The sequence below is a fragment of the Streptomyces sp. NPDC003393 genome, assembly GCF_053589015.1.
Genome location: NZ_JBSFRB010000046.1, coordinates 1 through 55,811 on the forward strand (window position 1 = coordinate 1; position 55,811 = coordinate 55,811).

Consider the following 55,811-nt stretch of genomic DNA (forward strand, 5'->3'; position numbering starts at 1 on the left):
GAAGCCTCCTCCGCTCCGTTCGCTCACAGCGAACGGTCCTCGGGCGGGGCCGGCGACCGGCTGCCTGCGGCTACGGGCAAGCCGTAGCCGCAGGCCCCGACAGACGAGCAGCACACTCAGATCGGCCCGTGGTCAGGGTGGCCGGTGCCATGGTCGGGCCTGTGGTCAGGGTGCATCGCCGGAGTAGTAGAACCGGCAGCTCACACCCGGGCCCGATGCGCTCGGCTCGCCGGGACGCGGCTCGTACAGCGACCGGCCACCGGGGAACCGGCCGAGCTCGGTGGCCAGCGCAGCTCCGTGGTCGACTTCCTCCTGCCGCCAACCCGTGATGTCCAGCAGCAGTCCATCCAGCGGCCCGCCTATCAGCGCGGCATACCTCTGCCCGGCCAACGGGCCGGGATCGTCATCATGGTCACGGCCGTACACCCGGCCACGCAGCAACTGCTCATCGCCGTTCATGCCGTCCAGCCTTTCAGCCACCGCCGACAACGCAGACTTGCCCCAGGGGCAGGGGAGCTTGCCCGTGCCGCCTACTCAGCTTCCTGCTCCTGGCGCTCTCCTCGGCTTCGGCCTGCCGTTGGGCTGCAGCGCCCTGACTCTGGACACCAGGGGGCGCCCGCGTAGCCGGTCACACGGGCAGGTTGGGACTGCTGCCACCGCACGGCGACGGTCATTGCAGACGGCCCCTGCCGAGGGCGCTGCGTGCAGGGGCCGTCCACGCCCCGCGGTCCTGTCGCAACGCAAGGCACTACAACGCTAAAACCCCCCGTCCGACCCCGCCTGCCCAGCACGTCGGCCGGGTGAACACCATTGGGATCTCCTCTCGCCCCGACAAGGTCGAGGGCGAAACGACGTTCAGAGCAGGCGGCGGCAGCCTGAGCATCCAGCCCCTGCTCGACGCCTTGGACACCCAGGAAGACGCCGCCCGGGTCCTGGCCGACGGCCTTCGCGCACAGATCGACGACCTGCGGAACCGGCTGCGGGAGGCTGAGACCCACCTGGAACACCTCGCGATCACCGCAAGACCGTCCCCGGCCTCGCCGACCGGCTCCCTGCCCACACACCGGACCTGCCCGAGCACCCGGACTACCCACGCATCCTCACCGTTTTCAATCACGCGACCGGGCCGCTACAGGCCAAGGACGTCAGCGAAGCCCTCGGCCACGAACCGCTGCCGAAGAACGTCGAGGGCACCCGCGCCAAGCTGAAACGCCTGGTCATACTCGGGATCCTCACCGAGGCCGACACCAACAACTTCGCCGGGAAGCGATAGCCGACGGAACCCACCACGTCATCGCGACTACCCCCCACAGCATCCATGTCAGCCGGGCCGCGAAGGCTCGAACGACAGTGGAGAGCACCGGCGTCAGGATGCCGAGGCCGATCCACAGGGCGTGGGCGACCCCGGGGGTGAGCGGCAGGCCGGCGGTATGGGCGTGAAGGAACCGGGTGGCCGGTTCGTCGACGGTGCGCACCGCCAAGCGGGCGTGATGGCCGAGGTCGAGAGCTCCGATGGCCTGGGCGAGGCCAACCCCTATGCCGAACAGGCCGGGTAGGACGATCGGGGTCATGCAGATCCACAGCAATGCGGGTGCCTTGCGCCATTTCCCGGGACAGTACGGTGTGAAGTTCGTCGGCACGGCGGTCGCTCCACCGCGCGTCCATCACACAGCCAGGGCTGCTTCTGGGCGAGTTCGGCAGCACGACCTGGGGACAGGTTCGGTGCGCGCAGGTCAGCGGCGAGGTCGGCCATAGCTGCGCTATCGGCGCGCCGCAGAACCGGGTCATGTCCCACGACGGTGATCGAGAAGAACAGCATCGTCCAAGGTGCGGTGAACAGCCACCACCGCAGGCCCCAGGAGAGACCGGCCTGCATGCTTGCGGCCGGGCCGGCGGCGGCGAGGACGGTGGTAAGGCAGCACAGCGCGCGGGGAGCGGGCATGGCGTAGGTGATGGGCAGCAGTTCGCGGCGGGCGGCCGCGCGCAGCCACGGCCACAGGCTCGCAACCAGGTGCCAGGGTTCGGCGACCAGGGCGAGCGCGGAAAGGGCGACCGGGCCGCTGATCATGATTCAGCCGGTGCGTACGTGGCGAGGGCTACCAGGTGGAGCGAGGCGCCGGCAGCAGCGATCAGGCAGCCGAGCGCGCGGCCGGGCAGCGTTGCGGCGGCGTGCCGGCGATCGCTGCGCCGCAAAGAGATGTCGGTGGCGGCGGTGGAGGCCGCCAGGCCCGATTAACCAGCCACTTCGGTGCGCAGCGTGTGGCCCTGGTCGAGGAGGAAGCGGGCGGTGCGCAGCGCCTGAGCCGGGTCGGCCAGGAATGCCGTCTGGTCCAAGCCCGGTCACCCCGAAGCCCTCAGGACACCCCGGTCCCGCGCGTCCCGTCACCGCGCTCATCGAGCTCGGCGACCACCAGCCCACTCCTCCCTGGCGCGGTGACCGGTGACGGTGGTCGTCGAGAGTACCGGCGGCTTTTGCCTCGTGTGCCGACCGTGGGGTCGGGATCTCGGCATTCTCGTTTCACCGTGGCGGAGCGGTCAGACACCCCGGAGGTTGTGGGCCTGCGCTGGTGTGTGGTTATCGCCGTGCCCGAGGGGCGATACTGGGAGGCATGTCCGTGTCCTCCACGTCCTCGACGCCGAACGCATTCGAGCTGCTGCGGGAGCAGTACGCACTGCGGCTCCCCACGTCCTTGGACGAACTCACCGGTCCGGCGACCGGCACGGTGAATCTGCCTTTGCACATCGTCTGGTCCGGCCGCCGCTCGTACGGACTCAGCCAGCCCCGCTCGCGGATGAGTCTCTACCGCACCGTACTGGCGGAAGGGCAGCGCCAGGACCTGATCGCTTTCCTCAACCGCGACCTGCTCATCACCCAGTGGCCCGTCCTGCGGACGCTGATCAGCCGTCCCCTCCGCGACGCCTGGGAGAACCGCTTCCCCGAGCTGCCTGCAGCCGAGGCCACCACGGCCGCGTGAACCTCTCCGAACTGCACCGTCGCCTCCTGGCCGACGTCCTCGACATCGGAAACCCATATCCCCTGGTGATCACGGGCGGGTACGCAGTACAGGCTCACGGCTTGGTCGACCGTCTCTCCCAGGACGTCGACGTAGCCACCGAGAACCCGGCACCGATCAGCGACATTGTCCGCTCCGTGAGCAACGGGCTCACGGAGCGCGGCTGGCAGGTCGAGCAGATCGAGATCGGGGCCCTTTCCGGCCGTCTCCTCGCCACAGACCCCGGCACCGGCGAACAGTGCGAGGTCGACGTCCTGAAAGAGGTCCTCTGGCACCCACCGACGTCCACCGAGTACGGCCCGGTGCTGTCGCTGGAGGACGTGATCGGCACGAAGGTGCGGGCGCTCGCCGACAGAGGCGCGGTGCGCGATCTGATCGACGTCCACGCAGCATCACAGCACCGGTCCAAGGCCGACCTGGAGAACCTCGGCCGACGCCACGCGCGGTTCGCCTTCAGCCTGGAAGACCTCCGCGACCGTCTCGTCGGCGCAGAGTGGTGGGATGACCAGGACTACGCCGACTACGGTCTCCAGCCCGATCAGATCGACGGCCTGCGGACGTGGGCTCTGGAATGGGCCACCGACATCGGCACACGCCTGCAGGTCGAGGAAGACCCCGACGATCTCTGAAGGATCCGTGTCGCCTGCCGAAGCAGACCGGCACGAGTTCGGATCGTCCTCGGGCGGGAGGCCTTGAGTGGTCCACGGGTGCCGGCGTCTGCACGCTGCCGGAGTGGCCCACCGGCCACCCCGGCAGCGTGCGAGGTCGTCAAGCAGCGCGGGACGAGGGAGTGAGCTGCCGCTTCCGCGTTCCGGGTGCCGCCGGCCCGCGCCGCTGTGCCTGTGAGCGGCGGTGCTGTCCGTCGAAGGTGATCTCATCGCTCACTTGCCCGAGCAGGCAACTGCGCCGAATGCCCTCAACAGGTGCCCGACAGGAGGTGTGACAGCTCGGCGTCCACATCGAAGCCGTCGGCTTCGTGACCGGCCGGCACGAGTCGGTAGGTGCGGTCCAGCCAGTGCGCCACCACCGGGAGTGGAGCGGTGAGCAGTGCGGTCCCGTGCGGGGAGGAGAGGGCGAGGTTCAGTTCGGCGTCGGGTCCCGATCCCGTGGGCCAGATGCGCACATCCCCTTCGCCGTTCGGCCGGGCGAGGCCCTGCGCCAGCAGGTCGCGAGCGAAGGTCCAGGTGACTGAGTGGTCGGTGCCGGGATGGAAGACCATGTGCGCGGCGAACGGGTCGCACGTTTCGTACACCAGGCGGACTTCGACGGTGATCCGCCCGCCGGACGGGAGCACGAGCCCCATGGAGAGCGGCTGATCTGCGTAGTTGTTCATGGCGCACGGTTTCTCGGGAGTCTGGGGGCGGCGCCGGGTGCACGTCTGCCTCGGAAACGGCACACACCCGATGTCACGCGGAACAGAGCGCGGTACAGGCGGCGCGCAGCACCTAGGCCTGGTCCTGCCTCCGTCAGGCCGTGGAGGGCGCCGAGTACCCAGAACAGCAGTGGTCTCCCGCCTAGTGGTGTAGCGGCGATCACGACGGAAGCTCAGCTCGCTGGGCTGATTCGTATTGCCGACCGTGGGCCCGCTACGTCAGCGCGTCCAAGCCCCTTGGCTCTGCGGCACGTAGGGACGCGGCTTCACCGAGGCCACGACGGCAGTCGACGACGGCCGCTCGTAACTGACGGGCGGCCAGGTATGCGGCGGTGCCGGGACGGGACGATTGCGGGGTGACCTGCAGCTTCACCTTGATTGCCCCTGCACCGCATGGCCGCACGTGCCCCCTTGGGGTGCGAGGTGCAGTTGCCATCGGACATCCTTCGCCGAGTACCTTGCGGGCATGGGGGTGTCGCACGCACGAGTTTTCCGCCCGGGCCAACCAGCCTTTCAGGAGGGCCCGCCGAAAAGTATCTGTCCGTGCAGGTAAATATGACAAGGGGTGTGACCGGTGACACCATGGGTGAGCACGGCGCCGCCTTCGGCCCTGCCACGCCGGCCACGGCCGGTCCACTCCTCGGAGCGCTACCGGTGGCACCGGCACCGCAGCAGGTCGCAGGAGACATGACGGGCCGTCCAGGCGGCCCGAGCGCGAGGAAGCACCGCCGGCCACCGACGCGGGCGCGCGTCGGTGGCAACGAACCGGGAAACGGCACTCCCCCGCCTGATCAGGCAATCAGCTGCAGGAGATCCTTCTCCCGGCAGGCCGCCGCCACCACCCCGCGATCAGTTACGCAGACGCCGGACCAGGCCCGCCGGTGCCTCCCGTGATCACGACGCCAGCCGATGACGACGGCGAGGGGCAGGCCGGCCCTGCCTGACCACCGCCGAGGACACCATGGAGCTGCTGGACGGCCGGAAGCGGTTGGAATGTGAGTCGTCAGGAAGTGCGCGCGTCGTGGTTCTCGCGGTGCGCGAGGACCTCGGCCATGTGTGTCTGCGCCTGGATGCCATCGGCCGCTGAATGCCTCGTACTCGTCGAGGTTCCCGAGGAAGAGAGTTCACCGGCAGCGCCTTTCGGATGCCCTCGCCGGCAGGATGCCGCCGCCAACGCCACCTCGGCCTCGTCGGCATGCCACCGAACTCGTCGGCGTGATCAACGCCGCAGATCCGCCTGCGGCATGGGCGGTCCGAAAGAGTGGGGTGTGGCTCTAAAGTCGCTTGCCCCCGGTGGCTCCGGTGGAGTGGCCGCCCTGCTCTTCGGGACGCCCGGGCCGCTGATTGAGATGTGCGAATCGGTCGCTGTTTACGGAGCTGACGGCGGGGTGTCCTCGGACCGCAACCGCACGCTGTCCGAGGCCGAGGAGACGCACATGACCACACAGGTGCCCGGTTTATGGGTCGGTATCGACGCCAGCAAGGCCAACCACTGGTGGGTCGCCATCGACGACACCGGCACCACCGTCTGGAGCCGGAGGGTCAGCAACGACGAGGCCGTCATCCTCGCCGGCCTCAGCGAGGTCCTTGCACTGGCCGGTGAGGTCCGCTGGGCAGCGGACCTCACCGGCACCGCACCCGCCCTGCTGCTGGCCCTGCTCGCCGACCACGGCCAACGAGTCGTCTACGTACCGGGCCGGACGGTCAACCGCATGGCCGGCGCCTACCGGGGCGAGGCCAAGACCGACGCCCGCGACGCCTACGTCATCGCCGAGACAGCCCGTCTGCGGCGGGACTTCGCCGCCATCGAGGTGCCCACGAACCCGGTCGCTGACCTGGCCCTGCTCACCACCCACCGCACCGACTTGATCGCCGATCGGGTCCGGCTGCTCAACCGCCTCCACGACGTGCTCACCGGCATCAGTCCTGCCCCGGAAGCGGCCTTCGACTACGCCGACCACAAGGGCGCCCTGGTCCTGCTCACCGGCTACCAGACCCCCGCTGCCCTACGCCGCTGCGGTCAGGCCCGCCCGACCCGCTGGCTCGGCGCCCGAGGCGTGCGCCACCCCGAGACGGTCGCTGCCGCCGCACTCACCGCCGCGCATGCCCAGCACATCCAGCTGCCCGGTCAGGACACGGCCGCGGGCATCACCGCCGATCTCGCAGCGCAAATGCTAGCCCTGGACGAACGGCTCAAGCGGCTCGACCGGCAGATCAGCGACGCCTTCCGCACCCATCCGCAGGCCGCGGTCATCGAGTCGATGCCGGGGATCGGCCCCATCCTGGGCGCCGAGTTCCTCGTCGCGGCAGGTGACCTGGCCGCCTACCCCGACGCCGGTCACCTCGCCTCCGCCGCCGGCCTGGTCCCCGTCGCCAAAGACTCCGGACGCCGCACCGGCAACCTCCGCCGACCCCAGCGCTACAGCCGCCGCCTGCGCAGAGTGTTCTACCTCTCCGCGCAGACCAGCATCATCCGCGACGGCCCCAACCGCACCTACTACCTCAAGAAACGAGCCCAGGGCCACAAGCACATCCCCGCCGTCATAGCCCTCGCCCGCCGCCGCGTCGACGTCCTCTGGGCTCTGTTGCGCGACAACCGCCCCTTCACCACGAGCCCACCGACAAGGACGCGCACTGCCACAGCAGCCTGACTGGTCATGAAAACTCGCCGACCTCAGCGCAGCACCTGCCCGTATGTCTCCGGACCCGCTTCCTGAGGGAGGAGGTACAGCCCCAAGTGCTGGCGGAGAAAGCCCTCCAACCGTGGAAGCTCGATCGCGTCAGCCGGAAGGTCACCGCGACGGGGACAGTAGAGCTCGACCAGCCGGGACATCAGCTCTTCGCTGAGCAACGGCACCCGATAACGATCAATCGTTCCGATATAGAACAGCCAGCTGAACAGCCGGTTGGCCGGGCAGTGCCCTTGACCCGCGTGCAGGTTCTCCGGCTCGTGCTCATCACCCCACGAACCGACGTACAGGTAGGAGGCGCAACGCAAGCCCTCGTGCAGAGTCGGCGTCGGATCGTCCTTACAGTTCCAATGGATCCGAGCCTCGTCCTCGGGTATGGCGCCCGGCACGGCTGCCAACCACAGTCGATAGATCTCCTCCACAGCTGCAGTCTGGCATGCCCAGTCAAGGAGATGGTGCGCCTTCCTCACTGATGAGCGGCGCATCGTCGGCTTGACCCGGTCATTGAGACTCCACAGGGTTCACGGCAGGCGTACCGCTCGCAGGATGCTGTCGTGGGTGTGGTGTGTACCGGACGGGGCCGGGGTGGCACGCGGGCGGGTGTCGATCAGCACGTTCCAGGTGGGGCCGAGCAGTGGGGCGATGTCGTCGGGCTGGTAGTAGTCGGCAGGATCGAAGCTCTCGGACGGGATGAGACCGGCGCGGGCGTGGGTGGTGAAGAGGAGCGTGCCGCCGGGCGCGACCGCGTCGAGCAGTCGGTGGAGCGTCGTGTGGCCGGCCTGGCGGCGCAGGGGGAAGTAGTGGATGGACACCAGGTCGAAGGGGCCTGCCGGTGGCGGCGTGGTGTTCAGGTCGGCTCGTATCCAGGCCACCCGGTCCTGGACGTCGGTGGCCGAGGTGGCGGCGCGTTGCAGGGCGGTGGCGGAGATGTCGACTGCGGTGACCTGCCAGCCACGTCGGGCCAGCCAGAGTGCGTCGGCTCCTTCACCGCATCCGACGTCGAGTGCCCGCCCCGGTGGCAGGTCGGCGATCTCGGTGACGAGTACGGGGTTGGGTATGCCGCTGAAGATCTGGTCGCGGCTGCGGTACATCTCGTCCCAGTGCTGGGCGTCCATGGCGTGTGGCTCTCTCGTCGGGTTTCGGACGTGGTCGGCGGTGGGTGGCGTTTCAGGCCGCCGCTGTCGCGGTGGCGTCGGCTTCGTGCGTTCCCTTCTGCCGTCCGGGCCGGATGACGAGGCCACAGGTGAGCGCGCTCAGGACGACCCGCGTTCATGTCCGGGCATGTCGCTCAGCCGGCCTTCGGCCGGCACTCTTCCGCCGAAGACGAGGGCGTGGGCGGTGACCGCCCCTTGCCAGTCGGCGCTGCTGAGGCCCAGTTCGGCTTGGCGCCGTCCCGCCTGGAACAGGTCGCCAGATGTCGTGCCGTCGCGGGACGGAAAGCCGTGCATCTGCGCCGCGGGCGCGTTGCGGGGCCGGCCTGCATCGATCGCCACGACGTCGTACCGGACATCGCCGTCGACCCGCGTGTTTCGGGCATCGTGACCACCTCCGAGCGTCACGGTGCACCCGCTTCCACGATCGGGCAAAGCTCTTTGCGAAAAGTGAAAAGTGCAGCCAGGGTGAGACGTATGAGCGACGGCTTCGAGGCGGTACTGGCCGCCGTCGGCCCGCGGCTGCGCGAGCTGCGCCGCCGCCGCGGCGCCACCCTGACCGCCCTGTCGGAGACCACCGGCATCACGATCAGCACCCTGTCCCGGCTCGAATCCGGGCAGCGCAAACCGGGCCTGGAACTCCTACTGCCACTGGCCCGGGCCTACCGGATGCCGGTCGAAGAGCTGATCGGCGCACCCACCGACCCGGACCCCCGGGTGTACCCGCAGCCCTTCACCCGCAACGGCATGACCGTCGTCCCGCTGTCCCGCACCCCCGGCGGGCTGCAGGCCTACAAACACATCCTGCCCGCCGGCCTGACCGACGGCCGCGAACCCGACCCCCGCTCCCACGAGGGCTACCACTGGCTCTACGTCCTGCGCGGCCGCCTACGCGTCGTACTCGGCGACAAGGACTTCCTCCTCACCGAGGGCGAGGCCGCCGAATTCGACACCCACCTCCCGCACTGGTTCGGCAACGCCGACGAGCACTCCGTGGAGTTCCTCAGCATCCTCGGCCCGCAAGGCGAACGCATCCACATCAAAGCCTGCTACCGACCCGGCGAAACCCGTCCATACTGAACAGCCCACCTCGTGGCCATTTCTCCCGACGGCATGGACCGCGGTATGCGCCGGATGATTTCTTCCGTGGCCGGGAGCGCCCTCCATCCTGGTGACGGGCTGTCGCTGCGGTGCCCTCGATGAGGTCGCGCAGGTGGGAGCGGGCGGTGACGCCCAGCTTGGGGATGCGGCGGTAGAGGTGCGAGCCGACCGTGCGCGGTGGCGTCCACCGCCGCAGCACATGCCACGGCGTGGTCGAGGCCGGCCGTCGAGCCGACCGACCCAACGGCGATGGACGGCAGGAGCAACGCGATTCCCGCCTTGGCCCCGCTCCCAGGCGGCATCGATCCGACCGACACGGTGATCACTGCGGATGCTCTGCACACGCAGCACGACCACGCCCCCTGCCTGCACGAAGGAGGGGTTCACCGCCTGGCCGTCATCGAGGGGGACCCAGTTGATACATCAACTGTGTAGTAAAGTCAAAGTCGAACAGTGCACGACACACGCGTCCGAGGACGACGGAGGAATCCATGCCATCCACCTCACGACCACTGCGGAAGCTGGGATTCCTCACGATAGGGCTGTTCGACGAGGCCGATCCGCGGACCGGGCACGAGTCCACGCTCGCTCTCATCGAATTGGGCGAGCATCTGGGCTTCGACAGCGCCTGGCTGCGTCACCGCCACCTTCAGTACGGCATATCCTCCCCCCTCACCGTACTGGCCGCCGCGTCGCAGCGCACCCGCCGCATCGCCCTCGGTACCGCCGTCACCCCGCTCGGCTGGGAGAACCCGCTGCGACTGGCCGAGGATCTGGCGACGGTCGACCTCCTGACCGGAGGACGGCTGAACCCGGGCGTCAGCGTCGGCCCGCCGATGCATTACGAGCAGGTCAAGGAAGCGCTGTACCCCGACACTGCGGACGCCGAGGACTTCAGCTACGCGCGAGTGCGCCGGCTGCTGGACTTCGTGCGCGGTGAGCCGGCCACCGGCTTCCGCGGGAGGGAGGGATTCGAGGACTTCTCCGACCGGGTGCAGCCGCACTCCCCCGGCCTCGGGCGCCGGCTGTGGTACGGCGGGGCCAGTCTGGGCTCGGCGCAGTGGGCCGGTGAACACGGCATGAATTTCCTGACCAGCAGCGTGGTGAAAGCGGAGGGTCCGCAGGACGACGGGCCGCTGGACTTCGCCGCGATCCAGACGTCGCACATCCGCGCCTTCCGCGCCGCCCATCCGGACGGGGAGAACGCCCGCGTCTCCCAGGGACTCGTCGTCATCCCGACCGACTCGGCCTCAGCCGCACAGCGCGCAAAGTACCAGGAGTACGCCGCACAGCGTCTGCCGCGGACCCACGCCCCGCAGGGCCCGGGCCGGCTGCTGTTCGCGCCCGACCTGGTGGGCACCGCCGAGGTGATTGCCGAGCACCTGCAGGCGCACGCCGCGTTCCGCGAAGTCGAGGAAGTGGCGTTCGCCCTTCCGTTCTCCTTCGCGCACGAGGACTACGTGCAGATCCTGACCGACATGGCCACGAAGCTCGGCCCCGCTCTGGGCTGGCAGCCCGCCCCCTGAACCACCCCACGGATCGCCGCCGGCCTCCCTCCCCCGACCGGTGCGGAGGGTCTGCCGCCGAGGCGGAGACCGGGTGGACATCGGCGGCACGCTCGGCCTCGGAACCGCGGCAGTGGTCCTGCCGGGGCTTCGAAGAGCCCTCACGGACATGGTCGGCGGGGCGGGATGTCATAGCCAGGGGCGTCGTCGGCGCCATCGCCGTCGGCAGCCCGCTGCTCGCCGTCACCGTCGGCGTGCCGGCCCGCGGAACACTGCGCGTCCACGCCCTCGCCCGGCCGGCACACGCGATGGGGGCCCAGCCGTGGTTCATGTACCACGTCCTGCGCGTCCGCCTGACCGGACTGAGGCCCCGTGCCCCGGTGGAACCGGTGTGCCCGACCGGCCCGGTTTCCCGCGTTTGTGCCGGGCGCCGGGCCGGGGGCCTGTGCGGCACGGTCTGCCCGGCGTTCCGGTAGAAGCGGTCGGCGCACGGCGGGGACGTTGCGGGTCGCCCCCTTTTGTCGGAGTGCCCAGCTTCCGTGGGCCGAGTGGCCTGCATCGACAGGGGTATCGATCGTGAGACTTCCTGACACACCTTCAGCCGCCCTCACGTCACGGGCGTGTCGCTCGCTCCAGCTCGATCAGGACCGAGTGGTACTCCCGTCCCGTCGCCCGGTCCATCCCGATCTCGCACATGCGGTTCGCGGAAAGATACGCGTCGTAGGTGCGGGAGTTGACCTCCGCCGCCTCCCTCGCCGTCGCCGCCGCGGTCAGTTCCTTGTGCAGCATCCCGCGGTCGCCGGCGAACGCACAGCATCCGGCGTCGTCAGGCATGACGACTTCCTCGGCGCAGGCCGCCGCGACCGTACGCAAGTGATCCACGTCCCCCAGGTGCCGCATGGAACACGTCGGGTGGAGGACCGCCGAACCGGTTTTCCGCAGGACCGGCAGTTCCGGCAGGAGTTCCTCGGCCGCCCAGACGACGGAGTCGACGACTGTCAGCTGCTGGTGCAGTTCGCGGTTGGCGTCGGAAAGATAGGGGACCACCTCATGGGCGATGCCCAGCGTGCACGACGAGGCGTCGACGACCAGCGGGAGTCTGCCGCCATCGGTCCAGCACCAGGCGGCCTCCACGATGCGGTTGGCCATCACTGTGTTTCCGTCGGCATACCCCTTGGAATGCCAGATCGTCGAGCAGCAGGTTCCCACCACGTCCTCGGGGATCCACACCGGTTTGCCCGCCCGGGCCGAGACGGCGACGACGGCCTGCTGCACCGGGACGGTGCCGTCGTCGCGAGAGCCGCCGAAGATCCGGTTGACGCAGGCCGGGTAGTAGACGGCGCTCGCTCCCGTCCGCGCGGTGCGAGGCGGCCTGCGGGCAGCGGCTCCGGGGATTTCCGGCAGCCACTCGGGGACCAGATCGGGGTCGACGGCCTTGCGGGCGAGCCCGGTGACGGTCTGCAGCAGCCGGTCACTGATCCTGTCGGCGGCGGCGAGGGCCAGCCACGCCGAGATCTCCACCGCCTTGAATCTCTTCGCCGTGTGTGCCGCGATCCGCTCTGCGCGCGGCGAGTGCCGCCGGTGCCGGAAGTCCTTCATCATGGTGCCGGTGTCGATGCCGACCGGACAGGCCAGTTCGCAGGTCGAGTCACCCGCGCAGGTGTCGACGGCGTCATAGCCGTACGAATCGAGCAGTTCGCCCTCCACGGGCGAGCCTTTGTGCTGCCGCATCATCTCCCGCCGAAGCACGATCCGCTGACGAGGCGTGGTGGTCAGATCCCGGCTGGGGCAGGTCGGTTCGCAGAAGCCGCACTCGATACAGGGATCGGCGATCGGCTCGACCTGGGGGATGGTCTTCAGTCCGCGCAGGTGCGCCAGGGGATCGCGGTCGAGGACGATCCGTGGGGCCAGCACCCCGTCGGGGTCGATGACGTGCTTGGTGCGCCACATCAGTTCGGTGGCCTTCGGCCCCCATTCCAGTTCCAGGAACGGCGCGATGTTGCGGCCGGTGGCGTGTTCCGCCTTGAGCGATCCGTCGAAACGCTCGACGGTCATCCGGCAGAAGTCGTCCATGAACGCGGCATAGCGGTCGACGTCGGACGGCTTCGAGGCGTCGAAGGCGAGCAGGAAGTGCAGATTGCCGTGTGCCGCGTGGCCTGCGACAGCGGCGTCGAAACCATGCTCGGCTTGAAGCAGGAGAAGGTTTTCGCAGGCCTCTGCCAGCCGGGACGGCGGAACGGCGAAGTCCTCCGTGATGAGCGTGGTGCCTGGCGGACGGGAGCCACCGACCGCGGTGACGAATGCTTTGCGGGCCTTCCAGTAGCCGGAGATGATCCGGGCGTCGCGGGTGAACTCATTGCTCACCGAGGCGACAGGCGCGACCAGGTCCAGCTTCTCCACGACCTCGGCGGCCGCCCGCTCGTAGGCTTCCTGTCCCGCCTCGTCCGGAGCCCTGAACTCCACCAGCAGCGCCGCCGTCTCCCCGGGCAGCCGCACCCAGTCCGCCGGCATGCCTTGCACGCTCACCGAAGCACGCAGCGTGTTGCCGTCCATCAGTTCCACGGCACGTGCTCCCGCGGCGTTGAAAAGCGGCACGGCGGCTGCGGCCGCGGTCAGCGAAGGGAAGAAGAGCAACGCGCTGGAGACCCTCCGGTCCAGCGGAAGAGTGTCGAAGACGACCTCGGAGATGAACCCGAAGGTGCCTTCCGAGCCGATCATCAGCCCCCGCAGAATCTGCACGGGTGTGGCGCCGTCGAGAAAGGCGTCGAGCCGGTACCCGTTGGTGTTCTTGATCTCGTGCTTGGCACGGATCCTGGCAGTCAGCTCCGGGTCCGCCTCGATCTCCGCCTTGAGGGCGAGCAGTCCCCCGCACAGCTGCGGCTCGGCCCGCGCCAGCAGGTCGTCCGCTCTCGGGTCGGCCGTGTCCACGACCGTGCCGCTGGGCAGGACGAAGGTCAGTGAGGCGACGGTGCGGTACGAGTTGCGGGTGGTACCGGCGGTCATTCCGGAGGCGTTGTTGGCGACGACCCCGCCCACGGTGCAGGCGACGGCGCTGGCCGGATCCGGGCCCAGGAGCCGTCCGTACCGGGCGAGGGTGGCATTGGCACGCATCACCGTGGTCCCGGGGCGGATCCGTGCCTGCGCACCGTCGTCGAGGACCTCGACGCCCGTCCAGTGGCGGCGGACGTCCACGAGGATGTCCTCGCCCTGTGCCTGGCCGTTCAGACTGGTGCCGGCGGCCCGGAAGACGACCTCGCGCCCGTGGTCACGCGCGTACGACATGATCGCCGAGATGTCGTCGGTGCTGTCCGGGAGCAGGACGACGTGGGGGACGAACCGGTAGGGGCTGGCATCGGAAGCGTACTTCACCAGGTCGGAAACCTTCCACCGCACCTTTTCCGGACCCAGCAGAGCGATCAGCTCGTCCCGCAGCCGCTCGGGCGTCCCGACGGCCCGGCCGTCGGGGAGCCGGTCGGGCGCCGCGGAGCGGCCGGCTTCCGGGCGGAGGGTCTCCGGGCTGGGCTCCAGTAGCGGCATGGCGTTCGTCTCCCGGGTGGATCGAGGCGGTGCTTCCGCGTCGGGACGGGGAAACCCAGACGGTTCTGGCCGGCACTGTCGCGATGCGAGAGCAGGCCATCGCGGGCGTTGGCCTTGACGCGGGACATGTGGCCGGTGGCAGCGTCGGGTGGTGGATGGTGCGGTGTCTGTAGCACGAGCGCACGCCCTCACGCATGTGCTAACGATAGCATAAGCGAAGGTGACAGTCCTGGATGCACGGCCCTCTCCTCGCTCGCCTGGTCGCCGGCCACCGACGCGACCACGGGGCATCGAACCGGCCACGTCTGGCCGCCGGCCCGCACGAGTGACGGCGGACCGGCCGGCCTACGAGGCACTTTCCTTCAGCCCACCGTCGTCGTCCAGGGCGAGCCGTGCCCAGACTTCGGCGAGGTCGTGCAGGTGCTCGTCGTCGAGCCGGTCGAGGAAGAGCCTGCGCAGGTTGCTGTACTGCTGCCGCCACGCCTTGCGCAGGAGAGTCCTGCCGTCGGGCATCAGGACCGCCTCGTAGCCGCGGCCGTCGCCGGGCGAACGGCGCCTCTCGAGCGGATCTTCCCCACGGCGCAAACGGCCTCGGTCGCTCGGTCAGGGCTGTGCCGACTCAACGGCCCTGTCTCACATCCGGTGGTAGCGGGGGTGAGGTCATCCGAGGAGGATGCGGTGGCGAAGCAGGGTGAAGCCTGCTCGTCCGTGCATCTGGCGCGCGATGCGCTCGGTTTTGGTGCTGACGCCCTCGGTGGGGCCGTTGCTGTACGGAAGCGTGAGTGCGGCGATCACTGCGTCGCGGTCTCGGTCCAGGCCGCGGGTGAAGGAGTGCAGATGGGGCAGATCGGTTGCGCGGGCCTGGCCGATCCAGCGTGAGAGCTCGTCGGCTTTTCCTTCGCGAGGTGTCAGGAGCTGGGCGAGGGCCGCGATGTGGGCGGCCAATTGGGTCATCTCGGGGAAGGCTGCGGTGAGCCGTGCCGGGAGGTCGTGATGTTCGAGCTTGAGGTTGTCGGGCCTGGTGAGGAGCATCCAGGCGAGCCGACGCGCGGAGATGTAGCTGCGGTCGCGGGCTCACACCTTGCCTCGGCCGGGCTTGGTGCCACGGATCGCACTTCGTGCCCGCGATTTCAGTCACCCGCGGCGGGGCCGCAGTTCGGCCCAGGTCGACTTTCCGCGGTGGTGCCGGGTGACGCCCCATCGGGAACTCAGGGCGTCGACCACGACCAGACCACGGCCGTGCTCTGATGTGTCCTTGGGTGTATATGGACGGGGCTCGGTGCTGGAGTCGTCCGTGATCTCGATGCGTATGCGGCGGTCCGGCTGCTGTTCGATCGCGATGCCCGTCGTGGGGGATGTGGTGTGGGCGACCACGTTCGTCATGAGTTCCGACACGATCACCTGGCTCTCATCGGTCAGTTCGCCCATGTGCCAGGCGTCGAGGACGTCGGCGACGAAGCGCCGGGCGAGGCTCACGGCTTCCGGCACGCTCGGGAGCAGGGTGGTGCGGGCGACGGTGCTGGGTGCGCTGGGGCAGGCAAGGGTCATGGCACGAGCTCATTCCTCGGACGTGGGGAGTGCCCGTGCCTGTGGGGGCAGGGCTCCGCCGGGCGATCCTCCGGCCCGGGGAGATCGCGCATGTTCCTGCTCTCCCGGGGCGCGAGTCTCTCTGGGGCGAGCTGAGTGATTGCTAACGATAGCACAAGGGGCAGGGATCCACCAATCCACCTGGCCTTCCGTCAGCGTCAGCGTCAGCGGTACCACGCCCCGTTCAGGTCGGACGTTCACTCAGCAGTCCGTCTACGCTATCGTTAGCATCACGGAGAAGCACTGCCTCGGACCTCACTCGCGAGGGCCGCCCGGCATGCCCCTCACCTCGCCCACCGGATGCTCCGGTACCTCCACCGGCTCGGAACATCAAGGTGCCCGTTCCGTTCAGTCTCCGAAAGGTTGGACCGGCATGACAGACACGCGGATCGCCCGGCTCTACGGACGCAGGGTATGGGACTCCCGTGGAAGGCCGACCGTCGAGGTGGAGGCACACCTCGAGGGGGGTGCGACCGGGCGGGCGATCGCACCCGCCGGAGCCTCGACGGGCAGTGGAGAAGCGATCGATCTGCGTGACGGTGGCAGCCGGTTCGGGGGGCTCGGCGTCGACCGGGCGGTGGGCTCGGTGAACGGGGAGATCGCCTCGGCTCTCCTGGGGCAGGACGCGGCCGACCAGGAGTCCGTGGACGCCCTGCTGGTGAAGCTCGACGGAACCGAGGACCGCGGCAGGCTCGGCGCGAACGCCATCGTGGCCACCTCGATGGCCGTCCTGCACGCGACGGCGGCATCCTCGAAGAGGCCACTGTGGCTGCATCTGTCGGAGGGGGGTCCGGTCCGGATCCCGTTGCCGGAGATCCAGATCTTCGGTGGCGGTGCACACGCGGACCGCCGCGTCGACATACAGGACTTCATGGTCATGTGCCCGGCCGCGACGAGTTTCGCCGAAGCCTTGGAATGGACTGCGGAGATCTACCGGGCCACCGGGAGCCTGATGCGGAAGGCGGGCAAGAGCGGCGGCGTCGCCGACGAAGGCGGTTTCTGGCCGGACTTCGGCTCCAACGAGGAAGCCCTGGAAACACTGACCCTCGCCATCGAGTCAGCAGGGTTCCGCCCTGCCGACCAGGTGGGCATCTCGCTGGACGTCGCGGCCTCCCAGTTCGGCGGCGCCGGCCGCTACCGTCTGGCGCTGGACGACCGCACTTTGGGCACCGATGAGCTGATCGACCTGCTCGGCGGCTGGATCGAGCAGTACCCGATCCTCTCCGTCGAAGACCCCGTCGGCGAGGACGACCGCGACGGCATGCGGGAGTTCACCCGCCGCTACGGCGACCGCTGCCAGGTGATAGGCGACGACTACCTCGTCACCAACGCCCGGCGGGTGGCAGTGGCGGCAGCCGATCAGGCGGCCAACGCCGTCCTCGTCAAGCCCAACCAGGCCGGAACGGTCACCGAGGCATTCGCAGCCCTGCAGGCCGGCAAGAAGGCCGGTTTCGGCACCATTGTCTCGGCACGCTCCGGCGAGTCGGAGGACGTCACCATCGCCCACCTGAGCGTCGGCTGGGACGCCGGCCAGTTGAAGGTGGGGTCCTTCACCCGCTCCGAGCGCATGGCGAAGTGGAACGAAGTACTCCGGATCGAGGAAGCCCTCGGCGCCGCAGCCGAGTTCAGCGGCTGGTCCGCCCTCCCCTTCCACGCATGACCCACATCCGGACGGTGTTTCCGGGCGAGCGGTTCCGAGGAAAGGCGCACCGTCCGCGTGCCGTGAACGAAGACGGACGTCGGAGGACGATCTTGAAAGCTGTTCCGGAGGACGTGCGCGGCGTCATCGACGCCGCGGTGCTCAACGAACTCGTCCTGCCCGCGATGCCGACGGCGGATCGCTCGCCACCGTGCGCTTCCGGAACGAACCGGTGGAGCGCGGCATCAAGGTGCACCCGGTGTACGTCCCCTCGCGCGCGACCGACGCCGAAGGGCTCGATCACCTCGCCCGCCTGGTCGAGAAGGGCGTACTCACTCCGCGCGTCGCAGCGGTGCTGCACTGCACCGAAGCGGTCGAGGCGCCCTGACGTCTCGAGGCAGGCGGTGTCTGCGGCCGGATCATGCTGGATTTCAGCTGATCGCCGGTACGCCGGTACGGCCGCTGAACCGTACCGGCGTACCGGCTGTCGTCACATGGCGTGCGTCTACCGGAGGGAGGACCCGATGGAGATGCCGCCATCCACGTCGAGGACGACGCCGGTGATGTAGCCGGCGGCCTCGCTGCCCAGGAACGCGGCGGCTTCGGCGATGTCCTCCGGGCGTCCGGTATGGCGCATGGGGATCTTGTTGGTGAGCATGTCGCGTGCGCGGCCGTTCATGGAGGCGAGCATCGGCGTCTCGATGAGGCCGGGTGCGATCGCGTTGGCGGTGATGCCGTGGCGTGCTCCCTCCAGTGCGAGCGTACGGGTCATGCCGACCACGCCCGCCTTCGCGGCCACGTAGTTCGCCTGACCGAAGTTCCCTCGCCACGACATGGAAGAGAAGCTGATGACGCGTCCGTAGCCCTGACGCTTCATGTGGCCGAAGGCGGCACGAGCGCAGTGGAAGGCACCGGTGAGATTCACCTCGACGACCGCGCGCCAGTCGAGGTCGCTGATGTCCTCCACGCGGTTGTCCCGGATGATGCCGGCGTTGTTGACCAGCACGTCCAGGCGCCCGAAACCGCTGGTGATTGCCGTGATCCAGCGGTCGACCCGGGAAGAGTCGGTCACATCGACAGTGTCTGTCCGCATTTCCGCACGGTGTGCGGTGGTGAGTTCAGCCGCTGCCTCGCTCAACGCCTGCGTGTTGACGTCTGCCAGTGCGACCGAGGCACCTTCCGCGGCGAAACGCCGCGCCATGGCGAGACCGAGTCCCTGGGCAGCACCCGTGATGGCGACGACGCGTCCTTCGTAACGGTTCATGAGGTGGCTGCTTTCTTGGTCGGGAACCGACTGCGAGGCGTTCTCCGTCAGCACGCCTGCGTCGTCCGAAGCGGATTCCCCCGATCAGGACCGGCGTGCGACCGGCGGTCCTGATCGGTTCCGTATCGGCTCCGCTCACTGCCGGGGCGGCTACGACCCCGCAGCCCTTCCCTGCCCGGGGTGTCTCGGCGGGGCCGGCTGAGCGACTCAAGCGACTGAAAATCCGACAAGGGTGCGACCAGCAAGAGGGGCGGCCGTGGCGTCACGCGTCATGACGGGTTCGGTGGTGTGCCGGAGGGCCGGGCCGTTCAGGCTGCCAGTTGCGTCGCCAGCTTCTTGGCGACGGTGGCGGCCTCCGTGTGGGCCCTGTCGCGGGAGGCCTCGAAGAGCGGGACGAGGTCCGCCAGGTCGGGGTTGTGCGGGGCCATCGTCAGTTCAGGGACGATGAAGGTGACATCCAGGCCGATGGTTTCGGCCAGGACCACCTGCAGGTAGTTCTGGACGTACTCATATCCCTCACGCGGGGTCCCCGGGGCGTAGGAGCCTCCACGGCTCGCGACCACGACGGCCGGCGTGCCCTTGGCCGCATGGCTGTCGACACCGGCATTGCGGCCCATCAGGATGATGTTGTCCACCCACGCCTTGAGCGTCGAGGGGATCGTGAAGTTGTACATCGGGGCGCCGATCAGGACCGCGTCCGCCTGCTCCAGTTCCTCTATGAGCCCGACGCGCTCGGCGAAGGCCGCGGCCTGCTCGGGCGTGTGGGTGGCGGGATCGGCGAAGCCGGCGGTGTGAGCGGCGGCGCCGATGTGCGGAACCGGGTTCTCGGCAAGGTCCCGGTAGATGACCTTGCCATCCGGGTGCTGTTCGTCCCAGACCTTCCGGAAAGCGTCGGTCACCGAGCGCGACGCGGAGACGGAGGCGGGAAAGAGGGATGAATCGATGTGCAGAAGCGTAGGCATGGCGATCTCCGGATACGTGGTTCTTGCTGTGCGGGGAAGGGTGGACCCCGGGCGTTCCGCGCGGCAGGCCGCCGGGAAAGGAAGCGGTCCGACGTGCTGTTCCGGCCTGCCGGGCAGGGGCCGGCCATCGGTTCAGGGACGAGGACCCGATTCCTCCTGCTGCAGTTCCTGCACGGGAGAAGGGGTGCTCGCATGGTCCGACAACGTCGAGTTGATGCATCACCTCAACAGTGACATGCGCGAGGTTGTCACGTCAACTCGATGACGTGGACGGTGGCTGCACGGGCTCACGGGCTCACGGGCTCACGGGCTCACGGGCTCACGGGCTCACGGGCTCACGGGCTCACGGGAAGGGCAGCTGACGCGTCAACCCACAGGTACGATTGCCTCATGGAGCAGCGGGGACTGACCGAACACGAACTATCCGCATGGCGGACCTCGGTCCGGATGATGGAGCTGCTGCGGACCCGCATAGAGCAACAGCTCCAGGCCGACAGCGGCCTGTCCAGCGCCGACTACGCCGTACTCGCGGCACTGTCCGAGGCACCCGAGGGACGGCTGCGCGCCTACGAACTCAGCCGGGCGACCGGCTGGGAGAAGAGCCGCCTGCACCACCAGATCACCCGAATGCACAAGCGCGACCTGATCATCCGGGAACGGTGCGGCTCCCGCGGTATCCACGTGGTACTCACCGCGAAAGGCCTCGCAGCGATCAAGGAAGCCGCACCCGGCCACGCCCAGGAAGTGCGGCGCTTGTTCATCGCCCCCCTCACACCCGGACAACTCGACCAGATGGCCCACATCGCCGGTATCCTCCTCGGCCATCTGGAAGCAGACCAGCCCTCCCCCTGAAGAAGGTCTGTCCGACGGGCCAGATCGCCGGCGGACAGAGGATCAGGGGTTCCGGAGCACGGTGACGGACCGTCGACCGGTTGCCGTGTGCGTCACAACAACGTCCACACGTCGTTCAGCATCATCGTGTCGTCGCCGAGGGCGGCCCGGGCGAGCGCACGCCCACGCTCGCGCGCCGGCTCGTCCAGATACGGTACCGGTGACTTCCCGTCCATGCGGGCCAGCAGCAGACAGGCGGTCTGCGCGGTCAGATACCGCTGGTCCACGGCCCGGAGAGCCGGGCCGATGCTGCCGTGATAGGCGTGCAGGAACCGGGAGGCGGCGTCGTGGTAGTCCTGAGCGGACGCCGGCCGGTACAGGGCCTTGCACAGCAAGTGGGTGACAAGGAAGGCGACGTCGAAGCACGGGTCACCGTAGTGCGCGACCTCCCAGTCGATGACCCATGTGTGCGACCGGCTGATGAGAACGTTCTTCGGGGAGAAGTCCCCGTGCACCAAGCAGGCGCGAGTGGCGTTCATCCGCGTGAGCACCGACTCGATACGGGGAGCGAGGTCGGGATGCCGGCGTGCGGTCCAGCGGTAGAAGGGGTCCACTCGCAGCTCTTCGAAGGCCTCGGTATCGGCGAAGTCCCGCGACACTTCGGCGTCACCGGCCGTCCGACGGTGCCAGCCGGCAAGGATTTTCCCCGCCTCGGCTGCCACACGGGTGTCGGCCCGTCCACGAAGCAGATCCGCCTTCCACTCGTGCGCGTCCCGCTCCGCGCGGCCGATCACGATCACGCACTCGGCTTCGTCGACATCAAGCACCGCGGGGACGTGGTGCGGCTGATACCTCGCCGCCGTCTGCAGTGCCTTCGCCTCGCCGAGGACCCGGGAAGGATCCGCCAGCCACTCCTCGGCCACCCGCAGTCGTCGCAGAGCCCGCTTCACGACCACGCTGATGCCCGGTGCTTCGACGGCGACGACATCGTTCGACACTCCGCCCGAGAGCACTTGCGCCGTGACCGGGCCGGCTCCGACCAGGCCACGGGCCCTCAGGTGCGCGACGACGTCCGCGGTGTCCGGCTCTCCGCGGGCTCCCTGATCGCCGGCATCCGAGGGGTGCGGCGCCGCACCGGCCTGCCGGACCGCGACATCGCGCGGGTTCTCCGCCGGACTCACCGGTCCTCCCCCGAAGCCTCGGCCCGCGCCGCCCACACTTCAGGATTGACGACCGTCGCCGGCCGTTCCCCCCGCAGAACGGCAACCACATTGCGGGCGGCCGTCTCCTGCAGCTCGGCGATGGCCTCCACCGAGTCGAACGCGGCGTGCGGCGTCACGATCACCGACGGGAGAGCGAGCAGTGGATGGGAGGCGGGAGGCGGCTCCCCGTCGAGAACGTCGAGGGCCGCACCACCGATCCGGCCATCCTCAAGAGCCTCGACGAGTGCCTTCTCGTCCACCAGAGCGCCGCGTGAGGTGTTCACCAGAAGGGCGCCGGCCTTCATCTCGGCCAGGGCGGCACGCCCGATCACATGACGCGTGTCCGGTGTGAGCGGCATGTGCAGGGACACCGCGTCCGCCTCACGGAGCAGGTCGACCAGGCGGGGAGCGAAGCGCACTCCGTTCTCCGGCGGCCGTCCTGCCCGGGAGGGACTGTAGGCGATGACGTCGTAGCCGAACGCCTGGGCCCGTCGTGCGACCTGCTGGGCGATGTTGCCGTACCCGACCAGCCCCAGGACCCGACCGCCGAGCCGGCGCATCGGCCCGAAGGCCCGGTTGTCCCAGCCTCCGCCGCTCGTCAGGCCCGCGAAGCGGGCGATGTGCCGGGCGTGGCCGAGAAGGAGTGCCATGGTGTGGTCGGCAACCTCGGTCGTGCAGAACTCGGGAACGTTGGTGACGACCATGCCGAGCCTTGTCGCCGTTGCCACGTCGATGTTGTCCAGTCCGACGCCGTACCGGGCCACTGTCACACAGCGATCGGCTGCCTCCAGTACGGATGCGGTCACCCGCCGCCAGCAGGTCATGACGGCATCCGCCTGCGGTGCCAGGGCGATGAGCTCCTCCTCGTCGCCGGTCTGCGCCACCAGCAGCTCGGCGTCCGCCTCGGCCAGGACCGCGCGTTCCACGTCCAGCGTCGGCCAGGCGTAGTCGGTGACCAGGACGGTGCGACTCATCGCGGCAGATCCGGTCCGTCGGTGAACGTGAGTCGCATCCGACCGGCCTCGGCCACGGAGGACGTGAGGACGTCCTCGGCCGTCAGGAACCGCGGGGGCTTCCGCGTCGCACCGACCCCGGACGGTGTTCCGGTGAAGATCAGGTCACCGGGCTGCAGGGCGACGATGTGCGACAGGTACTCGATCAGGTCCGGGACGGAGAAGATGAGGTCGGCCGTGCTGGAGTTCTGGACCTCCTCCCCGTTCAGCGAACAGCTCAGCGCGATGTCGTCGGGGTCGGCGAACTCATCGGGGGTGACCAGGAACGGGCCGGTGGACGCATACCCCGGAAAGGACTTCCCCAGGCTGTGCTGCGGATTGTCCGCCGGCCGCAGCTGGACCTCCCGGTCGGACAGGTCCTGCCCCCCGGTGACGCCGGCGACATGGGCCCAGGCCTGCGAGGCGGGAATGCGGCGGCCGCCCCGTCCGATGACGACGACGACCTCGACCTCCCAGTCGACCTTCGGCCCGGACAGCTCGACCACCCCGAAAGGCCCGCCGACGGAACTCGGGAACTTGGTGAACACCAACGGCACCTCCGGAATCGCCCAGCCTGTCTCCTCCGCGTGCCCGCGATAGTTGATGCCGATCCCGAACACCTGCGAAGGACACGGACTCGGCGCCTCGAACTCGGCCGGTGTGAAAGGGTCGCCGCTCTCCACGGGCTGCGTCCTGGCCCATTCGACGAACTCGGTCCAACGGGCGAACAACGCCTGCGGATCGGCGGGGAACCGTCCCTCGCTCGCCTTCTCGATGTCGACGCACGTCGCTCCGTTGACGAGAACAGCGCGTCCCTGCCTGTTGCCGATCTTCATTGGTACTCCACTTCCTCGGTCGCTGGTCATCCGGCTCTCGACGCAGGATCAGAAGGTCACTGGCCGGCCCGAAGTGCTGATGGGAGACGGAACCCGGCGCGCAGGCGGCGGCCGGGCGATCCCACATGATCCGCTCGGCACTCCACGGCCCTCGCACCGCTGTCGGCACGAGGGGGGCCTCCTCCACCGGTGTCCGCCACACTAGAGGCAATATCTATGATTGCGCAAGCATTTCATTTTCCTCGAGGCCGCGCCCACCGCGCACCCTAGGTGGCCAGAAGGCCAGGACCGGACGCCCCCGCACACCGCCCGCCTCGAGGAGGCGGTGCGCATCCGCGGCCTGCTCGGCCGGAAAGACTTCGGCGACCCGCGGAGTGAGCCGGCCGGCCTCGACATGCCGACGAATGGCGTCGAGCCGTGCGGCGCTGATGTAGTCGACGAAAACAACCGGGCACCAAGTGATCCCGCGCTCGTCGGAGCCAACGTGACCTCGGACGGTGACGATGCGTCCGTTGTCCCGCACCGCGGGCGCCACGGCGTCGTTCAGCAGGGCGGCATCGACCAGGCCGTCGACGCCGTCCGGGCGGAATTCGCGGATCCGGTCGGCCACGTCGTCGCCGCGGCGCACCACGACATCGGCGCCGATGGAACGGACCAACTTCTCGTCGGCTTCGGAGGCGTCGGCGACGACCACCAGGCCGGCGGCCTTCGCCAGCTGGACCACCGCACCGCCCAGCATCCCGGCCGCGCCGGTGACGGCGACCGTCTGTCCGGGAGCAAGAGCCAGTGCTTCAAGCGCGCCGGTGGCCGTCAGCGCGTTCATCGGAAGCGTTGCGGCCGCGGCATGGCCGATGCCCTTCGGGGCCCTGGTCACCGCCTCAACGGGCACCACGACGTACTCGCTGTAGGCACCGTGACTGCGGTGGGGGATCACGACGGCCATGACCGGGTCGCCGACCCGCAGCTCGGTGGCGGTGCCGTCGCCGATCTCGGCAACGACGCCGGCGGCGTCCAGTCCCGGAACGTAGGGCCCTGGGTCGCGGTGTTCGGGCACGGGTGCACCGACGGCCTCCTCCAGGGTGCCCGAGCGGGTGAGGGTGTCCGACGGATTGACCGCCGCGGCGTGCACCCGCACCTTGATCTCGCCCCTGCCGGCATGCCGTTCGGGAATCTCGAGCATCTCGAGTACTTCCGGGCCACCGAGCTTCATCAGACCCATGGCTTTCATGAACGTGGCCCCATCCATCGTAGAAGTGGATTGCGGTGGCTGCTGGGCGAGAGATCTGCTCACGTCCAGACACAATGCAGCGATAACGGCGACGAGCATGCCGTCGAGGGAAGGTGTGGAGCCGGCGGCCCAACCCGCCGGGGCGCCGCGGTCACTCGTACCGTTGCCCAGCGCCCGAGTTTGCGCTATCGATAGCATTCAGTCTGGTCGGCGCGTCAGTCCACTGTCAACAAGCTTGTGGGCCTGAACCGGGTCGAAGACATGGACAGGTGCCCCGGTGGAAAGCGAATGCCCGCCCGTCGCCCCATGCGAAGGCCGGGCACGTCGGCATGGAGGGGGGGTTGGAGTGGGGCAGTATCGTTTGCATATGGGTGCGGGTAAGCGTGTGACCACACGGGACATTGCGGAGCAGTTGAACCTGGCGGTTTCCACGGTCGGGCGTGCGCTGGCCCATGACCCGCGGGTGAGTGTGGAGACGCGCCACCGTGTCGAGCAGAAGGCCGCCGAGCTCGGTTACGTCGGCAATCAGGCCGCCCGCATGATGCGGGGGGTGTCCAGCACGGTGATCGGCCTGCTGATCCCGGACGTGGGCAACACGTTCTACAGCACTGCGGCCCACTCCCTGGCTCAGTGCATGATCCGGCAGGGCTACCAGGTGATGCTCTGTGAGACCGACGACGACCGCGACAACGAACTCGCGCAGGTCAGGGGAATGATCGCCGGACAGGTCGCGGGCGTGATCGTCGTACCGACACCGAACCCGCGCAGCGAGTCGGTCCGCCTGCTCCGCCAGGTCCCCCACGTGCAGTTGCTTCGCAAGCATCCGGCACTGGCCGAGCAGTGGTTCGGAATCGACGACCGCGCGGTACTGCGCGACGCGACACAGCATCTGCGCGACCTCGGGCACACCCGGATTGCCTACCTCGGCGGTCCGTCCGACCTGTCCACCGGGCGACAGCGTTTCACGGGCTACCTCGACGTGGTCGGCCCGGACCCCGACCCCGGCCTGATCGCCCACATAGCGCCCTTCTGCGTCGAGGACGCGCGCAAGGAGCTCGCCCGGCTCCTGGACAGCCCCCACCCGCCGACCGCTCTGGTCACCGCAACGGTCCGCATCACAGAAGGCGTGCTCGAGGAACTCACCGCCCGCCGCGTCGCCGTGCCCCGGGACCTGTCCGTGGTCGGCTTCGGCGACGAACGGGGATTCGCGTGGTGGGGACCCGGCCTGACCACCATGGCACTCCCCGTCCACGAGGTCGCCACCGCCTGTTCCACCTGGCTGCTGGAGCGGCTGCGGGATGACGGCAGCACCACACCGTTCACCTCGAGCACCACCGGATACCTCCGAGCACGAGGAAGCACCGCCGCCCCGGCCACACCCCGCTGACGACACCTTGTCCGGGATTTGTTCGGCTGCCCCGGACTGCCTGCCCGTCATTCCGTGGCATCGGCCCGCGACCGGTCGGCCAGCTGTCCGGCGCTGACGACGTCGACGTCCGGCGAGGCGACTGCGCGCGCGAGGAAGTCGTGCAGCACCTGGAAGCGGTCCCCGTCGTCGGTGAAGGAGACGAAGGGGTGCACGATCAATGTGACCAGCCCGGCGGCGGCAATCGCATCGTCGACACGGCGGTTGAAGTGGTCGAGCACCTGCGCCGGTGAACGCTCACCCTCGGGGTGCATGTAGTACTGGTAATAGTCGATCATGTCCCAGTGCCAGGGGATGTTGGTCAGCCCTTCCGGCAGCGCGCGAACAGACAGAGGATCGCTCTCGGTCTCCTTGTCAATGCTGCTGTCGAGGGTGTAACCGAGCTCGGCGAGGACCTGCGCGGTGCGGCCGCCCCGGTAACCGCCGGGCGCCCGGAAACCCGTGGGTTCGACTCCGGCCGAACGCAGGGCCGCCGTGCCGTCGAACAGAAGGACCTCGCGCCGGTCTTCGGTGAGCTCGGACCACCGCTCATGCACCCAGCCGTGCAGTCCCACCTCATGACCGTGTGCTGCGATCGACTGGATCGCGTCGGGATGATGCAGCCCGTTCCACCCCTCCACGAAGAACGTGGCGGTGATCCCCAACTCGTCGAAGAGGTCGAGCGCACGGGGAAGGGCTTTCAGGCCCGGCTCGTCCGGGTCGGGCCGCACGGCCTCCCCGAGACCGACCTGCGCTGCGCACCCGAGGTTGTCGAGTGTGACGCAGAGAGTGGCGCGGCCAGACATGCAGATCACATCCTTGTGACTGGGCGTACGTGGTTTTCCTTGTGACTGGGGGTACGTGGTTTCTTTCAGGCAACCATGCGATGCATGCGGGCGCAAATATTCATCTCGGGTGCCTCACCGCAGGGGCCGACGCGGTCAGCCGGAGAATCGTGACGGTGAACCGGTCCGGTCAGGTCACTGCGGGTTGCGGGTTTCCGGACCCATGGCCGTGCCAGGCCGGCCAGGTCCGGCGGGTGTCAGATCTTCGCCGTGGTGCCGCCGTCGACCAGAAGGGTGGTGCCGGTGACGAAGCTGGCCAGGTCGGAGCCGAGGAAGGCGACGGCGTCGCCGACCTCGGAGGGCCGCCCGTAGCGGCGCAGCGGCATCCGCACGCGCAGCTCCTCGTTGGCGGCGAAGAACTCCTCGCTGGTGCGCAGCATCGGCGTGTCGATGGGGCCGGGAGCGACAGTGTTGACGCGAATGCCTTCCGGTCCCAGGGCGTCGGCCAGGGCCTTGGCCATGAGGACGACACCGGCCTTGCTGCTGGAGTAGGCGACACTGAGTCTGTTCGAGACACTGCCCATCATCGAGGCGATGAGGACGATGCTGCCCGGCTTGCCGTGACTCCTCATGCTACGCGCCGCCGCCTGGGCGCCGAACAGCGGGCCGTCGAGGTTGACCGACATGAGCCGGCGCCAGTCTTGCTCGGGGATGTCGATGCCGTCAGTGGTTACGGTGATGCCGGCGTTGGCCACCATCACGTCGACACCGCCGAACTCCTCTGCCGCCTCGATGAGGGCGTCGTTGTCGCTGCGGGAGCTGACGTCGGTGCGGACGAACCGGGGCTGCGCCCCGAGTGCGGCGACTTCCGAGGTGACCGTCGTGGCGGCGTCCCGCGGCGTCTCGTCGAGATCGGCGGCGACCACGGCCTGCGCGCCATGGCGGGCGGCGGCGATGGCGATGGCGCGCCCGAGGCCGTTCGCGGCACCGGTCACGACCACCGTCTTGTTCTCCAGGATGTCACTCATGACGGTTTCCCTCTCATCCTTGTCCATCTGCGCAGATAACTGAAAGGCGACGCTGCCGAGGACGTCCCCTGCCGCGAACGATCCGGGTCGATCCCGCGCGGGATCCCGTCGTCCGGTTGGGGGTATGTCAGATGGCCGTGGCGTCGCGGCCCTTGAGCTGCAGGAGGTCGCGGGCCTGGTCCGGCGTCGCGATCTCCCGGCCGAGTTCGGTGAGCAGACGCGCCGCCTTCGCGACCTGGTCGGCGTTGCTGTCGGCGAGTTCTCCGCGGCGGATGTACAGGTTGTCCTCCAGGCCGACGCGGACGTGTCCGCCGTGCAGTGTCGCGGCCGTGACGAAGTCCATCTGGTGACGGCCGGCGGCGAAGGCGCTCAGGTAGTAGGCGTCGCCGAACAGCTTGTCGGCGATGGTCACCATGTGCGACAGGTTCTCCTGGTCGGCCCCGATCCCGCCGCGCACGCCGAAGATGCACTGGATCAGCATCGGTGTCCGGACCAGGCCCTGGTCGACGAAGTGCGCGAGCGTGTAGAGGTGACCGACGTCGTAGCACTCGAACTCGAACCGGGTACCGTGGGTGCCCAGCTCGGTCAAGGTGCGCTCGATCTGGCGGAACGTGTTGACGAACACCAGGTCCTGCGAGCCCACGAGCCAGTCGTGTTCCCAGTCGAACTTCCACTCCTTGTACCGTGCGGCCGGTGCGGAGAAGTCGAAGTTCATCGAGCCCATGTTCAGCGATGCCAGCTCGGGCCGGAACCGGAGAGCGGCGGCCAGCCTGTCGTCCAGCGCCATCCGGGTGCTGCCACCCGTCGTGATGTTGATGACCGCACCGGTGTCGGCCAGTGCCGGCAGGAACTCCCCGTACACCTCGGGATCCGGTGTCGGAAGGCCGGTCTTCTTGTCACGCGCGTGCACATGCAGGATCGCGGAGCCGGCCGCGACGGCGTCCGTCCCCTGCCGGATCATCTCCTCCGGGGTGTAGGGCAGCGCCTCGGACATCGTCGGGGTGTGGACCGAGCCCGTAAGAGCACAGGAAATGATCGTGTTCGGGGTCTTTTTCATGCGGTTTCCTCTGTGTCGCACGCCCTGCTGCTGCGGACGCGATGGCCGAAACCCCTGTCAAGACGGCGAGGTTGACGCCTGCCCGCGGAAACCACCCGGTTGACCAGCGGCAACTGCGCATCATGTGTGCTCGGGGCAGGTGGATCGTCGACCTGGACCTGGGCAGCCGTCGCGGGTCCTTCGTCCGGCGGTGCGGCACCGTCCTGGACGACAGTAGTGTTCAATGCATGCGCTCGCAAGAGTTTCTTCGGATGCGCTCCCTTGCGGCAATGCATGCGCAGGCATATTTTGACGTTCGGTGCGCTCGGTCGGGAGAAGAGCGCGTGAATGCGGCCCTCCGGCAGAAGATAGCTGCGGGCACCGGCCTCACCGCCGGCCATCCGATCCCGTGGGGCGTCGAGGCCGAGCCCGAGGTCGTGGTCGCCACCGGCCCACCAGTCGGCCACCTCGGAGAGATAGGTGAAAGCATTGAAAACATCTCGAGTCGTCTGGTCGCCCGACCCCGAAGCCGTGACGGCAAGCAATTTCGAGGACTTGCGGCGCTGGCTGCGCGATGTCCGGGGGAAGTCCTTCCACGGCTATCACGACCTCTACGACTGGTCAGTCGCCGAACCCGGAGAATTCTGGCACGCCCTCGCCGAGTACTTCGACATCCTCGAACCGGAACAACGCCGGCCCGCACTGGTCGACGGCTCGATGCCGGGCGCACGGTGGTTCCCGAACGCCCGGCTCAACTATGTCGAGCAGGTGCTGCGACATGTCGATCAGGTGGGACCGGCCATCATCGACGAGAGCGAGGCCGGCGAGGAACGCCGGACCATCACATGGGCGGAGCTGCGCCGGCAGGTGGGTGCGGTCGCCGAGACGCTCCGCAGTGCCGGCGTGGGCCGCGGAGACGTCGTGGCCGGATACCTGCCGAACATCGCGGAAGCCGTGATCGCTTTCCTGGCGACGGCGAGCCTGGGCGCGATCTGGGCCTGCTGCGGCCAGGACCTCGCGCCACAAGCCGCGGCCGCCCGGCTCGGCCAGCTGCACCCCGCTGCGCTGATCACGGCCGACGGCTACCGCTTCGCCGGCAAGGTCATCGACAGACGAAGCGCCGTGGCCGAGCTGGTCGACGCGCTGGAGACGGTGAAGCTGACCGTGGTGGTCCCACGCCTCGGGCCCGAACCGGTCCCGTCCGGCGATCGCCCCGTGACCGCCTGGCGGGAGGCGAGCGCGGGTCGACACGCCCTGCAGCCCGAGCCCGTTCCCTTCGACCATCCGCTGTGGGTGCTGTTCTCGTCCGGCACCACAGGCCGGCCCAAGGGCATCGTGCACGGGCACGGCGGCGTTCTCCTCGAACACCTCAAACAGCTGTGGGTGCACTTCGATCTCGACAACCGGGACACGTTCTTCTGGTACACATCTCCGAGCTGGATGATGTGGAACTTCCAGGTCGGCGGCCTGCTCGTCGGCGCCACCATCGTCTGCTTCGACGGCAGCCCCAACCATCCAGGACCGGAAGCCCTCTGGGACATCGTCCGCCGCGACAGGGTCTCGATGTTCGGCACCAGCCCGGCCTACCTGCGCCTCAGCGAGAACGCCGCGGTCCAGGCGGCGAACGACGAGACCCTCCGGCGACTGCGCGTCATCGGCGCCACCGGGGCCGTCGTCCCCGCAGCGGCCTTCCGCTGGGTCGCCCGACACTTCCACGGCAAGGTCGCGCTCGCCAGCATCACCGGAGGCACCGACGTCGTCACCGCCTTCGCGGGCGCGGTCCCCACGCTCCCCGTCTCGGAAGGGGAACTCACCGCGCCCGGACTCGGCGTGGCACTCGACAGCTGGGACGAATCCGGCCGGCCCGTACGCGACGGAGTCGGCGAACTCGTCATCACCCGCCCGATGCCCTCCATGCCCGTCCGGTTCTGGAACGACCCCGACGGAACCCGTTACCGCGCGGCCTACTTCGAGACCTGGCCCGGAGTGTGGCGGCACGGCGACTGGATCACCCTCACCAGCCGGGGTTCCGTCGTCGTCCACGGCCGGTCGGACTCCACACTGAACCGCAACGGCGTCCGCATGGGCAGCGCCGAGATCTACGCCGCCGTCGAAGGCCTGCCAGAGGTCCGGGACGCACTGGTGGTCGGAGTGGAACTGGCTGACGGCGGCTACTGGATGCCCATGTTCCTGGCCCTCACTCCCGGCACCGAACTCGACCACGGACTCCGCGCCCGCATAGCCGACGTCATCCGTAACGAGGCCTCACCGCGTCACGTTCCCGACGACCTGTACGTGGTGGCCGGTATCCCGCACACACGCACCGGAAAGAAGCTCGAGGTACCGATCAAGCGCCTGCTGCAAGGGAGTTCGCTCGGCGATGTCATCGACGTACAGGCCGTGGACGTCCCCGCGTTGCTCGAGCCGTTCATCCGGATCGCGCAGGAACGCCGCACCGGATCGCTCCCGCTCGGCGCACAGTGACCGGCGCCACCGTTCCCCGGAGATTCGTGGTGGAAGCCTGTTGACAGCCGGATGTAGCGGGCACCACACTCTTGCTAACGATAGCACAGAGCCGCTGCCCCTCACGATCGGACTGGAACGGCCGTGTTCATGGGCAACTGTCGAGAAGGGACCCAACGAGATGGCAACGCTGCGGCCGCGAGGTGTGAACCACCTCGCCATCCCCGTCGGGGACATGAAGGAACACCTGGAGTTCTGGTGTGACGTCCTGGGCATGCCCCTGAAGGCGCTCTTCTGGATGCACGCCGCCGACGGCGTCTACCACGCCTTCGTCGAGATGTCGCCGAACAGCTACATCTCCCTCGTCGAGGACCCGAGGAACGGGGAGAAGGAACACCTCGACGCGGACGTGGCAGGAGGTCCGCTCCGCGAGGTCGTCGGCAGCGCTGTGCACCACATCGCCATGGACGTCGAGACCGAAGAGGACGTGCTCGCGATGCGCGACCGCATCCGCAGCAAGGGCATCCAGGTCCTCGGCCCCATCGACCACGGCTGGTGGAAGTCGATCTACTTCGCCGGCCCCGACAACTGCACCCTCGAGATCACCACCGGCGGCGGCGTTCAGCCCGAGGACTGGGTGGACCCCGAGGTCGCCGAGCTGTGCGGCATCTCGCCCGAGGAACTCAAGAAGCTCGAGAACCCCGAGCCGTTCGAGGCTACGGGAACGCCCGTGCCCCAGCCCGATGAAGCGCCGTCCGCACCCCGGATGTTCGCCCTGTCCAAGGAATTCGACCTCGACAAGATCATGCTGGTCTCCGACCAGGACATCCTCGACACCTACAGTGAGACACGATCGCCGATGGCGCTCAAGAACGACAAGTGACCCCACGGCGGTGGGTTCCGGCCGGGCCTCGCACCCTCCTCACGGGCCCGACCGGAACCCGCCTTCCCGGATCAATGCATGCGCACTCATGATATAAGTCTTGAGGAAGGGTATGCGACAGATCGGCGGAGGACTGCGACGCCCATGATCCGGGAGGGTTCCATGTCGTTGAGCGGATCCGGCGGCGCCGCTGAGACGAGCCCGAAGAAGCGCGCAAGGCCCGCGTCAGCCCGGTCGGGACGTTCGGCCGGCCAGGCCCCGGCCGCAGGTCGTCCGCAACCGGCATCTTCGTCGTCGGCCGATCTCGACGCGGCGCGTCTTGCCGCCTGGCGCGCGGTCTGCGGCGCGAGGGACGCCTCGGTCGAACGCATCTCGGCAGAGATGGAGGAGGCATCCGGGCTGCCGCTCGAGTGGTACAACATCCTGCTGCACCTGTACCAGTCCGAGCCGAGTCCGGTCTCTCAGCAGGACCTGGAGCGTCACTCCCGGCTGAGCCAGAGCGGTATCAGCCGTATGGTCACGAAGATGCAGGACAGCGGTCTGCTGCAGCGGCGCCCCTCGGAACGCGACCGGCGCAACCTCGATGTGGTCCTGACCGATCACGGGCGTGACATCTTCCTGCGGGCGACTCCGCAGCACCACACGGCCGTACAGCAGCATTTCGGGGTCTGGCTCAACGACGAGGAGGCCACGGCGATCAGTTCGGCGCTGCGCAAGGTCATCGGCGCCGGCGAGGAGGAACGTGAGCGGGGCGGCACGGACCTCGACCAGCTTCTCGCCTTCGGTGAGTCGGTCCTGTCGCTCACGTCGGACACGGTGATCGTGGCTGACGCCATTCGCACGCGGGACGCACTCGAACCCCTCATGCTCCAGGACGCCGCTCGCAACATCACCGAGCAAGGGGTGAACGAGGCACGCGAAATCGTCACCCGCATGTCCCGGCTGCTGGAGTCCCCGGAAGAGTTCTTCTCCGCCGACTGGGACCTGCACCGCAAGCTCGCCGAGTTCAGCCACAACGAAATCCTCAAGGCCGTCTACCTGTCACTGCTCGACATCCTCGAGGAGCACATGCGCAGTGTCGTGCCGACCGGCAACCTGCCCAGTTACCTCTACGAACGCCTCGCCGTTCACGCGAGAATCGTCGACGCCGTCGCCGGCGGCGACGAGGAACAGGTCGCCGCCGCCGCACACGCCCACCACTTCACCAACGCGCGCTCGCGGCTGGTCGACTCCTCGAACCAGGCCGGGGGCTGAACAGGCGGGGTGAGCGCCGGCCCGTCGGGTGCGGGCCGGGCAGGCCGCCTACACGGCGCACTCGGCCCAGATCGTCTTGCCCGCTGTGGTCTGGCGGGCACCCCAGCGGTGGGAGAGCTGGGCGACCAGGAACAGGCCGCGACCCCCCTCGTCGAAGGTCTGTGCCGGCGCAGGTGCGGGGCCGTGGCGCTGGCGTCTCCGACAGGCGCAGCCCGCACGACAAGTAGCACAGGCAGCCTCATTCCGTCCGGTCGCTGCGGCCAGGCGAACGTTCTGTCGTGGGTACAGCGAGCCGTGACGACTGCTATCGATAGTGTCCACGTTCACTCGGCCCTGTGCGTCGATTCCACGAGACCGGAATTGTCCGGTTCGACCCGGCGCAGGATCCGGTGGCCGATGCCCGTCAGATGACGGAGCTGCGGGGCGGTGAGCGGGTCGACGACGAAGCGCCGTACCGCTTCGAGGTGGCCGGGAGTACTGGCCACGACCTTGTCCCAACCGGCATCGGTGAGAACGGCGTTGATGCTGCGCCCGTCCCTGGCGCACGGCTCGCGGCGCACCCAGCCACGCTTCTCGAGCCGCTTGACGGCGTGGGACAGCCGGGAGGGGGAGGCGTTGGCCAGCACTGCAAGGTCGCTCATCCTCCGCGTCCGGTCGGGGGCCTCTGACAACCCGGCGAGGACGAGATACTCGAAGAGAGTGAGTGCGGCGCTGCGCTGCAACTGGGCGTCAAGGGCGGCGGGCAGCTTGACCATCACGGCAACGAGCGACTGCCAGGCGTCCTGCTCGTCCGCCGTCAGCCGGCGCTGCGCCTGGGCGCCTGCCGACGGCGGCGCGGGGGACGTGTCGGTTCCCATGCGTTTCACACCGGCCAAGGCAGTTGATGTTTCAAGTGACCCCTCACACATGCACTTGACGCTTCATGCACAGCGAGGTTACCTGGAAACCAGTTGATGCATCAACCCTAGCGTGGCTGCTGAGCCCTCGCTGCATTCCCTGGTCACGGCTCAGGCGGAGTCCGAGGGCTCTGTTCCGCGTGACATCGGGTGCGTGCCATTTCCGAGGCACACGTGCATCCGGTACCACCCCACACTCCCGAGAAACCGTGCGCCATGAACAACTACGCAGAACAGCCGCTCTCCATGGGGCTCGTGCTCCCGTCCGGCGGGCGGATCACCGTCGAAGTCCGCCTGGTGTACGAAACGTGCGACCCGTTCGCCGCGCACATGGTCTTCCATCCCGGCACCGACCACTCAGTCACCTGGACCTTCGCTCGCGACCTGCTGGCGCAGGGCCTCGCCCGGCCGAGCGGCGAAGGGGATGTGCGCATCTGGCCCACGGGATCGGAGCCCGACGCCGAACTGAACCTCGCCCTCTCCTCCCCGCACGGGACCGCACTGCTCACCGCTCCACTCCCCGTGATGGCGCACTGGCTGGACCGCACCTACCGACTCGTGCCGGCCGGTCACGAAGCCGACGGCTTCGATGTGGACGCCGAGTTGTCAGATCTCCTGTCGGGCACCTGTTGAGGGTATTCGGCCTGATCGGTGCGGAAGAGCGGGGTCAGCCGACCACGTCGAGCACGTACAGTCCGAGGTGGAGCAGTAGCCGGTGCCGGCCGTCGGCCAAGGAGAGGCCGGTGAGTTCTTCTATCCGTTGCAGTCGGTAGTAGAGCGACGTGCGGTGGATGTGCAGTGCCTCTGCCGTTGCCGGGCCGGCGCCGGCGTGGTCCAGGTAACTGCGCAGTGTCTGCAACAGCCGTCCCTGCGGGTCCGCTTCGCGGAGCAGGAGCAATTCGCGTGGCACCAGCTCCAGTGTGAGCTCGGTGTCGGGCACTCGGAGCACGATGCCGAGCGGGCCCAGGTCGTCGGCGAGAGCAAGCCCGCCCAGGGCCGGGATCCGGGCGGCGGCCCGGAGAGCGATCAGTGCGTCGCCGTAGGCTCGGTGAGCTTCGTCGGTCCCGGCGTATACGCGGCCGACCCCGGCGATCGGAACCGGTCCGTCGCCCAGGACTCGGCCGACCGCGTCGCGCATCTCGGCGGCTTGCGCGCGAAGCCGCTCCGCGGTCGGGTACCCGTCCCAGGTCTGCAGCAGGATTCCCCGTTCGCCTACCACCGCTTCGGCGGCGTGTCCCGGCCGGGAGCGCGCCAGACCCGAGGTGGCGGTACGCAGCGCGACCACCACCTCGGCGGTCTCCAGCCCAGCGTGCAGGTCGTCGAGTTGCAGTGTGGTGACCGTCACGTGAGCCGCGGGGTGGAGCGCGCCGAGCCGGTTCAGGGTCCGCATACCGGCCTGGTGCCCGGCCGGTTCGGCGAAGACCAGGTCGCGCACGGCGCTCTCCTGTTCCTGCCGGCGGTCGTCGTGACGAAGCAACTCCTCGAACAGCAGCGCGCCGATCTCGTGGCCGATCCGCACCACCTCCCCGATCTCCTGCTCGGTCAGCGACTGATGTTCGTCGATCACCAGCAGAAACCCGAGCAGTTGCCGCTGCCGGCGGACGGCGTGGCACAGCCGGGTCTTCATGCCCAGATCCGCGCGGGGCGGGATGTACCCGGGGGCGGTCCACTGCGCCACACCCTGGCCGAGAACGTGGCCGATCGCCGCGCTGCCCACGTCGCGCTGCAACAAAGACTGCACTCGCTGGTCGTCGGCATCGCCGTAATGCCGGCTGGCGGCGAGCAGGTTGACCTCGGGGTCGTCGAGTACGACCGAGCGGCCCAGCCGCTCCGCGAGCACGTCGACCAAGTGCTGTACTTGTCGCTCCGCCATGCCCTCATTGTGCGTCGTTTCCTACAGGGAGAGGAAAAGGCGCGGGCACTGCTCATCTGCCGGCGGTACAGCCGAGGGACGGCCTGGCACAGAATGGGCGAATGACGAGCGACACATACCTGACCGGGTGGGCTCACACCGCCTTCGGCAAGAGCTCCCCCGAGACCACCGTGGAAGACCTCATGGCCGAGGTGTCGACCGCCGCAGTGGCGGACGCGGGACTCGAGGTCGGCGACGTCGACGCGGCATTCGTCGGCGTGTTCAACTCCGGTTTCTCCCGGCAGTCGTTCGAGGCCGCCCTGCTCGGCGCCGGCCGTCCCGAACTGGCACGGACCCCGGCATCGCGTCACGAGAACGCCTGCGCCACCGGCAGCGCCGCAGTGTTCGCGGCGATGGACTTCGTCGCGTCCGGCCGGGGCCGGGTCGCTCTCGTGGTCGGCGCCGAGAAGATGACCGGCGTCGGCAAGGAGGTGATCAACGACACGCTGCTGGCGGCGTCTTACCTCCCGCTGGAGGCGGATGCGGGCAGTTTCGCCGGCATCTTCGCCCGGCTCGCGGACATGTACGCCGACCGCTACGGCTTTCCCCGTGAGGCGCTGGGACTCATCGCCGCAAAGAACCATCGCAACGGCGTCGCCAACCCGTGGGCGCAGATGCGTCGCGACCTGGGCGTGGAGTTCTGCTCGGCGCCGTCGGAGAAGAACCCGTACGCGGCGGGCCGGCTGCTTCGTACCGACTGCTCACTGGTGTCCGACGGCGCGGCCGCCGTGGTCGTGACGTCCAAGGACGTGGCACGGGCCGCACGCCGCCGGGTCCGAGTGGCGGGACGGGCCCAGGCCAACGATCCCTTCGCCCTCTCCAGCCGGCCCGACCCGCTCGCCTTCGACGGGGCCCGCCGTGCGTTCACGGCCGCCCTCGCCGAGGCCGGCACCGACCTGACCGGGCTCGACCTGATCGAGACCCATGACTGCTTCACCCTGGCGGAGCTGCTGCACTACGAGGCGTTCGGCCTGGCCGAGCCGGGCAAGGGCGGCACAGTGATTGCCGAGGGCGTGACCCAGAGAGAAGGCCGGCTCCCGGTCAACGTGTCCGGCGGACTGAAGTCCAAGGGACACCCGATCGGAGCAACCGGCGTCTCCCAGCAGGTCATGGCCGCGCTGCAACTGACCGGCGAGGCCGGTGAGATGCAACTGCCCCGAGTCGAGCGAGCCGCCGTGTTCAACATGGGCGGCTCCGCGGTGGCCAACTACGCGACGGTCCTCGAGGCCGCGTAGCGGCGCCCCCCGGCGCGTGCGCCGAAGCTTGCGTACTGCGTCACCGCGCCACCCGGACCGTTGCGGCGTCCGGGCCCGGGAAACGGTTCGGGTGACGACATCACGATCGCGGCCGCGGCTTGATCCGTCCGAGCAGCTCGGTAGCGGGAGGCAGACGCCTCAGGCCACCAGCTTGTCGCTGAGGTCCCACAGCCGACGCGCCGCTTCGGGGTCGAGGGCGTGAGCCATGGCCGCGGAGGGGATCTCGTCCGGCGTCACAGGCGCCGTCTCGTTGTCCAGCGGTGAGATGTCGCTGTCGTTCCGGGCGGCCACCGGGGTCGTGAGGGCGATGGCGACGGCCACCCCACCGATGTGCGGACCGACCGGAACCCGCCAGGCGCTCCTGGGCGCACCGAGGCAGGCGCGGGCAACCGTACCGAGACTGAACTCGGCGAAGAAGCGGGGCATGACCGAGCGGCCCATGCGCCGTTCCACGGCCGCGGCGTGCACGGTCACGGCGACGTCCCAGAAGCCCGTCGCCGTGCCCAGCAGGAAGAGCCCTGCACCCCCAGCGAAGTCCAGAGGGCGTACCCGAGCTGCCACGGCGCCGAGGCTGACACCGACCAGCGCGGCCACCGCGGTGACGGTACGACGCGGACCGAAGCATGTGACAACCGTCCCGGCCAGCGGCAGCACCACATCACCGATGGCGATCATGAGGAGCAGAAGCCCGAGCGTAGCCGGATTCAGGTCCATCCGGGCGCGCGGATCTGCGGCAGCCGGAAGCCCCATGTGGACGTGGAAGTCGGCGGGATCGCCCTGGACAGCCTGAGTGCCCTCGGGTATCGACCGCTGAAGGAGCCGTACCGAGAGCATGTGGTGCGGGTGGCGGGTCGGGCAATTGCGCTCGGTGCACGTCGTCACGAAACGTCTACGACTCCTATCGCGCAGTGCTCACCGCCGACAGCCTGCACCACTATGTCGTAAAGGAATACGTCGCCCTTTCTGGGGCGCAGCACAGCCTGTGCGCCGGACTGGAGTGTCGGACCATCGGTCTCATGGCGCTTGCCCGGTCCCAAACCGCTGATCACAGTGATCTTGACAGCGGTTCGACCCACATTCGCAACCTTCACTGTTCGTGTGTTCGGGCACCGTCCCAGAACGCCCTGTGCGCAGCGGTAACGGAGGTCGCCGAAAGCCAATGTCCCGCAGGAGAACTGAAACTCACTTCCCCTTCCAGACTCACACACTTGGCCCACGCTGATCGTCTTGAACCCGCCGGTGTCCGTGCGGCCGCTCCGCGTATCCGCCTGCGTCAGCGCCCAGCAGAGAATGCCGGTCGTGACCGCCACGGCGAGAGCCGGGGCCACGGCGCGAGTTCCGCCGAAACGCACGAACAGTCACCTTTCCAGTTGATCAAATCGAGAGACCGGCCCGGATGACGGGACCGTCCGCACGCGCTCAGCCCCGACCGGTTCGGCGGCAACACCGCGTACCGCGGCTGCCATGGCCCAGGGCGCGGGTCTTCTTCGCTGATCATTCCTGGAGACTCGGACAGGCGGAGGCCACCGCCACCGGCACGGCAGGTTCCGCCACGTCCGCACACCTCGGTGCTGCCGTCGTCTCGAGTAACGGCGGAAGTGCGCGAGCGGTTCACTGTTCCTCGCAGGTGCCATGGAACCCAGGAGCCCACAAGTGATGCGGCGTCGGCATTCGCGGACCCGTCATGACGCTGTGCGGACACAGCCGCCGTCCCCGATGGCCGTCAGCGTGCGCTTTCCAGGCCCGTCGCGCGAGCCCTCAGGAGGTCTGCCACGTCGTTGAGTCCGATCTCGATGCGGCCGTAGACGCGGGGGTTGAGCAGGGTCGTGCCGTCGAAGTCCCCGGCGGACGCGAAGAACGCGACGGGGACCGTCAGCGCCTGGAAGAAGGCGAACAGCGGACGCAGGGCGTGTTCCAGGACGAGCGCGTGGTGGTCGCCTCCGCCCGTAGCGGCGAGGAGGACGGGCTTGTTGGCGAGTGCGTACTGTTCGACGAGGTCGAAGAAGTGCTTGAACATGCCCGGGTACGAGCCGCGGTACACCGGTACGGCCGCGATGAGCAGGTCGGCCTCCTCGACCAGGCGGAGCTTGGCTTCCACCTCTGCCGGGGCCTGCTCGCGTTCGATCGTGGCGGCGAACTCCGGTCCCAGGTGGTAGACGTCGACCTGGGACGTCTCGACGGGCAGCATCCTCCCGAGCGTGTCGAGGATCACGCTGACGAGTCCCATGGTCTTGGAGGGCCGGCTCGGGCTGCCGTTGACGACCACGACCCGAAGGGCCCGGCCGGACGGCTCCCCGTCGGACACGGTGCCGGTGCCGGACGCGGTCTGGGTGCCGGACGTGGTGCCGGTGCCTGATGCGGTCCGGGTGTAGGGCAGGGTCTTCATGCCGCCGCTCCTTCCCGTGCGGCGACCTCGCGCCGTACGACGGGTGCGACCTCGGTGCCGAGGAGTTCGATCGCCTCGAGGTGGTCCTTCTGCGGCACTCCGCCGAATCCCAACTGGATGAGGGCGCGGTCCAGGCCGTACAGCTCGTGGTAGGCGAGGAGCTTGTCGATCAGCTCCTGGGGGCTGCCGACCAGCAGCCCGGCAGCCGGAGAGGACTGCGCGTCGAACGCGGGCCGGGGGAGCTGGAAACCGGCGCCGCGCTGATGGTTGTTGTCCATCATGCCCTTGGCGAAGTAGGGGTACATGGTGTCCCGGGCGCCCTGACTCGTCCGACCGACGAAGCCGTGCACGTTGATGCTGACCGGCAGTGCGTCCGGGTCGTGCCCGGCCTGCGCCGCGGCCGCCCGGTAGAGCTCGACCGTCTGCTCGTGGAAGGTCATCGGCCCCAGCAGCAGGGCCAGGGCCATGGGCAGGCCGAGCCGGCCGGTGCTGACGGCCGAAGCGGCCGATCCTCCGACTCCCACCCAGATCGGGAGGGTCCCTCCGTCGGCACGGGGGGCGATATCGGCCTCGTGGAGGGGGGCACGGAAGCGGCCCTGCCAGGTCAGCGGATTCCGGTCCCGGATCTCGAGCAGGAGGTCGAGCTTCTCCCGGAACAGGTCCGCGTAGTCCTTCAGGTCGTATCCGAACAGCGGGAAGGACTCGGTGTAGGAGCCGCGCCCGGCGATGATCTCGGCGCGGCCGGCGGACAGCAGGTCGATCGTGGCGAACTGCTCCCAGACTCGCACGGGGTCTTCCGAACTGAGCACGGTGACCGAGCTGGTCAGCTTGATGTTCTCGGTCTTCTCCGCGGCGGCGGCCAGCAGGACGGCCGGCGCCGATCCGACGAAGTCGGAACGGTGGTGCTCACCGACACCGAACACGTCGAGTCCGACCTGATCGGCGACCTGCGCCTGCTCGATGATCTCGCGGGCGCGCTGCCGCGGCGACGGGAGGGCCCCGGTGACCGGGTCTTCGGTGATCTCGCCGAACGTCATGATGCCGATCTCGAACGACATGTCGTACCTCTCTTCTCTCGCGTCGCCGGCCCGATACGCCCGCGGCGGTGTCCACACTGCATCAACCTGCCTGCGCACGCAACTATTTCCCCGACCTGCCGAGTACGGAACAACATCGGAACTGAACCCGTCCACTCAGCAGGAAGCCTCCGACAGAGGCACAAACTCCCAGGTCACAGGAGTTTTAGCGGTGCGCGAAGGGAAGCAGATAGTTGCCTGCGCAGACAGATTGCAAAGGATGTTTCAGGGGAGTACGTTTCCCAATGTCCCCGCGAAACCGGCACGATCAGGCGCCGGACGGACGGACAGATCCCGCCACAGCTCTCGCGAGACAGCGAGCACTCACCACTGCCTGAAGGACCAAGAAGATGACCAGCAGCAACCTGCCCGCCCCGATAAAGCTCGGCGAGCGTGTGACCTACGACGTCCCCGCCGACCGGGTCGCCCGCGCCACCCTCACCCGCCCGGAGATGGGCAACCTGGCCGACGTCCACCTCTTCTACCAGCTGGACGCCGCATACCGGCGCGCCGCCGCCGACGATTCGATCTCCGTACTCGTGATCGCCGCCGAGGGCAACGACTTCTCACTCGGACACGACGTCGACTCCCTGTTCAGCACCGACGGCATGAACCAGGTGACCCTGGAAGGCGGCATGAGCCGCGGCGGCGTCGAGGGCGACATGGCCTGGGAGAGCGAGGTCTTCCTGGAACTGCACTGGCGCTGGCGCAACTTCCCCAAGCCGACCATCGCCGCCGTCCAGGGCAACGTCTTCGCCGGCGGCCTGATGATCGCCTGGCCGGCCGACCTGATCGTGGCCAGCGACGACGCGCGCTTCGCCGACCCCGTCACCGCCTTCGGCGTGAGCGCCGTCGAACTGTTCATGCACCCCTGGGAACTCGGCGCCCGCCGCGCCAAGGAACTCCTCTTCACCGGTGAGATCCTCACCGCCGCAGAGGCCAAGGATCTCGGCATGGTCAGCCGCGTCGTCCCCCGCGCCGAACTGGAACCCGCCGCGCTGGCCCTCGCCGAACGCATCGCCGCCCGCCCCACCTTCGGGCTGAAGCTGGCCAAGAAGGCCGTCAACCAGACCCTGGACATCCAAGGCCAATGGAACGCCGTCCAGACCGCCTTCAGCCTCCACACCCTCAACCACGCCCACAACCGCGCCACCCACAACGGCTCCTACATCGACCCCGCCGGCTTCGCCCTCACCTCCGGCATCTGGGACCTCCCCGAAGACTGGGACACACCCAAGCAAGACCACTGACCCCCCGACCCCACCCCAGCCCCGCGACAACCTTGGCGGTGGCGCCCGACCAGCCGGACAGCCAGTACCCGAACACTCTGGTGCATGTCGTATGACCGTAATACAGTACTCTCGATGTGCCGATCAAAGGAGTACGCATGACCACCGTTCAGGATCCGCAGGAGTACATCGACGAGATGGCACGCAGGCGGGGATATGTCCTCGACTACCACAAGGTGATGGCCAAGCACGACTTCCCTGTGCTGCAGGCTGCCAACGACCTCGTGGGCGCCGCGTATCTCGACCAGCGGACGCTGGACCGCCGGACCAAGGAGCTCATCTTCATCGTGAGCCTCACTGTGATGCGCGCCTCCAAGGGGCACATCCAGAGTCACATCAAGGTCGCTCTCGACCTGGGGATCACCGCGCAGGAGATCCTCGAAGCAATCGAGATCAGTCTGCCCGAAGCCGGCATCGTGGCCTTCCAGACCGGCTTCGACGCCTGGCGTGAGGTCGTCGGCGCCGACGGCCTGGAACCGACCGTGGAGGCTTTCCACGGAGGGTCGGGCGCCGGCGCCTGACGTCCGGCACCTGTTTGCCCGCGTCGCTCACCACGCCGAATCCGGCCCCATGAAGACCCCTTGCAGACGCTGTCCTCCGGCAGCGACCGCGTCGTGACTCCCCACCGGCGGTGGGGTCACTCAGAGAGCTCCGGGCGGCCCGGTATCCAGGCCGCCCGGGACCGACAAGGAAGGCAGGACAGACATGACGGACACCGTCACCTTCATCGGCTTGGGCACGATGGGACAGCCCATGGTCCGCAACCTCGCGCGATCCGTGCCGGTAGCGGTCTACGACGCCGACGCCGACGCGATCGCCACGGCCGCCCGGAACGACGGTGTGACGGCATTGGCAGGTCCCGTCGACGGGGCCGGCGCCGACGTCGTGATCCTCATGCTGCCCAACAGCACGATCGTCGAGCGTGTGCTCGGCGATCCGCTGGACCCGGAGAGTTTCGCCGGCCGCCTGCGCCCGGGTGCTCTGGTCGTCGACATGGGCTCGTCGGCTCCCAGAGCCACTCAGGAGCTGGCCCGGCGGCTCCGGGAGCGTGAAGTGGGAATGGTCGACGCGCCGGTCTCCGGCGGCCCGCGCAAGGCGGCGACGGCCGAACTGACGATCATGGCGGGCGGGCCGGCCGACGCTTACGAGCGGGTCCTTCCCCTGCTGCGCGCGATGGGCACATCGGTGACGCACGTCGGCCCGGCCGGATCCGCACACGCCTTGAAGGCACTGAACAACCTGCTGTCGGCCATCGGCCTGGTCGGGGCGCTCGAGGTGCTCACCACGGGAGCCAAGTTCGGCCTGGATCCCCGGACTATGCTCGACGTCATCAACAGGTCCACCGGACGCAACCAGTCGACCGAGGTCAAGATCGGGCCGGAGGTGCTCGACGGGCGGTTCCAGGTCGGGTTCTCGCTGCCCTTGACCGTCAAGGACATCACCACTGCCCTCGACCTGTCGACGTCACTGGGCCTGTCCCCGGAGGTGTCGCAGGCCTGCGTCCGGTTCTGCCAGGCGGCCCTCGCCGACCTCGGCGAGGGGAACCCGGATCAGTCCGAGATCGCCCGCCACCTGGCCAAGATCACAGGCGTCACCCTGACCGGGTGACCGTGCCACCACCGGACGAGCCCGACCGACCCAGCCTGAACCCATGGTCACGGACGCCCACGTCTCTGCGGTCGACAGCGCACTCTGCCGGCCGGCGACCAACCGCATACGCCCCGCCCGTGAGAAGCGGTCAAGAACGGTGCCGACATAAGCATTGTCGAGAAGCGGATAGAGGAACTGGGGTTCGTCCTGCCCCTCGTCACCACCCCACTCGCCGCCTATGTACCAGCCGTACGGACGGGAAACCACATCCATACCTCCGGCCGGCTCCATCTGGTCGACGGCCGGCTTCCCCTGACCGGCAAGGTGGGGGCCGAGGTCTCCCCCGAACAGGCGAAGCTCCTGGCTCGCGCCTGTGTGCTGAACGCGTTGGCCGCCGTGAAGTCGCTGATCGAAGACCTGGACTGCATCCATCGGATCGTCAAGGTCGTCGAATACGTGGCCTCCGCCCCCGGCTTCACCGGCCGGCCCGAGGTCATCAACGGTGCGAGCAAGCTGCTCGGCGACTTCCTCGCCGACCGAGGCGTGCACGCCCGTAGCGCCGTGGGCGTTGCCGTCCTCCCCCTGGACGCTCCGGTCGAGCTCGAGCTCCAGGTCGAACTCACGCACTGAGTACCGCCGGAACGTCGGGTGCGTCGCCGCCGTCCGGTCCGCCTCATGAAGAACCTGCCCCGGCGTCGATGGCCCCGATCGCATGCAGTGGTCTCCGCTGTGCCGCGGACGCTTCGGCGCCCACCACTCCGCCGCAGTCGACCGGGTAGGCATCCATCGACGCCCTCCGCTCTGCCGCGCCGGATCGCGGTTGTGTTCCCGGCATACGAGCGCGCTGCCGGCGGCCCGGGTCGCCGGCTTGGTGGCACCGACGCCTGCGGGCCACCGGGGAGGGGCCGTCGGACCAGGGTGACGGCCGCCCCGAGGACACTCGTCAGGAGGACTTCCGCAGCAGCCGGGCACGAACGGACTCCGATTGCGCGGCGTCCGCGATCGTGAGCGCCATGGCCAGGCCGGCGTCGCGAACGAACCGGTCGCCCTCCGGGCCGCCGGCGGCGGCCGCGAACGCGGCGGTGTGGTTCCCGTCCTCAGGCGGGAGGCCGGCGAACGAGAGCATGGGGTGCAGGGCGGGGATCCGCAGCGAGACGTTTCCCATATCGGTCGAACCGAACATCTTGCCGTCCGGGTAGTCCGGGAAGGTCCGGCCGATGGCCCGGGCGTTCTTCTCGAACAGGGGGGCAAGGTCCTGGTCGTGACGGAACTCGCGGTAGATGGAGGGCAGCAGGTCGAACTCCACGCTGGTTCCTGTGGCGACGGCTCCGGCGTCGAAGCACCGCCGCACCCGCTCCCACACCTCGTCGACTTCGGCGATCGTGTCGCAGCGGATCATGCACTCGACCACGGCGTGGTCGGCGATGACATTGACGGCCGACCCGGCCTCCCTGACGACGTGGTGCACTCTGATGCCGTCGCGCAGCTGCTGTCGCAGCAGTCCGATGGCGGTCTGGGCGAGCACGGTCGCATCGGCGGCGTTGAGCGCGCTCCACGGCCGCGACGCGTGCCCTCCGCGCCCGGTGTAGGTGACCCGCCAGGACCGCGAGGCACGCAGGTGCGGGGTGACCACGTCCTTGAGCTGCGGATGGACCATCATGGCCGCGTGCGTCCCGTCGAAGACGCCACGGTTCACCATGATTTCCTTGCCGGTCCCCTTCTCCTCGGCCGGGGTGCCGAAGACCTGCACCGTCAGCCCCAGCTCGTCGGCGAACGGAACCAGCGCCAGCGCTGCGCCTACCGCGGCTGCGGCAATGACGTTGTGTCCGCAGCCGTGACCGATGTCGGGGAGTGCGTCCATCTCCGCGCAGAGGCCGAACGCCAGCTCCCCGGAACCCGCTGACGCGACGAAGGCCGTCGGCAGATCGGCCACGCCCTTCTCCACCGTGAAGCCGCCGCTGTCCTCGAGGAACGTGATGATCGACGCGGACGTCTCGTGCTCCTCGAAGGCCAGTTCAGGGTTGGCGTGGATTCTGTGCGAGAGGTCCGTGACCAGGTTCAGGTTCTTGTCGAATTCGCGCTTGATGCGCTCGGTGATGTCCGTCATCGCCATACCTCTTTCAGTAGTCGAAGAATGTTGCCGCCCAGGACGGCCTCGATGTCGCTGTCGCTGTAGCCGTGCTCCACCAGCCACCCGGCGGCGTTGCGGAAGTTCTCGCTCGGGTTCTCCATCCCGTCGACGTGAGCGACCCGGTCGTACGTCAGGTCCCCGGCGTTCGTCATGGCCGCGAGGCCCAGGTTCGCGCCTGTCGCGTGGTGGAAGCCCACGTGGTCGCCGTAGAACCCGTCCGGTCCGAAGGCGACGTGCTCGATCCCCATCAGCTCGACGGCGTACTCGAAGTGATCCATCACGGACTCGATCGTGTGCGTCGTGTGGTCGTAGGAGACCGTGGTGTGGGGGGCCGCCTCGATACCGAGGACTCCCCCGCGCTCGGCGCATGCCCTGAGTACGTCGTCGGGCTTCATCCGTGGGGTGGGCCAGACCGCGCGGACGCCTGCGTGTGTGATGGCGATCGGCTTGGACGACGCCTCGATCGCGTCCAAGGAGGTCCGGTCACCGGCGTGGGAGACGTCGATGAGGATGCCGAGCGCGTTCATGCGCTCCACCGCCCGGCGACCGAACGTGGTCAGACCCGCGTCACGTGGTTCCTTCTGTCCGCTGCCCAATGTGTTGGAATCGGCATAGACCAAGCCCATCTGGCGAATTCCGAATCCGTAGAGAACGTCGATGCGGTCGAGCTCGTTCTCGATGGCTCCGGCGGATTCGGTACCCATGACGAACGCGATGTGACCGTCCCGCTTGGCATCGATGATGTCCCTGACCGTCCGGGCCACCACAGCACCGTCCTGATGGGCCAGGTCCGCGAGACGCATCCCGAGCGTCGTGGTCAGGTCGTCCCACTTCCATCCCGATGGCGTCGTGGCCCCGAGGGCGCCGAACAGGTTGTCGAAGACAGCCGTCAAGCCGGCCCCGCGCAGCTCGGCGAACGCCGTGAACTCGTGCTTGGTACGCAGGTAGGCGAACGTCTCGGCCGGGTCCGCCGGGAGCAGCTGCGGGTGATCGTGAAAGCTGATGATCACGTTCTCCGCCAGCAGCCGCTCGACCCGCGCCGCCTGCTCCTCGTCCAGCGTCGCGGCGTAGGTGCTCCGCCGGTAGCTCGGGTCGGACAGTTCGATGGCCTGGAAATCGACCCCGCGCTCCGCATAGGGGAACGACTCGTAGTCGGACGGCCTGGCGGCAGGGCTGGGCATCGGAAGCGACCCTTCTCGAGATGCGCATAAGGCGCGAGACGGCTAATTCCGGCCATCGTGCCGCACATGAGCGCAGTATCTGCAGGACGGCACAATGACTGACGGTGTTGCGGCTCACTCGGCAGCGTCCGGTGAGCCTGCGGGCATCGGGTTACGCCGTCACCTCGCGCCGTGGCGTGCCGTTCGCCGATCCCTGGTGCCGCACAGAGCCGTCGGCGTCCACCGTGAGAAGCGGGTCCAGTTCCCTTGACGCCTCCGCGAGCCCGGCGAGGATCGATCGCGCCTTCTCGGGCCGGGGGATGACCGGCTGGCTGTCCGGGTCGAGTTCGATGGGCTCGACGCGCAGCTCGGGTTTCGCGCTCCCGTCCAGCCGCACGTGGAACACCGCACTCTCGTACCACGGGCCTTTCAGCAGTGCGGCCTGGTACGGCGGGGCGGGGTGAGCGTCCTCCTGGGCGACCATCGAGTCCGGGCTCCATCCGTCGCACCAGTCGAAGACGAAGTTTCCCGTCGAGTACAGAATCAGCCCGTTCCTGTAGAACTCCACGGGGTGGAGGCAGTGGGGGTGGCTCCCGATGATGAGGTCCGCCCCTGCGTCGATCAGCCGCCGGGCCAGTGGCCGCTGGTACTGCGCCAGGGGTCCCTGTACATCCGGCAGGTAGCAGAAGGGCACGCCCCAGTGCAGCGCGACGGCGACGACGTCGTTGTGCTTCTTGGCCGCACGGATCAGGGCTTCGGCTGCCCGCACATCCGGCTCATGCGCCTCGGAGTGCACAAAGGGGGGTGTGCCGGGTGTCTCGTCCAGGAAGGTGCTGTCGAACTCGAACTTCTGACGCACCCGAATCGCACCGACTCCCGCTCGGTCCGCGGTGGCGTTGTAGCCCAGCGGAAGGGCGGAGCAGAAACTGAAGAAGGCGAGCGTGCTCTCGCCGACGGACACCACTCGGGGGCCGGCCGCCTCGGCGACCGATTCGCCGAATCCGGCGTGCAGGACTCCCTCGGCATCCAGCGCACGTACCGTGTCGCGCATGCCGTCGGCTCCGTAGTCCATGGCGTGGTTCATGGCCAGCGAGACCAGATCGAACCCGAGGTCCGCCAGTTCTGCCGCCCCCGACGTCGGCGCCCGCATCGCCACCAGCTTCTCGGCACGCTCTCCGGACTCCGTGAACGGCACTTCCAGGTTGCCGATCGTCAGATCGCCGGCTTTCAGAAGCCCGAACGCCGAATCACCCGGGCCGGCAGGCACCACCGTCGGACGCCGCGGCAGCCCCGATACGACGACATCGCCCACAATGGTCAGGTCCATACCAGGCCTCGTTCCGTTATACGATACGCCGTGCCGCACCGTAATACGTGACAGCTCACCACTGCAAGGGTCTGTGCCGCGATGCGAGATGACTGTGCCGAAAGTGATACTCTCGGTGACACCGGAGAACGGAAAGGTGGGGCAAACGTGACTGAGCAGGACAAGCCGACCAGCGGCATTCGGTCGATGAACAGCGTCCTCAGCACGCTTCGCGTCCTCGAAGAAGTCGCCGTGCGACAGCCGATCGGCGTCTCGGAACTGGCGCGCGTGACGCAGATTCCGAAGAGTTCCGTTCAGCGGTGCCTCGTCACGCTCAAGCAGGCCGGCTGGTTGAGGGTCGTCGATCACGAGCAAGCGCGGTGGGGCGTGACGATGAAGGCTCTCGCCATCGGGCTGCGCGGGGCCGGTGAGCAGGACCTCCGGGATCTGGCGGCGCCCGTCATCAAGCGCCTCGCCGCGGAGACCGACGAGACGGTCCAGCTCGGCCTGCGCGACGGGGAGGACTACGTCATCGTCGCGACGGAAGACAGCAAGCAAGTGGTCCGCGTGTTCCTCGAGGTCGGCACACGTGTGCCTCTTCGGGCCACTTCGGCCGGCGTCGCGATCATGTCACGCCTCGAGCCTGCCGATGTGGACGAGCTGCTCGAGCATGAGCTCACGGAGTTCGCCCAGGTCCCCGTCCCGAGTTCCGACGAACTCCGCGAGGAGATCAAGCGGACCGCCAGGCGCGGGTACGCCCTCAATGTGTCCGGATGGTTCCGTCCGCACGTCTCCTCGATCGCCGCGGCCATCACCGACTCGGCCGGACGCCCCATGGCAGGACTCACGCTCGCTGTCCCGCAGATGCGCTACGACAGCACGCAGGAAAAGGCCCTGGCACAGCTGGTCGTCGCAGCCGCGGACGAGATCAGCAAGCTGATCTCGTCCGCCTGACCGCCCTACTGCTGCCGGACGCCGTGCTCCGTGTCCCGGCCGGCAGTGCGCCACACGTAGTCGGCGACTTCACCATGCGTGGCGTACCACACGTTCTCGTGCGCCGTCATGTGCTCGACCAGGTCGCGCAGCGCGTACATCCTCGAGCGGTGGCCGATGATGTGCGGATGGCAGACCAGCTGGAAGAGAGCCCCGTCGGCGTAGGCTGAGTCGAACTCGTCCTTCATGATCTCGACCCAGGCGCGAGGCGGGGTGTAGGGCCGGTAGGGGCCGAACCGCGTCATCATGAAGTAGGGCGCGTCGTCGCGGATCCACTCCATGGGCACTTCCACGAGACCCGTGGGCCGTCCGTTCGAAAGGATCTCGTAGGGCATGTCGTCGGCCATGAGCGACGAGTCGTACCTGAAGCCGACGTCTCGCAGGATCTCCAGAGTCGAGTCGGAGAAGTCGGCACTCGGTGTCCTGATGCCGACCGGCCGCTGACCGACGAGGTTCTCCAGGACATCCACACTGCGGCGGGTGAGCTCGAGCTCGTCCTCCGCGCCCAGCAGCGCGTTTCGCTCATGGATCCAGCCGTGCGCACCGATTTCATGGCCCGCTGCCGCATAGTCCTTGGTCTCCTGCGGGTGCAGCAGCGCGGACACCGCGGGAACGAAGAAGGTGGCCGGGATCTGGTACTTGTCGAGGAGCTGGAGAATCCGGCGGGATCCCACGCGCGACCCGAACTCGCCCCTGCCCATCGCGCCGGGCGAGGTCTCCCCCTCGCGGAGCGAGAGCGTCTCGTGGTCGGGATCGAAAGAGAGCGCCACGGCCATACGAGCGCCGCCCGGCCACACCCGTGGCGTCAGATCACGCCCAGCGCGGACGCGCTCGGCATGGCCCCGCCATACGGCCTCGTCCCACTGCCACGGCTCAAGCTCGGTCGATACTCCCTGGTTCGAACCCATCAGTCGAGTGTTCCCTTCTTCGCGCCGTCGGGCATCGTCATGATCGTGACCATGCCGATCAGTGCCGAGACGACGATGTAGATCCAGATCTTGTCCTGGTGCCCGATGCTGGCCATCCAGGTGGTGAAGTACGGTGCGGTGCCACCGAACAGCGCGACGGCCGTGGCATAGGGAAGTCCAGTCCCGGTCGTGCGCACCGAGGTCGGGAAGAGTTCGGCGTAGATGGCGGCCACATTCGCGGAGTTGCCGACGAGCAGGACCACCCCGACGATTTCGACCAGCAGCAGCGTCCAGAAGCCGCCGCCGTCGAGCATGCGGTAGGCGGGCCAGGCGTACAGCGCGAAACCGATCAGGAAGGCCATGAAGGTGGAGCGTCTGCCGAGGCGGTCCGACATGATTCCGCCCAGCGGAAGCAGCACCATGAACAGGACGACCGCGAGGGAATTCGCCAGAAGCGCCTTGTCCAGGTCGAGGCCGTTCGTCGTGCTGGCATAGCCCGGCATGTTGGTGATCCACAGGTAGTAGATGATCGTGCCCGGAACCGTGATCCCGACGACCCGGAGCATGCTCAGTTTGTGCTCGGCGAACAGCGCCGTGACCGGCTTGTGCGACGCGCCGGTCAGCTCTGCGTCGTCGAAGTGCCGGCTCTCGTCCGTGCGGAGGCGCAGCCACAGGACCACCAGCCCCAGGGCGGCAGCGACCGCGAAGGCGATCCGCCATCCGAACACCTGCATCTGCTCGTCGTTCAGAACCGAGGTCACGACAAGCCCGAGCAGCGAAGCGAGCAGGATCCCGCCCGCCGTCGACACCTGTTGGAAAGACCCGGCGAACGCCCGCCGCCCGGGCGCCGCGCTCTCGACGATGTACGACACGGAGCTCGGCCACTCGCCGCCGGCGGAGAACGCCTGCACCAGCCGGGCCACCAGCAGCAGCAGAGGCGAGAACACGCCGATCTGTTCATAGGTCGGGGACACCGCGATGGCCAGACCACCGATCGACATCAGGCTGATGGTCAGGGTCAAGGCCTTCTTGCGGCCGTACCGGTCGGCGTAGGCGCCCAGGACCAGGCCGCCGAGCGGACGCATGAAGAATCCCACGGCGAAGATCGCCAGTGTGGACAGGAAGGCAACAGTGGGATTGCCCTTGGGGAAGAACTGGCCCGCGAATACCGGAGCCAGGGACGCATAGATTCCCCAGTCCACGTACTCGACCGCATTGCCGAGCGAGCCGGCGCAGATCGCCTTCTTCTGTTCAAGGGTCGTCCTGGTCGATGCGCCGTGACTGTCGGCGCGTCGGATCACGACGGCGTGCTCCTCTGCTGACACGACTTCTCCTTCGAAAGCGTAGTGAGGGAAAGAGTTCCGTCAATCCGGGACGAAACCGATTCATGCGCAAAACCCGGTGCAGGTGTCCGAGCAGGTCGCACACGCTGCTCCGCCGAAAGGGCACGAGGACTCGGCCGGGCCGGCGACCTGCCGAGAGGGGTTCCTGTCACGTCGTGCCGTTGGTCGGGCCCACCACCGCGTCATGCCGCCCCATGGCAACGGATGCACGTCCGGCTCTGTACAGGGCCTCTTCTCTCGCTTGCCGGACCGCAGATTGGCACGGAGTATCGTGCTACGGTACGTTCACTGTCAACCATCCGTATGGCCGGCATACACACGACGGAGAAAGCGAGTCCAGCTGTGTCCAGCACAGAGTTCACGGGCGCGGAAATGACCCCGCTGCGGCTGCGGGAGGTCACGATCCCCAACCGGGTGTGGATGTCGCCCATGGCCCAGTACGCGGCGGGAACCGATGGGAAGCCGACCGACTGGCACCTCGTGCACTACGGTGCGCGCGCTCTCGGCGGGGTGGGGCTCGTCATGGTCGAGTCCAACGCCGTCGGTCCGCTGCATCGGACCACTGCGGCGGACCTCGGAATCTGGAACGAGGACCAGGCCGCCGCGCACCGGCGTCTGACGGCGTTCATAGCCGGGCGTGGCGCCATTCCCGCGGTGCAGTTGCTTGCCGCGGGCAGGAAGGGTTCCCATCAGGTTCCCTGGGAGGGCGAGGGGCAGAACGGCCCCGTGAGCGTGGCCGACGGCGGGTGGGAACTGATCGCGCCGTCACCGACCCCCTTCGGCGATCTGAGCATGCCCCGGCAGGCCTCCCCTTCCGACATCGAGGAGGTGATCGAGGCCTTCGCCCAGGCCGCCCGCATGGCCCACCTGGCGGGGTACGAGGTCGTGGAGATCCATACAGCGCACGGGTATCTGCTGCACCAGTTCCTCTCCCCCCTGGCCAACCACCGTGACGACGAGTACGGCGGCAGTCTGGACAACCGGATGCGCCTTCCGCTGCAGGTGGCCCGCGCTGTCCGTGACAGCTTCCCGGCCCACAAGCCCGTCTTCGTCCGCATCACCGCCACCGACTGGGTCGAGGGCGGCATCACCATCGAGGAGGCAGCGGTGTTCGCCAAGGAACTGGCGGCCGTGGGCATCGACCTCCTGGACGTCTCCTCCGGAGTGCTGACGCGGGACCTGCAGGCCCGCCCGCCGGAGCAGGACGGCGTCAACGTCGAGTTCGCGAACACCCTCAAGAAGGCATCCGGACTCCCGGTCGCCCCGGTCGGACAGATCGGCGACCTGTCACTGGCCGGCAAGATCCTGGCCGACGGCCAAGCGGACGCGGTCCTCATGGGACGCGCCCTGCTCCGCGACCCCTACCTGGCCCTGCGCAACCGCCCCCACGACCCGGCTGCCTGGCCGGTCCAGTACCACCGGGCGCTGTAAAGCCCGACCCGCCACCTGGGAACACCACACGAGAACTGGGATGACGATGACGAACAGGATTGCGGCCAGCCGCGAGGTTGAGCGCTCGAGCGACACGACGATCCGGTACACGATCAGTGGTCCCGCCACAGGCCCCACTCTGGTCCTCGTCCACGGTTGGGGCTGCAACCGCACCGACTTCGACGCGGTGACCGACCACCTGCCCGGGCACTGTCGCGCCCTCGCGATCGACCTCGCCGAGCACGGCGAGTCCCGCTCCACCCGGAACACCTGGACGATGGAGGAGTTCGCCCACGACGTGAAGGCCGTGCTGGAAGCCGAATCGGTGGACAGCTGTGTCGTGGCCGGGCACTCCCTCGGCGGGGCGGTGGCCGTCGAAGTCGGCCGGCTCCTGCCCGACGTGGTCACACAGGTGATTGCGCTCGACGCCCTGCACTACCTCGCACTCTTCCCCGCCCAGGACGAGCAGACGGCCAACGCAATCCTGCAACCCTTCCACGAGGACTTCCGCGCCGCGGTGCGAGGCCTGGTCGAGGGCGGATCGCTGGAGGACACCGATCCGGCACTGAAGGATGCCCATTTCGAGAAGATGGTGGCCGTGCGGCAGCCCGCGGGCCTGCGATCGATCGAGGGCCTGGTGCACTGGGACATGGACGCCACACTGCGCGAGGTCAAGCAGCCGATCACGGTGTTCGCGGTGCGCAGGATCCTCACGCAGGAGGCCATCGAGCGTTACGGCGATCGCCTCCGCTTCGTGCCCGTCGACCTGGGAAGCCACCACTTCCCCGTCGAATCCCCCGAAGGCACCGCCAAGCTCCTGGTCGACGTGCTGTCCGCCTAGAGATGATTGCTTCCAAGGGGTTCATTGGTCATAGGCGGTCAGGGCACGCATGACGAGCTGGCCGGTGTGATCGTTGTGCCAGATCACGCTGGTGAGCGCGAGGATGCGTTGGAGGCCGCGGGCCATCACGCCCGCCGGGGCGCGGCCACGATGTTGTTCGAGGTCGAGCTGGCCCTTGAACGTTTCGTCCACCGACTCGATGACCTGCCGCAGAGGCTTGAACAGCTGCGATCCGGGCCGCTCCGGCTCGCCCTTGCGGGCCGGTCGGTGCAACCGCACTTTCAGGTCGGCGAGTCGGTGCTCGAAGTCCTCCCCGAAGTAGTTCTTGTCGCCGATCAGGGTCTGCCCAGGACGTGAAGCTTCCCCTTGAACGTGGACACCTGGAGACTGGGATCTTGACGACCGGGCCACCGCCCGCGCCGAAGTCTCCTCCTTCATCGAGACCTTCCACAACCGCCGCCGCCTGCACAAGCACCCCACTTACGGCTACCTCACCCCGGTGGAGACCAGGCAGCGGCACCAGCACACCCTCGCCGCACAACGATCACGTGTCCGAGATCACGGGGAAACTTCAGCGAGCCGCGTGTCATGGACGACGCACACGCAGGGCAGCGAGGACCCCGGCGGCGATCGCCGTCCGCTCGAGAGAACCAGACAGACTGATGTACTCGCCATGGGCGTGCGGGTTCCCGCCGATCGCCCCCATGCCGTCGAGTACAGGCACGCCCAGCGCGGCGACGAAGTTCCCGTCGCTGATGCCTCCCACCGCGATCTCACCGAGTTCGCAGTCGAGGAGAGCCGCCACGGAGCGCGCTATGCGGTACGGGCCGGTCGTCAGCTCCGACCGCTCCATCGGCGGGCGGTTCCATCCTCCGGTGAGCGTGATGCGCGCATGCGGATGGTGGGGGCGGATTTCTGCCAGGGCCGTGTCGATGCGCCGCATCTCGGCGGCGCGCGAGACCCGGGCATCGATCTCTGCCGTTGCCAGGGCCGCGACGACATTGGAGCGGGTGCCACCATGCGCCGTCCCTACGTTCACCGTGGTGCCCGCAGCCAGATCGGTCAACCCGTGCAGCGTCAGGGTCAGCCTGGCCAACTCGTCGAGCGCGCTGACCCCTTGCTCGTAATGAGAGCCCGCATGCGCGGCCCGGCCTTCCACAGTCGCGAAGAACCGGCCGGTCCCCTTGCGCTGCGTCTTGATACGGCCCTCCTCGCTCGGCTCGAAGACCATCACGAGATCGGACAGGGCGGCGTAACGCTCGATGATGTCGCGCGACCCCTCACTGCCGATCTCCTCGTCGCCGGTGAACAGCATGTGCACTGTCGGGGTCGTCAGGCCCGAGCGGCGAACCGCGGCCAGGGCCCAGATCGCCTGGACGCATCCGGCCTTCATGTCGAAGATCCCCGGGCCTTCTGCCACGTCCCCTTCGACCGTGACCGGCCAGCCCGAGAGGGTTCCGGCATCCCACACGGTGTCGTAGTGGCACAAGAAGGTGACGACGGCGTCGCCGGTGCCCCCGTAGGTCAG

The 55,811-nt window shown here is 68.4% G+C and carries 52 protein-coding genes and 3 pseudogenes (1 of these 55 running past the window's edge); 22 read left to right on the top strand and 33 right to left on the bottom strand.

Annotated features, from left to right (window positions below):
• Positions 1-165: 165 nt before the first annotated feature.
• From ACWDUZ_RS32180 to ACWDUZ_RS32190, 3 genes are all read right to left on the bottom strand, one after another.
• Positions 166-459 (bottom strand): hypothetical protein, encoded by a 294-nt coding sequence (locus ACWDUZ_RS32180; RefSeq protein WP_451635330.1) that lies wholly within the window; start codon positions 457-459, stop codon positions 166-168.
• 773 nt (positions 460-1,232) lie between these two features.
• Positions 1,233-1,571 (bottom strand): hypothetical protein, encoded by a 339-nt coding sequence (locus ACWDUZ_RS32185; RefSeq protein WP_451635331.1) that lies wholly within the window; start codon positions 1,569-1,571, stop codon positions 1,233-1,235.
• The gene (locus tag ACWDUZ_RS32190) at positions 1,568-2,068 is read right to left on the bottom strand and encodes a hypothetical protein (protein ID WP_451635332.1); all 501 of its coding nucleotides are present in this window, start codon (positions 2,066-2,068) and stop codon (positions 1,568-1,570) included. The genes ACWDUZ_RS32185 and ACWDUZ_RS32190 overlap by 4 nt, the downstream gene beginning before the upstream one ends.
• Positions 2,069-2,609: 541 nt before the next feature.
• Here ACWDUZ_RS32190 and ACWDUZ_RS32195 point away from each other — a divergent pair.
• A complete protein-coding gene (locus ACWDUZ_RS32195; protein ID WP_451635333.1) occupies positions 2,610-2,975 on the top strand; it encodes a hypothetical protein in 366 nt (121 codons plus the stop codon).
• Entirely contained in the window at positions 2,972-3,643 is a 672-nt protein-coding gene (locus ACWDUZ_RS32200; RefSeq protein ID WP_451635334.1) for a nucleotidyl transferase AbiEii/AbiGii toxin family protein, read from the top strand. Before ACWDUZ_RS32195 ends, ACWDUZ_RS32200 begins: the two co-directional genes overlap by 4 nt.
• Before the next feature lie 287 nt (positions 3,644-3,930).
• Here the strand turns inward: ACWDUZ_RS32200 and ACWDUZ_RS32205 are convergent, their stop codons facing one another.
• Positions 3,931-4,347, bottom strand: a complete 417-nt coding sequence (locus ACWDUZ_RS32205) for an SsgA family sporulation/cell division regulator (protein ID WP_451635335.1) — start codon at positions 4,345-4,347, stop codon at positions 3,931-3,933.
• A gap of 1,000 nt (positions 4,348-5,347) precedes the next feature.
• On the opposite strand from ACWDUZ_RS32205, the gene ACWDUZ_RS32210 reads away from it, so the two are divergent.
• Together ACWDUZ_RS32210 and ACWDUZ_RS32215 are read left to right on the top strand one after the other, a co-directional pair.
• Positions 5,348-5,473, top strand: a complete 126-nt coding sequence (locus tag ACWDUZ_RS32210) for a hypothetical protein (protein WP_451635336.1) — start codon at positions 5,348-5,350, stop codon at positions 5,471-5,473.
• Positions 5,474-5,822: 349 nt separating this feature from the next.
• The gene (locus ACWDUZ_RS32215; protein ID WP_451635337.1) at positions 5,823-7,037 is read left to right on the top strand and encodes an IS110 family transposase; all 1,215 of its coding nucleotides are present in this window, start codon (positions 5,823-5,825) and stop codon (positions 7,035-7,037) included.
• Positions 7,038-7,060: 23 nt separating this feature from the next.
• On the opposite strand, the gene ACWDUZ_RS32220 is transcribed toward ACWDUZ_RS32215, so the two are convergent.
• The 3 genes from ACWDUZ_RS32220 to ACWDUZ_RS32230 form a co-directional block, all read right to left on the bottom strand.
• On the bottom strand, positions 7,061-7,498 hold the full coding sequence (locus ACWDUZ_RS32220; protein WP_451635338.1) for a hypothetical protein: 438 nt from the start codon (positions 7,496-7,498) through the stop codon (positions 7,061-7,063).
• Between the two features lie 99 nt (positions 7,499-7,597).
• Positions 7,598-8,191, bottom strand: a complete 594-nt coding sequence (locus ACWDUZ_RS32225; RefSeq protein ID WP_451635339.1) for a class I SAM-dependent methyltransferase — start codon at positions 8,189-8,191, stop codon at positions 7,598-7,600.
• A gap of 138 nt (positions 8,192-8,329) precedes the next feature.
• Positions 8,330-8,569, bottom strand: a complete 240-nt coding sequence (locus ACWDUZ_RS32230) for a hypothetical protein (protein ID WP_451635340.1) — start codon at positions 8,567-8,569, stop codon at positions 8,330-8,332.
• A 135-nt stretch (positions 8,570-8,704) separates the two neighbouring features.
• Here ACWDUZ_RS32230 and ACWDUZ_RS32235 point away from each other — a divergent pair, with 135 nt between their 5' ends.
• Positions 8,705-9,307 carry a helix-turn-helix domain-containing protein gene (locus ACWDUZ_RS32235; RefSeq protein ID WP_451635341.1) on the top strand — a complete coding sequence of 201 codons (603 nt, stop codon included), beginning with the start codon at positions 8,705-8,707 and terminating at the stop codon, positions 9,305-9,307.
• Positions 9,308-9,819: 512 nt separating this feature from the next.
• Positions 9,820-10,854 carry an LLM class flavin-dependent oxidoreductase gene (locus ACWDUZ_RS32240; protein ID WP_451635342.1) on the top strand — a complete coding sequence of 345 codons (1,035 nt, stop codon included), beginning with the start codon at positions 9,820-9,822 and terminating at the stop codon, positions 10,852-10,854.
• Between the two features lie 591 nt (positions 10,855-11,445).
• Here the strand turns inward: ACWDUZ_RS32240 and ACWDUZ_RS32245 are convergent.
• The 4 genes and pseudogenes from ACWDUZ_RS32245 to ACWDUZ_RS32260 form a co-directional block, all read right to left on the bottom strand.
• Complete coding sequence (locus ACWDUZ_RS32245) at positions 11,446-14,370, bottom strand: FAD-binding and (Fe-S)-binding domain-containing protein (RefSeq protein WP_451635343.1); 2,925 nt, start codon at positions 14,368-14,370, stop codon at positions 11,446-11,448.
• A gap of 345 nt (positions 14,371-14,715) precedes the next feature.
• Positions 14,716-14,883 carry a hypothetical protein gene (locus tag ACWDUZ_RS32250; RefSeq protein WP_451635344.1) on the bottom strand — a complete coding sequence of 56 codons (168 nt, stop codon included), beginning with the start codon at positions 14,881-14,883 and terminating at the stop codon, positions 14,716-14,718.
• 147 nt (positions 14,884-15,030) lie between these two features.
• Positions 15,031-15,438 (bottom strand): annotated as a pseudogene (locus ACWDUZ_RS32255) (transposase); the annotation flags it as partial.
• A gap of 66 nt (positions 15,439-15,504) precedes the next feature.
• Positions 15,505-15,918 carry an ATP-binding protein gene (locus ACWDUZ_RS32260; RefSeq protein ID WP_451635345.1) on the bottom strand — a complete coding sequence of 138 codons (414 nt, stop codon included), beginning with the start codon at positions 15,916-15,918 and terminating at the stop codon, positions 15,505-15,507.
• A 412-nt stretch (positions 15,919-16,330) separates the two neighbouring features.
• Between ACWDUZ_RS32260 and eno the strand changes: the two genes are divergently transcribed.
• Entirely contained in the window at positions 16,331-17,617 is a 1,287-nt protein-coding gene (gene eno, locus ACWDUZ_RS32265) for a phosphopyruvate hydratase (RefSeq protein WP_451635346.1), read from the top strand.
• Positions 17,618-17,807: 190 nt separating this feature from the next.
• Positions 17,808-17,984 (top strand): hypothetical protein, encoded by a 177-nt coding sequence (locus ACWDUZ_RS32270; RefSeq protein WP_451635347.1) that lies wholly within the window; start codon positions 17,808-17,810, stop codon positions 17,982-17,984.
• Positions 17,985-18,101: 117 nt separating this feature from the next.
• On the opposite strand, the gene ACWDUZ_RS32275 is transcribed toward ACWDUZ_RS32270, so the two are convergent.
• A complete protein-coding gene (locus tag ACWDUZ_RS32275) occupies positions 18,102-18,914 on the bottom strand; it encodes an SDR family oxidoreductase (protein ID WP_451635348.1) in 813 nt (270 codons plus the stop codon).
• Positions 18,915-19,168: 254 nt separating this feature from the next.
• A complete protein-coding gene (locus ACWDUZ_RS32280) occupies positions 19,169-19,822 on the bottom strand; it encodes an FMN-dependent NADH-azoreductase (protein ID WP_451635349.1) in 654 nt (217 codons plus the stop codon).
• Positions 19,823-20,212: 390 nt separating this feature from the next.
• Between ACWDUZ_RS32280 and ACWDUZ_RS32285 the strand changes: the two genes are divergently transcribed.
• Positions 20,213-20,674, top strand: coding sequence for a MarR family winged helix-turn-helix transcriptional regulator (locus ACWDUZ_RS32285; RefSeq protein ID WP_451635350.1), 462 nt, complete (start codon positions 20,213-20,215; stop codon positions 20,672-20,674).
• 92 nt (positions 20,675-20,766) lie between these two features.
• On the opposite strand, the gene ACWDUZ_RS32290 is transcribed toward ACWDUZ_RS32285, so the two are convergent.
• The 4 genes from ACWDUZ_RS32290 to ACWDUZ_RS32305 all read right to left on the bottom strand — a co-directional run bounded on the left by ACWDUZ_RS32290 (position 20,767) and on the right by ACWDUZ_RS32305 (position 25,010).
• A complete protein-coding gene (locus ACWDUZ_RS32290; RefSeq protein WP_451635351.1) occupies positions 20,767-21,834 on the bottom strand; it encodes a phosphotransferase family protein in 1,068 nt (355 codons plus the stop codon).
• A complete protein-coding gene (locus tag ACWDUZ_RS32295) occupies positions 21,831-22,829 on the bottom strand; it encodes a C-terminal binding protein (protein ID WP_451635352.1) in 999 nt (332 codons plus the stop codon). The genes ACWDUZ_RS32290 and ACWDUZ_RS32295 overlap by 4 nt, the downstream gene beginning before the upstream one ends.
• Complete coding sequence (locus ACWDUZ_RS32300) at positions 22,826-23,683, bottom strand: fumarylacetoacetate hydrolase family protein (protein ID WP_451635353.1); 858 nt, start codon at positions 23,681-23,683, stop codon at positions 22,826-22,828. The genes ACWDUZ_RS32295 and ACWDUZ_RS32300 overlap by 4 nt, the downstream gene beginning before the upstream one ends.
• 214 nt (positions 23,684-23,897) lie before the next feature.
• Entirely contained in the window at positions 23,898-25,010 is a 1,113-nt protein-coding gene (locus ACWDUZ_RS32305) for an NADP-dependent oxidoreductase (protein ID WP_451635354.1), read from the bottom strand.
• Between the two features lie 268 nt (positions 25,011-25,278).
• On the opposite strand from ACWDUZ_RS32305, the gene ACWDUZ_RS32310 reads away from it, so the two are divergent.
• Positions 25,279-26,298, top strand: a complete 1,020-nt coding sequence (locus ACWDUZ_RS32310; protein WP_451635355.1) for a LacI family DNA-binding transcriptional regulator — start codon at positions 25,279-25,281, stop codon at positions 26,296-26,298.
• A gap of 47 nt (positions 26,299-26,345) precedes the next feature.
• Here ACWDUZ_RS32310 and ACWDUZ_RS32315 read toward each other — a convergent pair whose 3' ends face one another.
• The 3 genes from ACWDUZ_RS32315 to ACWDUZ_RS32325 all read right to left on the bottom strand — a co-directional run bounded on the left by ACWDUZ_RS32315 (position 26,346) and on the right by ACWDUZ_RS32325 (position 29,186).
• Positions 26,346-27,047, bottom strand: coding sequence for a polysaccharide deacetylase family protein (locus ACWDUZ_RS32315; RefSeq protein WP_451635356.1), 702 nt, complete (start codon positions 27,045-27,047; stop codon positions 26,346-26,348).
• Between the two features lie 311 nt (positions 27,048-27,358).
• The gene (locus ACWDUZ_RS32320; RefSeq protein ID WP_451635357.1) at positions 27,359-28,129 is read right to left on the bottom strand and encodes an SDR family NAD(P)-dependent oxidoreductase; all 771 of its coding nucleotides are present in this window, start codon (positions 28,127-28,129) and stop codon (positions 27,359-27,361) included.
• 127 nt (positions 28,130-28,256) lie between these two features.
• Positions 28,257-29,186: a 3-keto-5-aminohexanoate cleavage protein gene (locus tag ACWDUZ_RS32325; protein WP_451635358.1), complete on the bottom strand. Its 930-nt coding sequence runs from the start codon at positions 29,184-29,186 to the stop codon at positions 28,257-28,259.
• Positions 29,187-29,645: 459 nt separating this feature from the next.
• Here ACWDUZ_RS32325 and ACWDUZ_RS32330 point away from each other — a divergent pair, with 459 nt between their 5' ends.
• The 3 genes from ACWDUZ_RS32330 to ACWDUZ_RS32340 all read left to right on the top strand — a co-directional run bounded on the left by ACWDUZ_RS32330 (position 29,646) and on the right by ACWDUZ_RS32340 (position 33,765).
• The gene (locus tag ACWDUZ_RS32330) at positions 29,646-31,649 is read left to right on the top strand and encodes an acetoacetate--CoA ligase (protein ID WP_451635359.1); all 2,004 of its coding nucleotides are present in this window, start codon (positions 29,646-29,648) and stop codon (positions 31,647-31,649) included.
• Between the two features lie 160 nt (positions 31,650-31,809).
• Complete coding sequence (locus ACWDUZ_RS32335; protein ID WP_451635360.1) at positions 31,810-32,511, top strand: VOC family protein; 702 nt, start codon at positions 31,810-31,812, stop codon at positions 32,509-32,511.
• Between the two features lie 381 nt (positions 32,512-32,892).
• Positions 32,893-33,765, top strand: coding sequence for an FCD domain-containing protein (locus ACWDUZ_RS32340; RefSeq protein ID WP_451635361.1), 873 nt, complete (start codon positions 32,893-32,895; stop codon positions 33,763-33,765).
• Between the two features lie 48 nt (positions 33,766-33,813).
• Here the strand turns inward: ACWDUZ_RS32340 and ACWDUZ_RS32345 are convergent.
• Positions 33,814-33,968: pseudogene (locus ACWDUZ_RS32345) on the bottom strand (ATP-binding protein); the annotation flags it as partial.
• Positions 33,969-34,088: 120 nt separating this feature from the next.
• Positions 34,089-34,622 carry a MarR family winged helix-turn-helix transcriptional regulator gene (locus ACWDUZ_RS32350; RefSeq protein WP_451635362.1) on the bottom strand — a complete coding sequence of 178 codons (534 nt, stop codon included), beginning with the start codon at positions 34,620-34,622 and terminating at the stop codon, positions 34,089-34,091.
• A gap of 255 nt (positions 34,623-34,877) precedes the next feature.
• On the opposite strand from ACWDUZ_RS32350, the gene ACWDUZ_RS32355 reads away from it, so the two are divergent.
• Positions 34,878-35,294: an SsgA family sporulation/cell division regulator gene (locus ACWDUZ_RS32355; RefSeq protein WP_451635363.1), complete on the top strand. Its 417-nt coding sequence runs from the start codon at positions 34,878-34,880 to the stop codon at positions 35,292-35,294.
• 34 nt (positions 35,295-35,328) lie between these two features.
• Here the strand turns inward: ACWDUZ_RS32355 and ACWDUZ_RS32360 are convergent, their stop codons facing one another.
• Positions 35,329-36,534 carry a PucR family transcriptional regulator gene (locus ACWDUZ_RS32360; RefSeq protein ID WP_451635364.1) on the bottom strand — a complete coding sequence of 402 codons (1,206 nt, stop codon included), beginning with the start codon at positions 36,532-36,534 and terminating at the stop codon, positions 35,329-35,331.
• Between the two features lie 101 nt (positions 36,535-36,635).
• Here ACWDUZ_RS32360 and ACWDUZ_RS32365 point away from each other — a divergent pair, with 101 nt between their 5' ends.
• Complete coding sequence (locus ACWDUZ_RS32365; RefSeq protein ID WP_451635365.1) at positions 36,636-37,808, top strand: thiolase domain-containing protein; 1,173 nt, start codon at positions 36,636-36,638, stop codon at positions 37,806-37,808.
• Between the two features lie 159 nt (positions 37,809-37,967).
• Here ACWDUZ_RS32365 and ACWDUZ_RS32370 read toward each other — a convergent pair whose 3' ends face one another.
• The 3 genes from ACWDUZ_RS32370 to ACWDUZ_RS32380 all read right to left on the bottom strand — a co-directional run bounded on the left by ACWDUZ_RS32370 (position 37,968) and on the right by ACWDUZ_RS32380 (position 41,273).
• Positions 37,968-38,711 (bottom strand): hypothetical protein, encoded by a 744-nt coding sequence (locus tag ACWDUZ_RS32370; protein WP_451635366.1) that lies wholly within the window; start codon positions 38,709-38,711, stop codon positions 37,968-37,970.
• A gap of 841 nt (positions 38,712-39,552) precedes the next feature.
• Entirely contained in the window at positions 39,553-40,215 is a 663-nt protein-coding gene (locus ACWDUZ_RS32375; protein WP_451635367.1) for an NAD(P)H-dependent oxidoreductase, read from the bottom strand.
• Positions 40,212-41,273, bottom strand: a complete 1,062-nt coding sequence (locus tag ACWDUZ_RS32380; RefSeq protein WP_451635368.1) for an LLM class flavin-dependent oxidoreductase — start codon at positions 41,271-41,273, stop codon at positions 40,212-40,214. Before ACWDUZ_RS32380 ends, ACWDUZ_RS32375 begins: the two co-directional genes overlap by 4 nt.
• A 368-nt stretch (positions 41,274-41,641) precedes the next feature.
• Between ACWDUZ_RS32380 and ACWDUZ_RS32385 the strand changes: the two genes are divergently transcribed.
• The 4 genes from ACWDUZ_RS32385 (at position 41,642) to ACWDUZ_RS32400 (ending at position 44,800) form a co-directional block, all read left to right on the top strand.
• Positions 41,642-42,541 carry an enoyl-CoA hydratase gene (locus tag ACWDUZ_RS32385; protein ID WP_451635369.1) on the top strand — a complete coding sequence of 300 codons (900 nt, stop codon included), beginning with the start codon at positions 41,642-41,644 and terminating at the stop codon, positions 42,539-42,541.
• Positions 42,542-42,678: 137 nt separating this feature from the next.
• Entirely contained in the window at positions 42,679-43,101 is a 423-nt protein-coding gene (locus ACWDUZ_RS32390) for a carboxymuconolactone decarboxylase family protein (protein ID WP_451635370.1), read from the top strand.
• 184 nt (positions 43,102-43,285) lie between these two features.
• On the top strand, positions 43,286-44,188 hold the full coding sequence (locus tag ACWDUZ_RS32395; protein ID WP_451635371.1) for an NAD(P)-dependent oxidoreductase: 903 nt from the start codon (positions 43,286-43,288) through the stop codon (positions 44,186-44,188).
• Between the two features lie 147 nt (positions 44,189-44,335).
• Complete coding sequence (locus ACWDUZ_RS32400) at positions 44,336-44,800, top strand: RidA family protein (protein ID WP_451635397.1); 465 nt, start codon at positions 44,336-44,338, stop codon at positions 44,798-44,800.
• Between the two features lie 313 nt (positions 44,801-45,113).
• Here ACWDUZ_RS32400 and ACWDUZ_RS32405 read toward each other — a convergent pair whose 3' ends face one another.
• The 3 genes from ACWDUZ_RS32405 to ACWDUZ_RS32415 all read right to left on the bottom strand — a co-directional run bounded on the left by ACWDUZ_RS32405 (position 45,114) and on the right by ACWDUZ_RS32415 (position 48,827).
• The gene (locus ACWDUZ_RS32405; RefSeq protein WP_451635372.1) at positions 45,114-46,277 is read right to left on the bottom strand and encodes a M20 family metallopeptidase; all 1,164 of its coding nucleotides are present in this window, start codon (positions 46,275-46,277) and stop codon (positions 45,114-45,116) included.
• Positions 46,274-47,482, bottom strand: a complete 1,209-nt coding sequence (locus tag ACWDUZ_RS32410) for a dipeptidase (protein WP_451635373.1) — start codon at positions 47,480-47,482, stop codon at positions 46,274-46,276. The genes ACWDUZ_RS32405 and ACWDUZ_RS32410 overlap by 4 nt, the downstream gene beginning before the upstream one ends.
• Positions 47,483-47,633: 151 nt before the next feature.
• Positions 47,634-48,827 (bottom strand): CapA family protein, encoded by a 1,194-nt coding sequence (locus ACWDUZ_RS32415; protein WP_451635374.1) that lies wholly within the window; start codon positions 48,825-48,827, stop codon positions 47,634-47,636.
• 42 nt (positions 48,828-48,869) lie between these two features.
• On the opposite strand from ACWDUZ_RS32415, the gene ACWDUZ_RS32420 reads away from it, so the two are divergent.
• A complete protein-coding gene (locus tag ACWDUZ_RS32420; RefSeq protein ID WP_451635375.1) occupies positions 48,870-49,721 on the top strand; it encodes an IclR family transcriptional regulator in 852 nt (283 codons plus the stop codon).
• Positions 49,722-49,726: 5 nt separating this feature from the next.
• Here the strand turns inward: ACWDUZ_RS32420 and ACWDUZ_RS32425 are convergent, their stop codons facing one another.
• Together ACWDUZ_RS32425 and ACWDUZ_RS32430 are read right to left on the bottom strand one after the other, a co-directional pair.
• Positions 49,727-50,668, bottom strand: coding sequence for a polysaccharide deacetylase family protein (locus tag ACWDUZ_RS32425; protein ID WP_451635376.1), 942 nt, complete (start codon positions 50,666-50,668; stop codon positions 49,727-49,729).
• The gene (locus ACWDUZ_RS32430; RefSeq protein ID WP_451635377.1) at positions 50,668-51,969 is read right to left on the bottom strand and encodes an MFS transporter; all 1,302 of its coding nucleotides are present in this window, start codon (positions 51,967-51,969) and stop codon (positions 50,668-50,670) included. The genes ACWDUZ_RS32425 and ACWDUZ_RS32430 overlap by 1 nt, the downstream gene beginning before the upstream one ends.
• 384 nt (positions 51,970-52,353) lie before the next feature.
• On the opposite strand from ACWDUZ_RS32430, the gene ACWDUZ_RS32435 reads away from it, so the two are divergent.
• Positions 52,354-53,442: an NADH:flavin oxidoreductase/NADH oxidase gene (locus ACWDUZ_RS32435; RefSeq protein ID WP_451635378.1), complete on the top strand. Its 1,089-nt coding sequence runs from the start codon at positions 52,354-52,356 to the stop codon at positions 53,440-53,442.
• Positions 53,443-53,488: 46 nt separating this feature from the next.
• Positions 53,489-54,283, top strand: coding sequence for an alpha/beta fold hydrolase (locus tag ACWDUZ_RS32440; RefSeq protein ID WP_451635379.1), 795 nt, complete (start codon positions 53,489-53,491; stop codon positions 54,281-54,283).
• A 21-nt stretch (positions 54,284-54,304) separates the two neighbouring features.
• Here ACWDUZ_RS32440 and ACWDUZ_RS32445 read toward each other — a convergent pair.
• Both ACWDUZ_RS32445 and ACWDUZ_RS32450 read right to left on the bottom strand, forming a co-directional pair.
• Positions 54,305-54,643: pseudogene (locus ACWDUZ_RS32445) on the bottom strand (IS982 family transposase); the annotation flags it as partial.
• A 226-nt stretch (positions 54,644-54,869) separates the two neighbouring features.
• A protein-coding gene (locus ACWDUZ_RS32450; protein WP_451635380.1) for a M20 family metallopeptidase crosses the window boundary here: on the bottom strand, positions 54,870-55,811 show its 3' portion. Its footprint extends 186 nt past the window's final position; only the last 942 of its 1,128 coding nucleotides appear in the window; the start codon falls outside the window, past its right edge; the stop codon is at positions 54,870-54,872.

Bases quoted from the DNA above. Each gene is read 5' to 3' on its own strand.
- ACWDUZ_RS32355 (WP_451635363.1), top strand. From the start codon at position 34,878: ATGAACAACTACGCAGAACAGCCGCTCTCCATGGGGCTCGTGCTCCCG.
- ACWDUZ_RS32305 (WP_451635354.1), bottom strand. From the start codon at position 25,010: ATGCTCGTCGCCGTTATCGCTGCATTGTGTCTGGACGTGAGCAGATCT.
- ACWDUZ_RS32420 (WP_451635375.1), top strand. From the start codon at position 48,870: ATGCGAGATGACTGTGCCGAAAGTGATACTCTCGGTGACACCGGAGAA.
- ACWDUZ_RS32425 (WP_451635376.1), bottom strand. From the start codon at position 50,668: ATGGGTTCGAACCAGGGAGTATCGACCGAGCTTGAGCCGTGGCAGTGG.
- ACWDUZ_RS32380 (WP_451635368.1), bottom strand. From the start codon at position 41,273: ATGTCGTTCGAGATCGGCATCATGACGTTCGGCGAGATCACCGAAGAC.
- ACWDUZ_RS32250 (WP_451635344.1), bottom strand. From the start codon at position 14,883: ATGCCCGACGGCAGGACTCTCCTGCGCAAGGCGTGGCGGCAGCAGTAC.
- ACWDUZ_RS32350 (WP_451635362.1), bottom strand. From the start codon at position 34,622: ATGGGAACCGACACGTCCCCCGCGCCGCCGTCGGCAGGCGCCCAGGCG.
- ACWDUZ_RS32215 (WP_451635337.1), top strand. From the start codon at position 5,823: ATGACCACACAGGTGCCCGGTTTATGGGTCGGTATCGACGCCAGCAAG.
- ACWDUZ_RS32340 (WP_451635361.1), top strand. From the start codon at position 32,893: ATGGAGGAGGCATCCGGGCTGCCGCTCGAGTGGTACAACATCCTGCTG.
- ACWDUZ_RS32390 (WP_451635370.1), top strand. From the start codon at position 42,679: ATGACCACCGTTCAGGATCCGCAGGAGTACATCGACGAGATGGCACGC.
- ACWDUZ_RS32245 (WP_451635343.1), bottom strand. From the start codon at position 14,370: ATGCCGCTACTGGAGCCCAGCCCGGAGACCCTCCGCCCGGAAGCCGGC.
- eno (WP_451635346.1), top strand. From the start codon at position 16,331: ATGACAGACACGCGGATCGCCCGGCTCTACGGACGCAGGGTATGGGAC.
- ACWDUZ_RS32205 (WP_451635335.1), bottom strand. From the start codon at position 4,347: ATGAACAACTACGCAGATCAGCCGCTCTCCATGGGGCTCGTGCTCCCG.
- ACWDUZ_RS32405 (WP_451635372.1), bottom strand. From the start codon at position 46,277: ATGACGGACATCACCGAGCGCATCAAGCGCGAATTCGACAAGAACCTG.
- ACWDUZ_RS32285 (WP_451635350.1), top strand. From the start codon at position 20,213: ATGGAGCAGCGGGGACTGACCGAACACGAACTATCCGCATGGCGGACC.
- ACWDUZ_RS32310 (WP_451635355.1), top strand. From the start codon at position 25,279: ATGGGTGCGGGTAAGCGTGTGACCACACGGGACATTGCGGAGCAGTTG.
- ACWDUZ_RS32325 (WP_451635358.1), bottom strand. From the start codon at position 29,186: ATGAAAAAGACCCCGAACACGATCATTTCCTGTGCTCTTACGGGCTCG.
- ACWDUZ_RS32295 (WP_451635352.1), bottom strand. From the start codon at position 22,829: ATGAGTCGCACCGTCCTGGTCACCGACTACGCCTGGCCGACGCTGGAC.
- ACWDUZ_RS32235 (WP_451635341.1), top strand. From the start codon at position 8,705: ATGAGCGACGGCTTCGAGGCGGTACTGGCCGCCGTCGGCCCGCGGCTG.
- ACWDUZ_RS32385 (WP_451635369.1), top strand. From the start codon at position 41,642: ATGACCAGCAGCAACCTGCCCGCCCCGATAAAGCTCGGCGAGCGTGTG.
- ACWDUZ_RS32190 (WP_451635332.1), bottom strand. From the start codon at position 2,068: ATGATCAGCGGCCCGGTCGCCCTTTCCGCGCTCGCCCTGGTCGCCGAA.
- ACWDUZ_RS32225 (WP_451635339.1), bottom strand. From the start codon at position 8,191: ATGGACGCCCAGCACTGGGACGAGATGTACCGCAGCCGCGACCAGATC.
- ACWDUZ_RS32210 (WP_451635336.1), top strand. From the start codon at position 5,348: ATGGAGCTGCTGGACGGCCGGAAGCGGTTGGAATGTGAGTCGTCAGGA.
- ACWDUZ_RS32180 (WP_451635330.1), bottom strand. From the start codon at position 459: ATGAACGGCGATGAGCAGTTGCTGCGTGGCCGGGTGTACGGCCGTGAC.
- ACWDUZ_RS32410 (WP_451635373.1), bottom strand. From the start codon at position 47,482: ATGCCCAGCCCTGCCGCCAGGCCGTCCGACTACGAGTCGTTCCCCTAT.
- ACWDUZ_RS32185 (WP_451635331.1), bottom strand. From the start codon at position 1,571: ATGACCCCGATCGTCCTACCCGGCCTGTTCGGCATAGGGGTTGGCCTC.
- ACWDUZ_RS32395 (WP_451635371.1), top strand. From the start codon at position 43,286: ATGACGGACACCGTCACCTTCATCGGCTTGGGCACGATGGGACAGCCC.
- ACWDUZ_RS32375 (WP_451635367.1), bottom strand. From the start codon at position 40,215: ATGAAGACCCTGCCCTACACCCGGACCGCATCAGGCACCGGCACCACG.
- ACWDUZ_RS32360 (WP_451635364.1), bottom strand. From the start codon at position 36,534: ATGGCGGAGCGACAAGTACAGCACTTGGTCGACGTGCTCGCGGAGCGG.
- ACWDUZ_RS32300 (WP_451635353.1), bottom strand. From the start codon at position 23,683: ATGAAGATCGGCAACAGGCAGGGACGCGCTGTTCTCGTCAACGGAGCG.
- ACWDUZ_RS32335 (WP_451635360.1), top strand. From the start codon at position 31,810: ATGGCAACGCTGCGGCCGCGAGGTGTGAACCACCTCGCCATCCCCGTC.
- ACWDUZ_RS32440 (WP_451635379.1), top strand. From the start codon at position 53,489: ATGACGAACAGGATTGCGGCCAGCCGCGAGGTTGAGCGCTCGAGCGAC.
- ACWDUZ_RS32260 (WP_451635345.1), bottom strand. From the start codon at position 15,918: ATGACCCTTGCCTGCCCCAGCGCACCCAGCACCGTCGCCCGCACCACC.
- ACWDUZ_RS32240 (WP_451635342.1), top strand. From the start codon at position 9,820: ATGCCATCCACCTCACGACCACTGCGGAAGCTGGGATTCCTCACGATA.
- ACWDUZ_RS32280 (WP_451635349.1), bottom strand. From the start codon at position 19,822: ATGCCTACGCTTCTGCACATCGATTCATCCCTCTTTCCCGCCTCCGTC.
- ACWDUZ_RS32365 (WP_451635365.1), top strand. From the start codon at position 36,636: ATGACGAGCGACACATACCTGACCGGGTGGGCTCACACCGCCTTCGGC.
- ACWDUZ_RS32195 (WP_451635333.1), top strand. From the start codon at position 2,610: ATGTCCGTGTCCTCCACGTCCTCGACGCCGAACGCATTCGAGCTGCTG.
- ACWDUZ_RS32320 (WP_451635357.1), bottom strand. From the start codon at position 28,129: ATGAGTGACATCCTGGAGAACAAGACGGTGGTCGTGACCGGTGCCGCG.